The 56,716-nt window shown below is 64.8% G+C and carries 48 protein-coding genes, 1 tRNA gene and 2 pseudogenes (2 of these 51 running past the window's edge); 26 read left to right on the top strand and 25 right to left on the bottom strand.

Annotated elements, in window-relative coordinates; all coding sequences use genetic code 11:
* Positions 1–1,460: the 5' portion of an aldehyde dehydrogenase family protein gene (locus OC450_RS11130; protein WP_211381352.1), read on the bottom strand. The gene continues 37 nt to the left of window position 1, outside the view; only the first 1,460 of its 1,497 coding nucleotides appear in the window; it begins with the start codon at positions 1,458–1,460; its stop codon lies off the left edge, out of view.
* A gap of 183 nt (positions 1,461–1,643) precedes the next feature.
* On the opposite strand from OC450_RS11130, the gene OC450_RS11125 reads away from it, so the two are divergent.
* Complete coding sequence (locus tag OC450_RS11125) at positions 1,644–2,489, top strand: SDR family NAD(P)-dependent oxidoreductase (RefSeq protein WP_211381351.1); 846 nt, start codon at positions 1,644–1,646, stop codon at positions 2,487–2,489.
* 57 nt (positions 2,490–2,546) lie between these two features.
* On the opposite strand, the gene OC450_RS11120 is transcribed toward OC450_RS11125, so the two are convergent.
* The 6 genes from OC450_RS11120 to OC450_RS11095 all read right to left on the bottom strand — a co-directional run bounded on the left by OC450_RS11120 (position 2,547) and on the right by OC450_RS11095 (position 6,720).
* A complete protein-coding gene (locus OC450_RS11120; RefSeq protein WP_211381350.1) occupies positions 2,547–2,753 on the bottom strand; it encodes a hypothetical protein in 207 nt (68 codons plus the stop codon).
* Positions 2,754–2,825: 72 nt separating this feature from the next.
* Positions 2,826–3,239 (bottom strand): Rieske (2Fe-2S) protein, encoded by a 414-nt coding sequence (locus OC450_RS11115; RefSeq protein WP_211381349.1) that lies wholly within the window; start codon positions 3,237–3,239, stop codon positions 2,826–2,828.
* 7 nt (positions 3,240–3,246) lie between these two features.
* Positions 3,247–4,359, bottom strand: a complete 1,113-nt coding sequence (locus OC450_RS11110) for an amidohydrolase family protein (protein ID WP_262047874.1) — start codon at positions 4,357–4,359, stop codon at positions 3,247–3,249.
* Positions 4,360–4,374: 15 nt separating this feature from the next.
* On the bottom strand, positions 4,375–5,436 hold the full coding sequence (locus OC450_RS11105) for an amidohydrolase family protein (protein ID WP_262047873.1): 1,062 nt from the start codon (positions 5,434–5,436) through the stop codon (positions 4,375–4,377).
* A gap of 272 nt (positions 5,437–5,708) precedes the next feature.
* Entirely contained in the window at positions 5,709–5,984 is a 276-nt protein-coding gene (locus OC450_RS11100) for a YiaA/YiaB family inner membrane protein (protein WP_211381346.1), read from the bottom strand.
* Between the two features lie 40 nt (positions 5,985–6,024).
* Positions 6,025–6,720 (bottom strand): PspA/IM30 family protein, encoded by a 696-nt coding sequence (locus tag OC450_RS11095; protein WP_262047872.1) that lies wholly within the window; start codon positions 6,718–6,720, stop codon positions 6,025–6,027.
* Between the two features lie 103 nt (positions 6,721–6,823).
* Here OC450_RS11095 and OC450_RS11090 point away from each other — a divergent pair, with 103 nt between their 5' ends.
* From OC450_RS11090 to OC450_RS11080, 3 genes are all read left to right on the top strand, one after another.
* On the top strand, positions 6,824–7,432 hold the full coding sequence (locus OC450_RS11090; RefSeq protein WP_211381344.1) for a TetR/AcrR family transcriptional regulator: 609 nt from the start codon (positions 6,824–6,826) through the stop codon (positions 7,430–7,432).
* Between the two features lie 104 nt (positions 7,433–7,536).
* Positions 7,537–8,991: a dihydropyrimidinase gene (gene hydA, locus OC450_RS11085; protein ID WP_262047871.1), complete on the top strand. Its 1,455-nt coding sequence runs from the start codon at positions 7,537–7,539 to the stop codon at positions 8,989–8,991.
* Positions 8,992–9,082: 91 nt separating this feature from the next.
* Positions 9,083–10,702 carry an ABC transporter substrate-binding protein gene (locus tag OC450_RS11080; RefSeq protein ID WP_262047870.1) on the top strand — a complete coding sequence of 540 codons (1,620 nt, stop codon included), beginning with the start codon at positions 9,083–9,085 and terminating at the stop codon, positions 10,700–10,702.
* A 210-nt stretch (positions 10,703–10,912) separates the two neighbouring features.
* On the opposite strand, the gene OC450_RS11075 is transcribed toward OC450_RS11080, so the two are convergent.
* Entirely contained in the window at positions 10,913–11,053 is a 141-nt protein-coding gene (locus OC450_RS11075) for a hypothetical protein (RefSeq protein ID WP_018321489.1), read from the bottom strand.
* Between the two features lie 71 nt (positions 11,054–11,124).
* Between OC450_RS11075 and OC450_RS34415 the strand changes: the two are divergent.
* The 5 genes and pseudogenes from OC450_RS34415 to OC450_RS11050 all read left to right on the top strand — a co-directional run bounded on the left by OC450_RS34415 (position 11,125) and on the right by OC450_RS11050 (position 15,904).
* A pseudogene (locus tag OC450_RS34415) lies at positions 11,125–11,699 on the top strand (alpha-ketoglutarate-dependent dioxygenase AlkB).
* A 200-nt stretch (positions 11,700–11,899) separates the two neighbouring features.
* The gene (locus OC450_RS11065; protein WP_262047868.1) at positions 11,900–12,304 is read left to right on the top strand and encodes a DUF3606 domain-containing protein; all 405 of its coding nucleotides are present in this window, start codon (positions 11,900–11,902) and stop codon (positions 12,302–12,304) included.
* 153 nt (positions 12,305–12,457) lie between these two features.
* Positions 12,458–14,080, top strand: coding sequence for a flavin monoamine oxidase family protein (locus OC450_RS11060; RefSeq protein ID WP_211381340.1), 1,623 nt, complete (start codon positions 12,458–12,460; stop codon positions 14,078–14,080).
* Between the two features lie 29 nt (positions 14,081–14,109).
* Positions 14,110–14,625: a hypothetical protein gene (locus OC450_RS11055; protein WP_372703138.1), complete on the top strand. Its 516-nt coding sequence runs from the start codon at positions 14,110–14,112 to the stop codon at positions 14,623–14,625.
* A gap of 271 nt (positions 14,626–14,896) precedes the next feature.
* A complete protein-coding gene (locus OC450_RS11050; protein ID WP_211381339.1) occupies positions 14,897–15,904 on the top strand; it encodes a helix-turn-helix domain-containing protein in 1,008 nt (335 codons plus the stop codon).
* Positions 15,905–15,958: 54 nt separating this feature from the next.
* Here the strand turns inward: OC450_RS11050 and OC450_RS11045 are convergent, their stop codons facing one another.
* A complete protein-coding gene (locus tag OC450_RS11045) occupies positions 15,959–18,109 on the bottom strand; it encodes a methyl-accepting chemotaxis protein (protein ID WP_262047867.1) in 2,151 nt (716 codons plus the stop codon).
* Between the two features lie 69 nt (positions 18,110–18,178).
* Between OC450_RS11045 and OC450_RS11040 the strand changes: the two genes are divergently transcribed.
* The 3 genes from OC450_RS11040 (at position 18,179) to OC450_RS11030 (ending at position 21,426) form a co-directional block, all read left to right on the top strand.
* Positions 18,179–18,481: a hypothetical protein gene (locus OC450_RS11040; protein ID WP_211381337.1), complete on the top strand. Its 303-nt coding sequence runs from the start codon at positions 18,179–18,181 to the stop codon at positions 18,479–18,481.
* A 427-nt stretch (positions 18,482–18,908) separates the two neighbouring features.
* A complete protein-coding gene (locus tag OC450_RS11035; RefSeq protein ID WP_262047866.1) occupies positions 18,909–19,838 on the top strand; it encodes an alpha/beta hydrolase in 930 nt (309 codons plus the stop codon).
* Between the two features lie 364 nt (positions 19,839–20,202).
* Positions 20,203–21,426 (top strand): ABC transporter substrate-binding protein, encoded by a 1,224-nt coding sequence (locus OC450_RS11030; protein ID WP_211381335.1) that lies wholly within the window; start codon positions 20,203–20,205, stop codon positions 21,424–21,426.
* Positions 21,427–21,504: 78 nt separating this feature from the next.
* Here OC450_RS11030 and OC450_RS11025 read toward each other — a convergent pair whose 3' ends face one another.
* Positions 21,505–23,067 (bottom strand): adenylate/guanylate cyclase domain-containing protein, encoded by a 1,563-nt coding sequence (locus OC450_RS11025; protein WP_211381334.1) that lies wholly within the window; start codon positions 23,065–23,067, stop codon positions 21,505–21,507.
* A 192-nt stretch (positions 23,068–23,259) separates the two neighbouring features.
* Here OC450_RS11025 and OC450_RS11020 point away from each other — a divergent pair, with 192 nt between their 5' ends.
* Positions 23,260–24,351, top strand: coding sequence for an enolase C-terminal domain-like protein (locus OC450_RS11020; RefSeq protein WP_211381333.1), 1,092 nt, complete (start codon positions 23,260–23,262; stop codon positions 24,349–24,351).
* A 22-nt stretch (positions 24,352–24,373) separates the two neighbouring features.
* On the opposite strand, the gene OC450_RS11015 is transcribed toward OC450_RS11020, so the two are convergent.
* Together OC450_RS11015 and OC450_RS11010 are read right to left on the bottom strand one after the other, a co-directional pair.
* Entirely contained in the window at positions 24,374–24,619 is a 246-nt protein-coding gene (locus OC450_RS11015; RefSeq protein WP_211382386.1) for a hypothetical protein, read from the bottom strand.
* 11 nt (positions 24,620–24,630) lie between these two features.
* Positions 24,631–24,762, bottom strand: a pseudogene (locus tag OC450_RS11010) (L-2-amino-thiazoline-4-carboxylic acid hydrolase); the annotation flags it as partial.
* 490 nt (positions 24,763–25,252) lie between these two features.
* Between OC450_RS11010 and OC450_RS11005 the strand changes: the two are divergent.
* Positions 25,253–26,551 carry a heme-binding protein gene (locus OC450_RS11005; RefSeq protein WP_262047865.1) on the top strand — a complete coding sequence of 433 codons (1,299 nt, stop codon included), beginning with the start codon at positions 25,253–25,255 and terminating at the stop codon, positions 26,549–26,551.
* Positions 26,552–26,822: 271 nt separating this feature from the next.
* On the opposite strand, the gene OC450_RS11000 is transcribed toward OC450_RS11005, so the two are convergent.
* Both OC450_RS11000 and cpdR read right to left on the bottom strand, forming a co-directional pair.
* Positions 26,823–26,897, bottom strand: a tRNA-Val gene (locus OC450_RS11000).
* Between the two features lie 72 nt (positions 26,898–26,969).
* A complete protein-coding gene (cpdR, locus tag OC450_RS10995) occupies positions 26,970–27,329 on the bottom strand; it encodes a cell cycle two-component system response regulator CpdR (RefSeq protein WP_007597092.1) in 360 nt (119 codons plus the stop codon).
* A 366-nt stretch (positions 27,330–27,695) separates the two neighbouring features.
* Here cpdR and OC450_RS10990 point away from each other — a divergent pair, with 366 nt between their 5' ends.
* The 3 genes from OC450_RS10990 to OC450_RS10980 all read left to right on the top strand — a co-directional run bounded on the left by OC450_RS10990 (position 27,696) and on the right by OC450_RS10980 (position 30,875).
* Positions 27,696–28,586: an N-formylglutamate amidohydrolase gene (locus OC450_RS10990; RefSeq protein WP_262047864.1), complete on the top strand. Its 891-nt coding sequence runs from the start codon at positions 27,696–27,698 to the stop codon at positions 28,584–28,586.
* Between the two features lie 521 nt (positions 28,587–29,107).
* Positions 29,108–29,890, top strand: a complete 783-nt coding sequence (gene hisN / locus OC450_RS10985) for a histidinol-phosphatase (protein ID WP_211381330.1) — start codon at positions 29,108–29,110, stop codon at positions 29,888–29,890.
* A gap of 19 nt (positions 29,891–29,909) precedes the next feature.
* Positions 29,910–30,875: a Bug family tripartite tricarboxylate transporter substrate binding protein gene (locus tag OC450_RS10980; RefSeq protein ID WP_262047863.1), complete on the top strand. Its 966-nt coding sequence runs from the start codon at positions 29,910–29,912 to the stop codon at positions 30,873–30,875.
* Positions 30,876–31,046: 171 nt separating this feature from the next.
* Here the strand turns inward: OC450_RS10980 and OC450_RS10975 are convergent, their stop codons facing one another.
* Positions 31,047–31,937, bottom strand: a complete 891-nt coding sequence (locus OC450_RS10975) for a LysR substrate-binding domain-containing protein (RefSeq protein ID WP_211381328.1) — start codon at positions 31,935–31,937, stop codon at positions 31,047–31,049.
* An 89-nt stretch (positions 31,938–32,026) separates the two neighbouring features.
* Between OC450_RS10975 and OC450_RS10970 the strand changes: the two genes are divergently transcribed.
* Complete coding sequence (locus OC450_RS10970; RefSeq protein ID WP_262047862.1) at positions 32,027–32,779, top strand: sulfite exporter TauE/SafE family protein; 753 nt, start codon at positions 32,027–32,029, stop codon at positions 32,777–32,779.
* Positions 32,780–32,784: 5 nt separating this feature from the next.
* Here OC450_RS10970 and OC450_RS10965 read toward each other — a convergent pair whose 3' ends face one another.
* Complete coding sequence (locus OC450_RS10965; RefSeq protein WP_262047861.1) at positions 32,785–33,417, bottom strand: LysE family translocator; 633 nt, start codon at positions 33,415–33,417, stop codon at positions 32,785–32,787.
* A 237-nt stretch (positions 33,418–33,654) separates the two neighbouring features.
* Between OC450_RS10965 and OC450_RS10960 the strand changes: the two genes are divergently transcribed.
* Together OC450_RS10960 and OC450_RS10955 are read left to right on the top strand one after the other, a co-directional pair.
* Complete coding sequence (locus tag OC450_RS10960; protein WP_211381325.1) at positions 33,655–35,451, top strand: adenylate/guanylate cyclase domain-containing protein; 1,797 nt, start codon at positions 33,655–33,657, stop codon at positions 35,449–35,451.
* Positions 35,452–35,624: 173 nt separating this feature from the next.
* A complete protein-coding gene (locus OC450_RS10955; protein WP_262047860.1) occupies positions 35,625–38,390 on the top strand; it encodes a di-heme-cytochrome C peroxidase in 2,766 nt (921 codons plus the stop codon).
* Between the two features lie 59 nt (positions 38,391–38,449).
* Here the strand turns inward: OC450_RS10955 and OC450_RS10950 are convergent, their stop codons facing one another.
* On the bottom strand, positions 38,450–39,397 hold the full coding sequence (locus OC450_RS10950) for an alpha/beta fold hydrolase (protein ID WP_211381323.1): 948 nt from the start codon (positions 39,395–39,397) through the stop codon (positions 38,450–38,452).
* Positions 39,398–39,618: 221 nt separating this feature from the next.
* Here OC450_RS10950 and OC450_RS10945 point away from each other — a divergent pair, with 221 nt between their 5' ends.
* Positions 39,619–40,089: an Hsp20 family protein gene (locus OC450_RS10945; RefSeq protein WP_211381322.1), complete on the top strand. Its 471-nt coding sequence runs from the start codon at positions 39,619–39,621 to the stop codon at positions 40,087–40,089.
* A gap of 313 nt (positions 40,090–40,402) precedes the next feature.
* Positions 40,403–41,173, top strand: a complete 771-nt coding sequence (locus tag OC450_RS10940; protein ID WP_211381321.1) for an alpha/beta fold hydrolase — start codon at positions 40,403–40,405, stop codon at positions 41,171–41,173.
* A 64-nt stretch (positions 41,174–41,237) separates the two neighbouring features.
* On the opposite strand, the gene OC450_RS10935 is transcribed toward OC450_RS10940, so the two are convergent.
* The gene (locus tag OC450_RS10935; RefSeq protein ID WP_262047859.1) at positions 41,238–42,011 is read right to left on the bottom strand and encodes a hypothetical protein; all 774 of its coding nucleotides are present in this window, start codon (positions 42,009–42,011) and stop codon (positions 41,238–41,240) included.
* A 491-nt stretch (positions 42,012–42,502) separates the two neighbouring features.
* Here OC450_RS10935 and gltB point away from each other — a divergent pair, with 491 nt between their 5' ends.
* Positions 42,503–47,236, top strand: a complete 4,734-nt coding sequence (gene gltB, locus OC450_RS10930; protein ID WP_262047858.1) for a glutamate synthase large subunit — start codon at positions 42,503–42,505, stop codon at positions 47,234–47,236.
* A 141-nt stretch (positions 47,237–47,377) separates the two neighbouring features.
* Entirely contained in the window at positions 47,378–48,829 is a 1,452-nt protein-coding gene (locus tag OC450_RS10925) for a glutamate synthase subunit beta (protein ID WP_262047857.1), read from the top strand.
* 158 nt (positions 48,830–48,987) lie between these two features.
* On the opposite strand, the gene OC450_RS10920 is transcribed toward OC450_RS10925, so the two are convergent.
* The gene (locus tag OC450_RS10920; RefSeq protein ID WP_211381317.1) at positions 48,988–49,254 is read right to left on the bottom strand and encodes a hypothetical protein; all 267 of its coding nucleotides are present in this window, start codon (positions 49,252–49,254) and stop codon (positions 48,988–48,990) included.
* Between the two features lie 12 nt (positions 49,255–49,266).
* Positions 49,267–51,027: an outer membrane beta-barrel protein gene (locus tag OC450_RS10915; RefSeq protein ID WP_211381316.1), complete on the bottom strand. Its 1,761-nt coding sequence runs from the start codon at positions 51,025–51,027 to the stop codon at positions 49,267–49,269.
* A gap of 192 nt (positions 51,028–51,219) precedes the next feature.
* On the opposite strand from OC450_RS10915, the gene OC450_RS10910 reads away from it, so the two are divergent.
* A complete protein-coding gene (locus OC450_RS10910; RefSeq protein ID WP_211381315.1) occupies positions 51,220–52,227 on the top strand; it encodes an SIS domain-containing protein in 1,008 nt (335 codons plus the stop codon).
* A gap of 105 nt (positions 52,228–52,332) precedes the next feature.
* Here OC450_RS10910 and OC450_RS10905 read toward each other — a convergent pair whose 3' ends face one another.
* The gene (locus tag OC450_RS10905; RefSeq protein WP_211381314.1) at positions 52,333–52,884 is read right to left on the bottom strand and encodes a carboxymuconolactone decarboxylase family protein; all 552 of its coding nucleotides are present in this window, start codon (positions 52,882–52,884) and stop codon (positions 52,333–52,335) included.
* A gap of 71 nt (positions 52,885–52,955) precedes the next feature.
* Between OC450_RS10905 and OC450_RS10900 the strand changes: the two genes are divergently transcribed.
* Entirely contained in the window at positions 52,956–53,345 is a 390-nt protein-coding gene (locus OC450_RS10900) for a winged helix-turn-helix transcriptional regulator (RefSeq protein WP_262047856.1), read from the top strand.
* 57 nt (positions 53,346–53,402) lie between these two features.
* Here OC450_RS10900 and OC450_RS10895 read toward each other — a convergent pair whose 3' ends face one another.
* From OC450_RS10895 to hemH, 4 genes are all read right to left on the bottom strand, one after another.
* Entirely contained in the window at positions 53,403–53,846 is a 444-nt protein-coding gene (locus tag OC450_RS10895; RefSeq protein ID WP_256807270.1) for an NfeD family protein, read from the bottom strand.
* A 52-nt stretch (positions 53,847–53,898) separates the two neighbouring features.
* Complete coding sequence (locus OC450_RS10890; protein WP_211381311.1) at positions 53,899–54,903, bottom strand: SPFH domain-containing protein; 1,005 nt, start codon at positions 54,901–54,903, stop codon at positions 53,899–53,901.
* Between the two features lie 244 nt (positions 54,904–55,147).
* Entirely contained in the window at positions 55,148–56,125 is a 978-nt protein-coding gene (locus OC450_RS10885) for an ABC transporter substrate-binding protein (RefSeq protein WP_315986386.1), read from the bottom strand.
* A gap of 10 nt (positions 56,126–56,135) precedes the next feature.
* Positions 56,136–56,716 carry the 3' portion of a ferrochelatase gene (gene hemH / locus OC450_RS10880; RefSeq protein WP_262047854.1) on the bottom strand. Its footprint extends 457 nt past the window's final position, so the window shows 581 of its 1,038 coding nt (coding positions 458–1,038); its start codon lies beyond the right edge, outside the window; its stop codon occupies positions 56,136–56,138.

Here is a 56,716-nt window from a genome sequence, read left to right as displayed (position 1 = left end):
TATTCCTCGACATGCTGCTTGCCGGACTCGCGGCCGTAGCCGCTCATCTTGTAACCACCGAAGGGCACGGCCGGGTCCATCGCCTGGTAGCAATTCACCCACACGGAGCCGGCGCGCAGGCTCTTCGCAACGGCATGCGCCTTGCTGACGTCCCGCGTCCACAGGCCGGAGCCGAGACCGAACGTGGTGTTGTTGGCGCGCTTGACCAGTTCGTCCATGTCCTTGAACGCGATCGCGGAGATCACGGGGCCGAAAATCTCCTCCTGCGCGATGCGCATGTTGTCCTGGACGCCCGCGAACACCGTTGGCGAGACGAAGAAGCCCTTCGACAACGCGCCTTCGGTGACGCGGCCACCGCCGGCCAGCGCCTTGGCGCCTTCCTTCTGTCCGATGTCGAGATAGCTCGTGACGCGCTCGAGCTGCTGCTCGGAGACGAGCGGACCGATCTGGGTGTTGGGATCGAGGCCGTTGCCGACCTGCAGCTTCTTGCCGAACTCGGCGACGCGGCCGACGAATTCATCGTAGATCGCCTGCTCGACGAACAGGCGCGTACCGGCGCTGCAGATCTGACCGGAATTGGCGAACACCGCCATCGCGGCACCCGGCACGGCCGCATCGAGATCGGCATCCGCGAACACGATGTCCGGCGACTTGCCGCCGAGCTCGAGCGAGACGCGCTTGAGATTGCCCGCCGAAGCGCGGATGATCGACTGTCCCGTAACATGCGAGCCGGTAAAGGCGACCTTGTCGACATCGTGATGCGAGGCGAGCGCCGCACCTGCGGTCTCGCCATAGCCCGGCACGACATTGACGACACCGGGCGGGATGCCTGCCTCCATCGCCAGCTCGGCGATGCGCAGTGAAGTCAGCGGCGCTTCCTCGGCGGGCTTGAGCACCACGGTGCAGCCGGTCGCGATTGCCGGGCCGATCTTCCAGATCGTGGCGGTGAGCGGGCCGTTCCAGGGGATGATGGCGCCGACGACGCCGATCGGCTCTTTCAGCGTGTAGGAGAAGATCTCGCCCGGCAGCGAGTTCTCGATCGTCTCGCCATGGATCGCAGTGGTCTGGCCCGCGTAATAGCGCAGCATGCCGACGGCGCGCAGGCGATAAGCGCGGGTGCGGCTGAGCGGCGCGCCCATGTCGAGCGTGTCGAGCTGCGACAATTCGTCGAAATTTTTCTCGACGAGATCGGCGAGTTTCAGGAGCAAGTTCTGCCGCTCGAACGGCTTGACCCTGCTCCAGGGCCCTTCGAAGGCGCGGCGGGCGGCGGCGACCGCACGGTCGATGTCTTCCTTGTCGCCCTCGGCGACGGTTGCGAGCAGTTCACCGGTTGCAGGGTTGTGGGTCTCGAAGCGCTTGCCTGAAGCAGCATCGACCCACTTCCCGTCGATCAGCATCTGCTTGTAGGACCCATTGGCGAACGGATGGCGCGTGATCGGAATCGCCTGCGACACAGCCATGGCTGCACTCCCTGTCAAATGATTGATTGGTTCGATCTGGGCAGGATCGTTGGGTCGAGAGGATACAGCGGTGCCGGATGGGCGTAAAGGCGGCGCGGAACGAAGACCTCCCATGCCGACTTGTGCAGGGTCGAAATGTCGCCATGTTATGGCTCGACCGAGCCGCTCCCCGGAGAAAGATCCATGCCACATTCCGCCATCGTCAAAGACAATGTCGCCGTGATCACCGGCGGCGCATCCGGCATCGGATTCGCCGCTGCCGCGGCTTTCGCGCGCACCGGCCTGAAGGTGTGCATCGCCGATGTGGATCAGGCGCGGATGGCGGAGGCCGCGACAAAACTGTCATCCATCGCGACGGCCACAGATGTGATGACATTCGCCGTCGACGTCGGCAACGCCGAGAGCGTGGCGGAACTTGAACGCGCCGTGCGCGAACGCTTTGGCGGCGCCGACATCCTCATGAACAATGCCGGCATCCAGCCGGGCAGCACGCTGTTCGGCGAGCCCGACAACTGGCAGCGCATCATCGGCGTCAACATGTGGGGGATCATCAACGGCTCACGCATCTTCGCACCCGGCATGATTGCGCGCGGCAAGGCCGGCTTGATCATCAACACCGGCTCGAAGCAGGGCATCACCACGCCGCCCGGCGATCCCGCCTACAATGTCTCCAAGGCCGGCGTGAAGGCGTTCACCGAGGCACTCCAGCACGAGCTGCGCAATACGAAGGATTGCCGCATCACCGCGCATCTGCTGATCCCAGGCTTCGTCTTCACCGGCCTGACCGCGAAGGGCCGGATCGAGAAGCCGGCCGGGGCCTGGACGGCTGAACAGACAGTGAATTTCATGCTGACGCGGCTGGAGGCCGGCGATTTCTACATCCTGTGCCCGGACAATGACGTGCCGCGCGCGCTCGACGAGAAGCGCATGCTGTGGGCCGCAGGTGACATCGTCGAGAACCGCCCGCCGCTGTCGCGCTGGCATCCGAACTATGCGGATGCGTTCGCGGAGTTTGTGAAGGGCGAGTAGGCGCGCACCGTTCGCTCACTCCCTCGCCCCGCTATTATGGGGGAGTGGTCAAGAAGCCTACAGTGTCTCTTGCTGGTGCCCGCAATTCTTGCAGGCGAACTTGGCTCTGGACTGGCCTCTTTCCGCCTGGACCCGGTTCGGCGCGCCGCACTTGCCACAGACGGCCTCGATGCGGGTCGAGCCCTGCTTGACGACGATGGACTTCTTTTCCATCGATTCGCGGATCAGGCGCTCGGCCTCCTCGCGCAGGGATTGTTTCGACAAAGCTCGTCTCCGCCTCTGAAAGCGCGAGAGGCATATCGCACCTGCGCCGAAATCACAATCCGAAACGACCGATCACACCTCGACAATCACGTAGCTGTCCTCGACATGCACGGGGAAGGTCTCGGCGACATACGGGCCCTTCTGCAGCTCCTCGCCGCGTTCCACGGCGACCGGATAGGACCGTATCCTGACGCGCTTCGGATCGAACCAGGACTGGCCGTTGCGCATGTCGAATTCCCAGCCGTGCCAGGGACAGCGCAACATCTCGCCGACGCGCGAGCGCTCATAGACGCCAGGCTCGGGCGAGGTCAGCCGCGCCACGCATGCGGCTTTTTCAAGCGGCGCGCCCTCGTGCGGGCAGCGGTTCAATAGCGCGAAGAACTCGCCGTTGACGTGGAACACGACGATATCGCGGCCGGCGATATCGACGACCTTGTTGCCGCCGGGCGGGATCTCGGTTGTGCGGGCGACGATATGACGGCTCATGCTGATCTCAGAACTTGTAGACCGCGCGGGCGTTCGTGCTGAATATCTTCTTCCGCTCGGCCTCAGACAGCGGCGTCTTGAAGGCGAAGCGCGGATCGTCGAAATCCCAATGCGGATAGTCCGACGAGAACAACAGGCGGTCTACGCCGACCCACTCGATCAGCGAGCGCAGATGCCGCGCCTCGTCCGGCTCGTCGATCGGCTGCGTCGTGAACCAGAAATTCTCGCGCACATATTCCGACGGTTTTCGCTTGAGATGCGGCACCTCGCTGCGGAACCGCTCAAAATGCTGGTCCATGCGCCACACCGCCGACGGGATCCAACCGAAGCCGCCCTCGATGAACACGATCTTCAGCTTTGGAAACCGCTCGGGCACGCCTTCAATGACGAGGCTCGCAAGCTGCGCCGCGATGGTATGCGCGTTGGACTGGTGCTCCTCGACATAATAGGACGGCCAGCCGCCGCCCGTCGGCGCGTGGCCGCCATAGCCGCCGACATGGATGCCGAGCGGCAAGTCGAGCTCCTGCGCGCGCTCGTAGATCGGCCAGTAGCGGCGACGGCCGAGCGGCTCGTTGGCGCGCGGCGAGACGTTGATCTGGATGTATTCGCCGATTTTCGCGCAGCGCTCGATCTCGGCGATGGCGAGATCAACGCCATCCTGTCCGACCAGGATCGAGGCCTTCAGGCGCGGATCGCGATGCGACCAGAATGCAAGCTGCCAGTCGTTGATCGCACGCTGGATCGCCGCGCCGAAGTCAAGGTTCTGCTGCGAGAAGATGAAGAGATCGAGCACCTGCAAGATCCCGAACTCGACGTCGAGCGGATCGAGATGCTGCTTCTGCATGAAGGCGAGATCGGAGCCGGGCGGCCCGCCGGTCGGCGGCCAAGCATCGCGCCGCGCGATCAGCGGCGAGGAGCGCGGATAGGGCGTCGTGAAAAGGTAGGGCGTGCGCAGATGGCTGCCGTATTCCTTCAGATGCTGCTGCCAGCGTTTCGGCAGGAACTCGTTGAGATCGTCGAACGAATGCAAGCTCGGATGCACGTCGCAATCGACGATGCGAAGCCGCGTCGCGGCGGGTTTTTCCTCGTCGAGCAAGGGTCGGTCGATGACGTCACTCATGCGATCCTCCAATGTTCAATTGAGCGACAACCGCGGAAACGTCTCCAGCGGATTGTCGACGCACATCTTGTCGATGATGCTCTTCGGCAGATGCGGCGGGATCGGATCGTTGCCGTCAAACTGCCAGTGCGGATAGTCGGAGGCGAACAGGAACATCTTTTCGGAGCCGATCTGGTCGATGATCTCCTCGACACTTTTCGCGTCCGCCGGCGCATCGAACGGCTGCATGGTAACGCGGAAATTGTCGCGGATGATCGCGGCCGGCTCGCGCTCGACCCACGGCACCTCGACGCGTACGCCGCGCCAGGTCTTGTTGGCGCGCCACATGAAGGCCGGCAGCCAGCTCACGCCCGACTCCATCAGCACGACCTTCAGGTCCGGAAATTTGCCGAACACGCCCTCATAGATCAGGCTCAGGATCTGAGCCTGAAACGCCTGCGCCTCGACGAAGTAGTATTCGTAGCGGTGCGACGGCCAGCCGGCCGAGCTCGGCGCCTGCCGATATTGCGTACCCGCATGGATCGCGAGCGGCAGCCTGTACTTCTCGGCGAGCCGGTAGACCGGCCAGAAGTGGCGCCGTCCCAGCAGCGTCTCGCCCTGCGCCAGCACCAGGATCGACACGAAGCGGTTGTCGCCGGCGCGGCGTTCGATCTCCTCGATCGCCAGATCCGGGTCCTGCATCGGCACCACGATGGAGGCGCGCAGGCGCGGATCGCGCGACAGCCACTCGGCGGCGATCCAGACGTTGATCGCCTTGCAGAAGTCAGCCGCCATGTAGGCATCGAACACCGCCTGTGCGCCATAGAGCACGTTGAGGATCGCGTGGCTGGCACCCAGCTGCTCGAACGCGCCCTTCTGCACCATGGCAAGGTCGGAACCGGGCTTGGCGCCACCGGCCGGCCGCCAGTCGGCGCGGCCCGAAAGCGGCATGCTCGGCGGATAACTCGTGAGATCGAGCCCGTCGATGGCGCGGCTCACCACCTGCTCCTTCCAGTGATCGCTGAGATAGGGAAGCAGTGTCGTACGCGTGCCACCAACCGCCGGGTGGATGTCGCAGTCGATCCGCGTCGCCGTCATGGAGCTTCCTCGCCAAGATCTTGTACGTACGTCTTTTTTGGCGGCGTTCTTTGTGCGCCGCTGGCGCAGAGTGCTCCGGCCGCCGCGGCTGCGCAAGACCGCCCGCCCGTGCGATCCGTCATGGCTCGGTTGCATTTCGCAGGCGCGATATGAAAGCCGCAGAAGTATGTTGCGGCGTTCCACAAATGAGCAGCAGCGGCGGATGAGGTGCACCCGCCGCTTCGCGTCGTGCCTGGCTTCGTTTTCCTACGCGCCCACTCAAGCCGCCTCGTTCAAGCCGCCTTGGAGACTTCCATCAGCAGGCGTTCGGCCTTGGCATCCTCGATGCGGTTCACCAGCCGGCTGCTCTCATGATTGTCGCGGACCGTCTTGGTCAGGGTGATGCAGGTCTGGATCAGCATCACGACGCCCATGGTGAGATAGCCTTTCATCCAGAGATCGATCGGCAGGAAGAAGACGCCGATAGCAACAAGGAAGGCGGAGGCTGCGAAGGACGCATAAGTGAAGGTCACCCAGGCGCTGCTGTGGGGCTGGCCGTTCTGGTTCATGATGGTCTCCTGTTGGTTCGAATGATGATCGGGTTTGAGATCACGCAGTCGGCGTGCGCCTGGATTTCAACCGCGCCAGCACGTCGTCCGCGGTGGTCTTGAGCCGGGGGCCGAAGCCCTGCTCGGCGAGTTTTTCGGCGGTGGCGAGCGGACCGGAGGCCGCATCGAGTTCGACCAGGGCATCGTCGGCGGCCTGGGTTGCCATCTGCCGGTCGCGTAGACGTCTCAAAGTGCTCTCCGCCTCCGGCAGCGTTGATTCGTAAGGACGTGCCGCTTCGATGCCGCTGCGGCGAAGCGAGCGCACCGCTTCCGAGGCGCGGGCGACGCGACGACCGCGGTCGAGCTCGGTGATACGCGCCTGAGCGCTTGCCACATGCCGCTTCAGCCGCGCGATCTCGGTCGCGAACAAGGCACGTGCCGTCATCGCCGCATCGCGGTCGGCCTCCAGGCCCGCGATGGCTTCGGCGGCGTCCTTGGCGAGATCCTCGCGGCCGCCGTCGAGCGCCGCAACTGCGCGGGTCTCGAGATCGGCAATGCGGGCGACGGTCGCCTCGAGCTTGCGGCCTTCCTGCTGGTCTTGCGCGATCGCCAGCGCAAGCGTCCGCTTGCTGCGCTCGACGGCGGCTGCCGCGTCGCGCATCTGCTGGTCGAGGATCAGAAGGGCCGTGCGGTCTTCCAGCTCCTCGCCTGCGGCGGCAACGCTGCCGCGGAAAAGTGTCACTACGGTCTTGAACATCTGCTGCTCCCTGTTATGAGCGTTGCTCACAGTTGATTTGTAGCAGAGAACTTGAACATCGTTCAATAAATATTTGAGCGACGCTCAATTATTTGGCAATGAAATGACTAAGACCCTGGAACGTCGAGAGAAATTGCGCACGGAGCTGATCTTGGCGGCGGAACGAATGATCGCGGTTCGCGGATTGGCAGGCCTGAAAACTCGCGATCTGGCGCGCGAGATCGGCTGCGCCAATGGCGCAGTCTATAATCTGGTCGCCGATGTGGACGAGTTGGTCCTGCGCGTCGGCTCGCGCACGCTACGGCGGCTCGACGAGGCGCTCAGCGCGGCAGTGCGCGCGGGCAATCCATCGCCGCAGGAGACGCTGGTCCGCATCGCGATCGCCTATTGCGATTTCGCCGCCGAAAATCTCCAGCTCTGGCGCGCGTTGTTCGAGCACCGCATGGAGGCCGACAAGGCCGTGCCCGACTGGTCCATCGAGGACCAGATGCAGTTGTTCAGGCACATCTACGTGCCGCTGGCCGCGCTGTTTCCAAAGCGAGGCGCGGAGGAGCTCGGCGTCACCGCGCGCAGTCTGTTCTCGTCCGTGCATGGCATGGTGGCGCTCGGGCTGGAGCAGAAACTGGTGGCAGTTCCATTACCGGCGCTGCGCAAGGAAATCGCCGGCCTGGTGCGTGCGATGATCGACGGGTTGATCGCGCAAGCGGCGTAGAGGCCGAGTGCGAAGCCGCTGGCGACGTGTGACTAAAATTTCGCCTGTCGCATTGCGCTCAGCGCGCCTAGCCTTCGCGAGGTCCCCCTCCTCCGGAGCCTCCCATGTCCCTCCTCATCCGCGGCGGCACCGTCGTCAATCATGATCATTCGCGCCGTGCGGACGTGCTGATCGACGGCGAGACCATCGTCGCGGTCGGGGCATCGGTCGAGACGCCCACCGGTTGCGAGATCCTCGATGCCGGTGGCGCCTACGTCATCCCGGGCGGGATCGATCCGCACACCCATCTCGAAATGCCGTTCATGGGCACCGTGACCGCCGACGATTTCGAATCGGGCACCAAGGCGGCGCTGACCGGCGGCACCACGATGGTGGTGGATTTCTGCCTGCCCGACCCCGGCCAGTCGATGCTCGCAGCCTATCAGGAGTGGCGGCACAAATCGGAGAAGGCAGCCGCCGACTACGGCTTCCACATGGCGGTGACATCGTGGTCGAAGCAGATCCATGACGAGATGGAGACTGTGGTCAAGACCTACGGCATCAACACTTTCAAGCATTTCATGGCCTACAAGGGCGCGCTGATGGTGAACGACGACGAGCTCTACAACTCGTTCGCGCGCTGCGCCCATCTCGGCGCCATGCCGGTGGTGCATGCGGAGAACGGCGACGTCGTCGCCTTGATGCAGGAGGCGTTGATCGCGCGCGGCGTCACCGGCCCCGAGGGACACGCCTATTCGCGGCCGCCGGAGGTCGAGGGCGAAGCCACCAACCGTGCCATCATGATCGCCGACATGACGGGGACGCCGGTCTACATCGTGCACACCAGTTGCCGCGAGGCGCATGAGGCGATCGCCCGCGCACGCGCGGCGGGCAGACGCGTCTATGGCGAGCCGCTGATCCAGCACCTGCTGCTCGATGCGGATGAATACCAGAACAAGGACTGGGATCATTCCGCCCAACGCGTGATGTCGCCGCCGTTCCGCGACAGGTCGCATCAGGACAGCCTGTGGGCCGGCCTGCAAGCCGGCTCGCTCCAGGTGGTCGCAACCGACCACTGCGCCTTCACCACGGAGCAGAAGCGGTTCGGGCGCGACGACTTCAGGAAGATTCCGAACGGCACCGGCGGCCTCGAAGATCGCCTCGCGCTGCTGTGGACGGCGGGCGTCACCACGGGACGGCTGACGAAGGAGGAATTCGTCGCAGTGACGTCGGCGAACATCGCCCGCATCCTCAACATCTATCCGCGCAAGGGCGCGGTCGCCGTGGGCTCCGATGCGGACGTCGTGGTATGGGATCCCAAGGCGAGCAAGACCATCAGCGCGAAGCGGCAGATGAGCCGGATCGATTACAATGTGTTCGAGGGCTTTTCCTGCACCGGCGGACCGGCGGCGACGCTATCGCGCGGCCGCGTCGTCTGGAACGACGGCGATTTGCGCGCCGAGGCCGGCGATGGCCGCTACGTCGAACGCCCCGCCTTCTCGCCCGTGCATGTGGCAAACTCGACCTGGAAGGAGCTGACCGCCCCGCGCGCGGTCGCACGCGGAGCGGTGACGCCGTAAGACGCGATCGACGCGGGATGCGACGCCATGAATCCCGGTTGATGGCACGCGCTTTGCCTCTTTATGTCGCAACTTTCTCCTGGAGGCCGCGATGAGCGCATCATCTTTCGACGTAAACCGCCGCGACGTGCTCGGCGGCCTCGGCATCGCTGGAATGACCGCCGTCGCGCCGCGCTTTGCCTGGGCGCAGGGGCGCGCAGAGACGCTGCTGGTGGTGCAGGAACTGGGGCCGAACTCGCTGGACATGCAGGGGGTCGGCTCCAACCAGACCGTGAACGGCCTGTCCTGGAATTGTTACGATCGCCTGCTGACCTACGCGTCCACGACACTGCCCGATGGGACTGTGTCCTATGACCGCGAGAAGCTGGCGCCCGAACTCGCCGAGAGCTGGGAGGTTGCCGCCGACGGCATGTCCTGCACCTTCCGCTTGCGGAAAGACGCGAAATTCCACGACGGCACGCCTGTTACCGCGAAGGACGTCAAATGGTCGTTCGACCGCGCGGTGAATGTCGGCGGCTTTCCGACCTTTCAGATGTCGGCGGGATCGCTGGAAAAGCCCGAGCAGTTCGTCGTGGTCGACGACCACACGTTCCGCATCGACTACGTCCGCAAGGACAAGATGCTGCTGTTCAACGTCGCAGTGGTCGTGCCCTTCGTCATCAACTCGGAGCTTGCGAAAAAGAACGCGACGCTGGAAGACCCCTGGGCGCTGGCGTGGCTCAGGAACAACGAGGCCGGCGGCGGCGCCTACAGGATCGAAAGCTGGAAGCCGGGCAGCGAGACCGTGCTGGCGCGGTTCGACGACTGGAAGAGCGGACCGCTGCCGAAGCTCCGGCGCGTGATCGCGCGCGACGTCCCCTCCGCCGGCACCCGCCGCGCGATGCTGGAGCGTGGCGATGCGGACATCTCGAGCGGCTTTGCGCCACGCGATTTCGAGCAGATCATCAAGGAAGGCAAGGTCAAGGTCTCGGGCGTGCCGATCCCAAACGCGCTCTGGTACGTTGCGCTGAACACAGCGAAGCCGCCGTTCGACAATGTCAAGCTGCGCCAGGCCATCGCCTGGGCGATGCCGTACGAGCAAATCCAGAGCAGCGCCTTCTTCGGCCGTGCCGTTCCCATGTACGGCGGAGCGGCGGACGTTTCAAAGCCGGTCTGGCCGCAGCCGTTTCCCTACGTCACCGATCTCGACAAGGCCAAGGCGCTGATGAAGGAGGCGGGATTCGAAGCCGGACTGGAGACCACGTTGTCGCTCGACACCGGCACCGCCACGGTCGGCGAGCCGACCGCCATCCTGATCCAGGAGAGCCTGGCCAGGGTCGGCATCAAGGCGGCGATCGAGAAGATTCCCGGCGCGAACTGGCGCACCACGCTGAACAAGAAGGAGCTGCCGCTCGCGCTCAACCGCTTCAGCGGCTGGCTGGACTATCCCAAATATTACTTCTACTGGAATTTCCACGGCAACAATTCGATCTTCAACATCTCCTCGTACCAGAACAAGGAGATGGACGCGCTGATCGACAAGGCGCGGTTCACCACGGACGCAGCCGAGTACGACAAGGCCGTGAAGGATTTCATCACGCTCTGCATGCGCGACGTTCCCGTCGTCCCGCTCAACCAGCCGATCCATGACGTCGCCATGCAGAAGGCGATTAGCGGTTACGAGTTCTGGTTTCACCGCGAGCCGGACTATCGCCAGTTCGCCAAGGGCTAATTTTGGCGGGCAACGCTGACGCTGTGTGAAGCAGATCGCGCCTGCTCGGTCGGAAAGCCTCTTTCCGACCGCCTCGCTCGCGCGCGGCATTGCCAGGACGGCACCGGGATGGGGCTGGCGATCGCGCGCGGTGATGGCGAGCCATGGCGGCTCGATCGGGCTTAAGCCCGCAGACCAGGGCGCGGCCTTCGAGCTGCGGTTTCCCGCAGCCTAGATCGCGAACACCCAAGCCGCGACGATGGTGCCGATGGTGACCAGACCGGCGATGGTCCAGCCGGCGGCATATTCCAGCTCAGGGTGACCGGTCGCCCGCATGATCTCTGCCGGATCGGCGGTATGCTTGTGTGCCATGACAGCCTCGCACGTTACTCCCCGCGTTAATAGATAAGTCGCATCAGCCACCATTAGGTTCCATCACGGAAATGCGAGGAACGACGCAGCTTGGTTTGTTCGCCGATCCGCAAGCCGGCCCTGCGGGGCTTCGCTACGCGGACCAATTCGTCGAGCCCGCCGTCCAGCAGGATCTGATCGGCCGCATCGCAGCATTGCCGCTGCAGCGTTTCCAGTTCGGCGCCTTCGAGGGCAACCGCCGGGTGGAGTCGTTCGGTTATCGCTACGACTATTCGCTGCAGCGGCTGGCCGAGGCCGAGCCGATCCCGGACTGGGTGCTGCCCGTCGCGCGACAGGCCGAGGCATGGGCGGGCCTCGCCGGCGGCAGCGTCCGGTGCTCTGCACCGAATACGACGCCGGCGTCGGCATCGGCTGGCACCGCGACAAGCCGCATTTCGACAAGATCCTCGGCCTGTCGCTCGGCACGTCCTGCAAATTCCGCTTCCGCCGCCGCAGCGGCGACAGATGGGAGCGCCACACACTCGAGGCCCGGCCGCGCTCGCTCTACCTGATTGACGGCGAGGCACGCTCGCAATGGGAGCACAGCATCCCGCCGGTCGAGGCGCGCCGATATTCCATCACGTTCCGGACGTTGAAGCAGGCCTGACAGGCCGGCCTCAACAAAAATCGCGAAAACAACCCCATGCACAGTAGAAAGCCGTTGCCGGCGCGAGGCTGGGTCGCGCCGCGCAACCGTTTGACGCATCGGTGCAAAACGCCCGCTCCGCGCAATCGCACGCAGCTCTCACCTTGCCTTCCGAATCCGATTGCATGCTAGACTGGCTGCATCCACGGCAGGAGGAAAGCATGGCGGACGACAAGGCAAAGCGCGGCGGCGCGGATCGCGCGCTGATTGCGCTCACCGAGAAATACGAAGTCGCCTACTGGTCGAAGAAGTTCAAGGTGACGCCGGCCAAGCTGAAATACGCCGTCAAGAAGGTCGGCCACTCCGCCAAGAAGGTCGAGGCCTACATCAAGCTCCAGAAGCACCGCGCCGCCGACAAGAGCCGGATCGCGCTCAGCGAGGCCTATGAGGTCCGCTACTGGTCGAAGAAATTCAAGATCACGCCCGCGAAGCTGAAGGCCGCCGTCGCCGCGGCCGGCCATTCGTCGAAGAAGGTCGAAGCCTATCTTGCGGCCCAGAAGGCGGCAAAGAAGGCAAAGAAGAAGACGACGGCGAAGAAGGCCGCCACGCGAAAGAAAGCCGCCTGAGGGCGCGGCGCGAACCGCCCTTGCAACGCACACGGCCGAAGGCCGGCCGCTGTGGCGCAGCTCTCGACTCTTCCTGAGATTGCACGTTAATCTTGGTACTATCCGTCCATTTCCGGCGGCATTGCAGCGATTTGTGAACCGGGGAAGCACGCCATGCGTTCGCTGTTTGCGCGGCTGCACCGGCGTTACGGACCCAGGATTTCGGGTGCGGAGCGCCAGCGACGGGTCAGGGACAAGCTCGCCCTTCAACCCACCCGGCCATCGATCCGCTCACCCACCGCGCTCCGCGCGCTGGCGGTGCGACGCCCGAAAGTCGCGATCGTCGGCGGCGGCTTTGCCGGCCTGATGGCGGCGTCCGAACTGGTGGCGCATTGCGACGTGACGCTGTTCGAGGCCCGTGACCGCTTCGGCGGCCGGGTTTTCAGCAAGAAGAAGCCGAGCGGCATCGTCGAGGCCGGCGGGGAGCTGATCGGCTACAATCATCCGCTCTGGCTCGGTCAGGCCAAGCGGTTCGAGCTCGGCCTGTCCGTCATCACCTCGGACACCAGTTTCGACGCGCTCGAGCTCGACATGCCGCTGTTTCTCGATGGCGACAAGCTGTCCGAGGGCCAGATGAAGCGGGTCTATCACGAGATGGACGATGCCTTCGGCAAGCTCAGCCGGTGGGCCGGCAGGATCGATCCCCGCAAGCCCTGGCGCGCCAAGGGCGCAAAGAAGCTCGACGCCAGGACGATCGCGGAGTGGATCGCCAGCCTCGACTGCTCGAAGCTCACCAGGCACGCCATGGAAGAGCAGTTCTCCAACGACGCCGGCCAGCCGACCACCGAGCAGAGCTTTCTCGCCAACCTCGCCGTCATCGCGGGCGGGCGGATGAAGGATCAGATCGACGCCTTCTTCACCCAGACCGAAACGTTGCGTTGCTCGGAAGGTAACCAGGAGCTCGCCATTCGTCTCGCGCGCGACATCCGGGACAAGGGCGCCAGCACCCATTTGTCGACGCCGGTGCGCGCCATCCGTATCGACCGCGAAGGCGTGACCCTGGACCTCGGCACCTCCGGAAACGACGCGCCCCGCACGACCTTCGCCGCCGACTACGCCGTGCTCGCGATACCGCCGAGCCTGTGGCCGGATTCACCCGACGCCAAGATCGCGATCACGCCCCCTTTGCCGCACGACTATTACGTCTCGATGGGGACGGCGGTAAAATATCTCAGTCCGCTCAAGAAGCGGTTCTGGATCGGCGAGGGCCTCGCTCCGACGGCGATCTCGAACCGGTTCGGCGTCACCTGGGAAGGGACGGACAACCAGATCGCCCCGCCGGAGCGTCCGGTCGAGCTCAGCCTGTTTGCCGGCGCCGACGTCGCCAAGGAAGCGCTCAAGCACTACCAGCCCGGCGACCAGACGCGGATCGACGCGTTCTATGCGCGGCAGATCGGCGGCGTCTACAAGGGCTATGTCGAGCATCTGGCCGGCGAGCCCGAGTTCATGGCCTGGCCGCGCGATGAATGGACCGCCGCCGGCTATTCCTGTCCCGCCCCCGGCGAGGTCTGCCGCGCCGGGCCGCTGCTGGCCAGGGGTTTCGAGGACCGCCTGTTCTTTGCCGGCGAGCACACCTGCTTTGCCTATTTCGGCTACATGGAAGGCGCGCTGCAGTCCGGCCAGACGGTCGCCGCAGCCATCATCAAGGCCCTCGACAAGCAGCATGGCGCGCACGGCTCTGCCAGGAGCGGCAGTTCTGTCATAGGATCGCGGTCTCTCGCGGCGTCGAAGCCATGAGAAGCCGCGACGGGAGAGGAGCGACACGAATGACATTCAGGACATGGCCCCGGTCAGGGATCTGGGCCTGCACCGTCTCTGCTCTCGCTTTCGCCGGCGCCTCCGGCATGGCCGGCGCCTCAGGCGCGACGCCCGCAAAGGTCTCGGGCTCGACAGCACTGGCGCTCGCGGCGGTGATCGCGCCGCTGTCGCCGACCCTGTCGGGGTCCGAGAAGAAGGCGATGGCGATGCTGTTCGCCGCAAGCAGCGACATTCCCTACAAGAAGCCGATCGTGGTGACCGCGGACAGAATCGTCTGCCGTACCGGCAATGTCGACATCACCGTGCGAAGCTGCGAGATCACCATCGGCAAGAAGACCAAGACCGTGAACGGCTCCACGGCCAACGAGATCTTCGCCACCGAAGCCTTGGCCGGCATCCCGCCCGACGGTGCGGCGGGATCGAACTTCGAGAGCCTGACGCAGCTGAGCTGCACGATCGACCCCAATGCCATCCGCCGGAAGGACGGCAGCGGGGCTGATTGCACGTTCCAGCCGGGGAATTGAGCGCCGGCGACACCGGAATTGCGCATCGGTCGTATCCTTGCAGACGAGCGCCGACAAAACCGAATGGCGACGAGCGTTGCCCAACCGCTCGCAGCATTTCAAATTCCACCAAGTCGCAGCATGCAGTGCCATTTGCCGGTTTCCGATATGCGGCAAATGCGCGCGTAGCGCCCCACCAAATGGAATTGCCGTCCACGGCTGCTTGCGGGATAGAGCTTCACGGCGCGCGAGCGCGTTATGCAATTCGAGATTGGTGGCGACTTACCGATAGTTGCGTAGATTTGCGGCCGCAGATTCGGATTCTCGTTTACCGGGTGACATCATTTATCTGGATAAGTATGAGGCGGTGCACTCGCACGACAGTGAGCTTGCGCGGGAGCGGCTGTTCAGCGTGTACGGCGCGGACGGCTTCGACAAGGGGCGTGGAAAATTCGGTATCCGGGCGAACTACGCCAAACTGACGGCCGTGGGTCTGGGCTTTTGCTCGTACGATTGTCCCGTCGTGGTGACGTATCCCGAAGCGAACTTCGTGCGGCAATTCTTCTCCATTGAGGGCCGGGCAAGCTTCACCACGTCGGACAGGAGCACCTCGATCGGCGCCTGGACGCCCATCGTCGACGGAAAGTCGCGGCTGCGACTGGAATTCGGCGAGGGCTATCGGCAACTGGTGCTGCGCATCGATACGCTGGCGCTCGAACGCACCATCAAGGCGCTTGCCGGTGACGCAAGTGACAAGCGGCTGGAATTATCCGAATGCGATCCGAACCCGTCCAGCATGTCATTCGTGCGGCGGCAGGTCTTCCATCTCGCAGAGGAGCTGGAGGCGTTTGCCGATCAATATTCCCCTCTTGCCCGGGCCGAGCTGGAGCGCGAGCTGGTCGTCAGGTTTCTCCTGGCCCATGAGCACAACTTCTCGGATCTGCTCAGGCGTGAACCGCGCGGCGCTGGGCGCAACGCGGTCGAGAGGATCGAGGCGTTCATCGAGGCGAACTGGAGCCGGCCGATCGATCTCGAGGAAATCGCAGGCATTGCGAACGTCAGTGTCCGCACCGTTTTTCGCGAGTTCGCCCGCGCCGGCAAAGGCTCGCCCGCGCAGTTCGCGAAGCGGGTTCGGCTACAGCGGGCGGGAGAGTTGCTGCGATCTCCCTCCGACGGCACCACGGTGACCGCCGTCGCATTTCGCTGCGGCTTCCAGAACATCGGACGCTTCGCCGCGGACTATCTTCGGCTCCATGGCGAGCTTCCGTCAGAGACGCTGAAGCGCGCGCAGTCGCGCTAGCGGCCGCGGCGATCGCTCTCGCTGCGGCCGAAGCATGGTCCATCGATGGACCGATCAGGCCGCTCGCACGGTCGTCAGGAACTTGTCCACCTCCGTCTTGAGACGGTTGCTCTCGACGGAGAGCGACTGCGCGGAGGACAGGACCTGCGAGCAGGCCGAGCCCGTTTCCGATGCGCCGCGCTGGACATTGACGATGTTGGAGGAAACGTCCTGGGTGCCCCGCGCGGCTTGCTGGACATTGCGCGAGATCTCCTGGGTGGCGGCCCCCTGCTCTTCGACAGCCGCGGCAACAGCCGTCGATATCTCGGACAAATGTCCGATCGTTCCGCCGATCAGTTCGATCGCGGCAACCGATTCCTGCGTTGCCGTCTGGATGCTGGCGATCTGCTGGCCGATCTCGCCGGTTGCTTTGGCAGTCTGCTCAGCCAGCGCCTTCACCTCGGACGCCACGACAGCGAAGCCACGGCCAGCATCGCCGGCGCGCGCCGCTTCGATCGTTGCGTTCAGCGCAAGGAGGTTGGTCTGCCCCGCGATGTTGCTGATCAGCTCGACGACGTCGCCGATCCTGGCGGCCGCCCGCGACAGCTCGCTGACGCGGGCGTTGGTCTGGCGAGCCTGACTGACCGCCTCGGCCGCCATCCTGGCGGAATCCTGAACCCGCCGGCTGATCTCGGTCACCGACGAGGACATCTCCTCGGTGGCGGAAGCAACGGACTGAACGTTGGTCGACGCTTCCTCCGACGCCGCGGCAACCGTGGTCGAAAGCCGCTGCGTTGATTCCGCGGTATTGGTCAGTGTGCCCGCGGTCGCCTCGAGCTCGGTCGCTGCGGAGGCGACGGTCTCGATGATATTGCCTACGGCGGCTTCGAACTCGCCGGCCAGTCTCTGCATGTCGGCCCGGCGCTGGGCGGCCGTCCGCTTCTCCAGATCTCGTTGCGCCTCTCGGTCGAACCCGAGCTTGGCCTGAAGCGCCTGGAGATTGCGGAGCGCGACTCCTGCCTCATCATCGCGCTCGACGGTGACGCGGCTGTTGAAAACCCCTTGCGCGATCTTCGACATGATCTCGTTCAAATGCGCCAGCGGTCTGGTGATCGCGCGGACAGTCGTCAGGGAGAGCCAGGCCGCGGCGAGCAAGCCAAGGCACAGCGCAGCAATCGCAACCACATTCGCGACAAGGAACGAAGCTTCCGCGGCATCGTATTCGGCCTTCGCCTCCTTGACCTGGATCGCCACCAGCCGATCCATGTCCATCTTTGCGGCGTCGAAGAGTTGCGCTGCCCTGCCAATCATGTGGGCGTTCAGCTCGTCGAATTTGCGATCGGCCAGCATTCCGAGTGCGGGCTTGAGACCCCGCTCGACATACTCAATCCGCTTCGGGGTGAATGAGTCCGCGACCGACTTCTCCTCCGGAGTGAGATACGTCGCCATATAGTCCGACCAGAGCTTGCCGATCCTCTCGACGTTGGCGGCGATGGCGCTTTGAACGTTAGCGCCGTCGTGACCGTTGCGACCCTCGATTGCGGAACGCAACATGACGAGCGAGCTTTCCTTCATGCGATCGTTGATCTCGAAGAGCTGGGCAAGAGGAACCGAGCGATCTTCATAGATCGACTTGGCACGCTGATTGACCTGGCTCATCCCAACGAGACCGACGATGCCGATGATCAGCATGGAGGCCGAAAGAACGCCAACCATCGTGGTGAGCCGGGCCTTGAAGGACCGCGTGAGCGGCGAAAGGACGTCGAGCGGCGAGCGCTTCCGGATCATGCCGGCTTCGATCTTGAAAGCGTTGGCCTTCTTGTCCCGAATCGCGGTGTAGACTCGCTCGGCCTGTTCGCGCTGGTCCGCGGGCAGCCTGGTCCGGATCGACATGTAGCCGACCACGTGACCGCCCTCCCAGATCGGTGTGGCGCTCGCCAGCACCCAATAGAAATCACCGTTCTTGCGGCGGTTCTTGACGGCGCCAGCCCACGCCTTGCCCGCCTTCAAGGTCTCCCAGAGATTGGCGAAGGCCTCCGGCGGCATATCTGGATGCCTGACGATATTATGAGGCTGCCCAGCCAGTTCCTGCTCGGTGAAGCCCGACGCCTCGACGAACTGGTCGTTGAAATAGATGAGCTTGCCCTTGAGATCGGTCTTGGACACGATCAGGGTTTCGTCTGTCAGCGGATATTCGACGCCCGTAACAGGCAAGTTGGTGCGCATGGTTTATTCGCTCTGGCTATTGATCGATGTAAAATGGAGATGCGGCGTCTAGAGCAGCAGGATTTTCTGATGGGCCACGTCCAGGAGACGCTGGGTGAACTCGATCTGGTCTGCAAACTCCTGACGTTGTCTCGGATCGATCATTCGCGTCTCGATCGCGCGTGCATGATGCATTGCCAGTTCGAGCCGTCCGGCCAGGAGAACGAAAGCCTCTCGCGCGCCTGCACGCAGCGCTGCAACCTCGGCGGCCGAACCGGCATCCACGCGCCTCGCTACATCCGGCGCGCCTGCGCGTGGCTTCGAATGAAACTGAATGACATTCGACATGCGGTACTCCCGCCGCGGAAATCCGACCGGCCGGACGACTACTAACTCAGTCGAGTTATCAGGTTATTTGATCGATCCACGACACTCTGTCCGGATTCTGACACGCCCGTTAAGCCGACCATGACGAATTGAGGGTGACGGGGTTGCTTCTCTAAAGCCCGCCTAAGAAGCCTGTCGGAAATTGGCAACGAAATCGAACCCCGAGAGACCTACATGCGAGAACCTGCACGCAAAAACTTGCAGGCCAGAGCTTGCACCATCGAACAACCGCCATCCACCGGAGCGCCGGCATGGGCGGATGGCACGTTCCGGCCGGTCATTGACCGGCTGCGCCGGGGCTTGTGCAAACAGGTTTCGCCAGGCGGCCCACCGGTGCCGTGAAATCGCCTCAAGGCCAACTAACTAATAAGGCGAATTGAAAAGACAGCCCAAATGCGCGAGCCCATATCAGGCACGCAGGGCCGGCACCGACATGAAGACTTATCTCGCATTTTTTCTGATTCTGACCGTCGCGACAGCCTCCGCGCATGGTCCGGTGCCAGGGCGGCTGACGGCGCCGTCCGATCTCGTGCAGGCGGGCCTCACCGACAACGACACGGCCGCCGGCGGCACGGCGCGGCTGTGCGAGCAGGTCGCCTTCTCGCGTGGCCTGCGCTACGGCGAGAGCGAAGCCAATGTGCTCGATGTCGCCACCAGCACGACCAAGGCGGACACGCCGCGGCCAGTGCTGCTGTTCGTGGCCGGCGACACCTTCACCGGCGACCGCGCCGCGCCGGAGCTGTCGCGCCAGATCCAGGACCAGGTGATGTGCTTTGCCGCGCGCAACGACATGATCGGCGTGCGCGTGAACTACCGGCTGGCGCCCTCGGCGACGTGGCCGACGGGAGCGACCGACGTGGCGGCGGCGCTGTCCTGGGTCCACGGCAATATCGACCTGTTCAACGGCGATGCCCGCGAGATCGTCGCGGTCGGCTACGGCGCCGGCGCCTTCCATGTCGCCACCCTGCTCGCCCATCCCGAACTCCAGACCGACCACGCCGACGTCGCCGCCGTGGTGCTGGTGTCCGGCATCTACCGCGCGGGCAAGGACGCGAGCGACAGCGAGAAAGCCTATCTCGGCGGCGACGCCGGCCAGTACAACAGCCGGTCGGTCTTCCCCGGCATCCTCAATGTCGACGTGCCGATCGTGCTGGCCTGGGCCGCGGACGATTCCGCTGGAATCATGGCACAGGGCGAGACCCTGAAGAAGACGCTCTGCGGCGCCGGCCACTGTCCGCGCGCCTCGCTGCTGCGCAGCCGCGACGGCATCGCCGCCGCCTTCGGCCTCGACGGCTCCGGCGACAGCCTCGCCGAGCCGACACTGCTGCTGGTGCATCAGTTGGAGGCACGCGGGCTGCCGTAGCGGGGGCTGTGCGGGCTCCTCACCATGAGGGTCTGATATCTCACCGCAAAACGCGACCTCATCCTGAGGGCCCGCCCGTAGGCGGGCGTCTCGAAGGATGGGCCGCAGGCAAGCTGCCCGCCACGCCTTTCTTCATATGCGATAGCCCTGCGCAAGCGGGGCAGGGTCAGGGAGAGGGGTACCACGCGGCACACTCTCTCGATCGTCCGCGCGTCAGCACGCCTGCCGCTTTTGTCCGGGCTGCCATCCGTCGCATCGAACCGTGCCACGAGGCCACACGATTGACAAACGCTTGACCTAGATCAAGCGGCCTTGGTGCGGATTGAGCCGACCTCGATGAGGGGCCAACGTCAAGGTATCGCGCATGCGCGTCTCCGGCAGGATGCTGTTCGTTTCGATGGTTGCCCTGGCATCGCTCGGGGCGATGTCCCAGGAGCGCGCCGATCAACCTACCGCCGACAAAGAAATCCGTATCGGCAATGTCATGCCGTATTCGGGTCCGCTGTCGGAGTTCGGCGCCATCGGCCAGGCGGAAGCTGCCTATTTCGACATGGTCAACGCGCGCGGCGGCATCAACGGCCGCAAGATCCGCTTCGTCACGCGCGACGACAATTCCGACCCGACGACGGCGCTGGAGCTGACGCGCAACCTGGTCGAGAAGGACGACGTGCATTTGATGTTCGGCTCGTTCGGCACGCCCGGCAATCTCGCCGCGCGCTCGTATCTGAACGAGAGGAAGATTCCGCAGCTTTTCGTCGCCTCCGGCGACGAGGAACTGAGCCAGGCCAAGGCGTTTCCCTGGACCATGGGCTGGCAGCCGTCGTTCCGCTCGGAGGGGCGCATCTACGCCAACTATCTCCAGGCCTATTATCCCGGGAAGAAGATCGTGGTGCTCTGGCAGAACGACCAGTTCGGGCGCATGGTCTACAGGGGCATCCAGGAAGGCCTCGGCGACCTGAACCGTCTCGTCCTCGTCGACATCGCCTTCGACATCGCCGACGAGCATCTCGAAGGGCATATCTCTATCCTCAAGCGCGCCGGCGCCGACGTCTTCGTCTTTCTCGGCGTGCCGTCGACGGCGTCCAAGGTGATCAAGCTGGCGGCGTCACTGAAATGGCGCCCGGTCTTCATCGTCAACGATGCCTCCGCCTCGATCGCCAATGCGATGGCGCCCGCGGGCCTGGAGAATTCCTCCGGCGTGATCTCGGCGGCCTTCCTGAAGGATCCGAGCGATCCCGCCTGGAAAGACGATCCCGCCATGAAGGACTGGTTCGCCTTCATGGACAAGTACCATCATGTCGAGAGCACCAACAACAGCGCTGCGGTCTATGGCTACGCCGCGGCCGAGACGCTGACGCAAGTGCTGAAGCAATGCGGCGATGACCTGTCGCGCGATAACATCATGCGTCAGGCGGCCTCGCTCAGGGACCAGCAGCCCTCGGTTGCGTTGCCCAAAATCAGGATGAACACCTCGCCGAACAACTACCTTCCGATCAGGCAGATGCGGCTCGTCCAGTTCGACGGCAGGTCCTGGCAGCCGTTCGGCGAAGTGATCGAGACCGCCTTCACCGAAGGCGCGGCGCGATGAGTTGATTTGGATAGACTGCTGGGCCACCCCTCTCCCCCGCCCCCCGCAAGGGGCAGGGGAAGGTAAGAAAGAGTGCCCTCATGCCGGCTTGAGCGAGGCCAGCGCGTTCTCCAGCAGCGAGCGCACCCGCGCCGCGTCGCCGGACTTGACCACTGCGGGATCGAGATAGAGCTCCAGCCCCGGCGCACGCTCGGTGATGATGCCGCTGCTCTCCGCGGCCGCGTCGTTCAGCGCGTCGACCGAATAGGGGATGATTTCGCGGCTGATGCCCTTCATCGTGATCGCAGGCAGTGCGTGGGCTCGGACGATGTCGCTGACCAGCGCAAAGGTCTCGTAGCTCAGCACGATGCCGCCGGGCTCGGCGATCGATTGCAGGCGGGCGGCGAGGTTCGCCTCGGCACCGATGATAGTGTAGTCCATGCGGTCGCTGCTGCCGAAATTGCCGACATTGCAATAGCCGGAATTGATGCCGATGCGGGCCTTGAACGGCAGCTCGATGCCGGACGCACGCCATTTCGCGTTGAGTTCGGTGAGGCGATGCTGCATGCGCCAGGCCATCTGCAGGCAGGCCTGCGCGTCGGCACGGTCGCCCCTGGTCTCGGGGTCGCCGAAGAAGATCAGCATGGCATCGCCGATGAACTTGTCGATGGTGCCGCCATATTCGTGGGCGATCGCCGACATCTCGGTGAAATATTCGTTGAGGAGTTGGGTCAGCAATTCGGGCTGGAGCCGCTCCGCGGTCGCGGTGAAGTTCTGGATGTCCGAGAAGAAGATGGTGAGCTTCTTGCGCTCGGTGTGGATGGTGACGTCCTTCTGGCCGCTGAAGATGCTCTTGTAGACCTGCGGCGGAATGTAGCGCGAGATCTTCATCGACAGCGCGGCGAGAAAATCGTTGGCGGATTCGAGCTCCTTGTTCATGCCCTTGATGCGGCTCGCCTGACGGCGCTGGAGCGAGAGGAACGACAGGCCGCTGCCCGCCGCGATCAGGAGATAGGCCAGCAGGAACTTGAACGAGAAGATGTTGGCGGCGATCGGCTGCGCGATGATCACCTCCTGGATGCCCCTGACGTCCCCGACCTTCCAGTCCTTCTTCGGGCTCTCGGGATGGCTGTTGTGGCAGCTGACGCAGGCGGGGCCCATCGTGACGGGCGCGATCAGGCGGACCTTGTCGTTGAAGAGCGAGGTCTCGGTCTCGACGATCTTCTGCTCGGGATCCTTGCGAAGCGCATCGAGCGCGTCCTTCTCGAACTTGTCGAGCTGGTGCGGGGCGCGGTTCTGGAACGGGAAGTCCGAGACGAAGCGGTAGGTGATGTTCTCCTGCTGCGCGCCGATCACCCGGCCAAGCTCGAGCGACAGAGTCGCCGGGATCGGGATCGCGCCGGGGACGGATTCGTAGTTGTGAACCACTTTGGTGGTGCCGTTCGGGTTGGCGAGCACGCGCCCGACGACGTTGGTCGCGTAATAGCTGCGCACGCTCGTGATGACCGAATTCAGGTCGATCGCCTGCCGGCGCAGCGCGGTCTTGCTGAGCTCGGTCAGGTCCAGCCACACCGCCAGCGGCAAAGCGAGCAGGAGGAAGGCGATCACGGCTCCCGTCAGGATACCGCTCTTGCGCTGTTCTTCGGAGATTTCTTGTTTCACGCTGTGGCTCCGTTGTGTGCGATCTTGTCGCAAACCCCGGGATTTGCGGCAAGGCAGGCCGCGGCACAGAGCCAATAATTGCAGGCCGGCGCAACCCCATTTTATGGTGGTCGCCGCAAGCGACTTTTCGTTTCACCACAGATGTTTAAGATCGGCACGAACCTGCATCCACTCCGCCGGGAGATCCTCCAAATGGCCGAGACCATCCGCATCACTCGCTTCCAGGCGCGCCCCGTGATCGTGCCAATGAACCTGCCGCTCAAAACCTCCACCGGCGCGGTGGCCAAGGCGCCGCTGGTGCTGATCGATTGCGAGACCGACCAGGGCGCCGTGGGGCATGCCTATCTGTTCTCGATCACGCCGTCGGCCCTGAAGCCGCTGACCGCCATGGTCACGGAAATGTCGGAGCTGCTTGCAGGCGACGAACTGCTGCCGTTCGAGATCGAGCGCAAGCTGACCCAGCGCTTCACCCTGCTCGGCCTCGCCGGGCTGCAGCGGCTGGCGCAATCCGGCATCGACATGGCGGCGTGGGACGCGCTCGCCCGCGCCCGCGGCCTGCCGCTGGCGCGGCTGCTCGGCGGCGCCCCGAAACCGGTCAGGGCCTATAATTCGAAGGGGCTCGGGATCATGCCGGCGGGCGCCGCGGTGGACGAAGCCCACAAGCTGCTGGCCGAAGGCTTTCAGGCCGCGAAGATCCGCGTCGGCCGGCCTGATGCACGCGAGGATCTCGCCGTGGTGCGCGCGGTGCGCAAAGCCGTCGGCGACCAGGTCACGCTGATGTGCGACTACAACCAGGCGCTGACGGTGACCGAAGCGATCCGCCGCGGCGAGATGCTCGACGACGAGGGCCTGACCTGGATCGAGGAGCCGATCCGCCACGACGACTACGACGGCTGCGCCCGCATTGCGGATGCGCTGCGCACACCGGTCCAGATCGGCGAGAATTTCGACAGCGCGTTTTCAATGCAATCGGCTCTGGCGGCGGAGGCCTGCGACTACGTGATGCCGGACGTTCAGCGCATCGGCGGCGTCACCGGCTGGCTGCGCGCCGCCGCGCTGGCGCACGCCGCCGGCATCGAGATGTCGACGCATCTGTTCTCGGAGGTCAGCGCGCATTTGCTCTGCGTGACGCCGACCGCGCATTGGCTGGAATATGTCGACTGGGCCGACGCGGTGCTTTCGACGCGGCTGACCATCAAGGACGGTTTTGCGCTGCCGAGCGAGGAGCCGGGGAATGGCATTGCGTGGGACGAGGCGGCGGTGAAAAAGTATCTGGTCGGGTAGGTGCGCTGCCTTGCCCGCCGCGCTACCACGCCTCCGCGCCGGGGATCTTCTTGCGCATCGCCATGCGCTGGATCCAGATGCAGCGGCGGACGGATCTGTTGGAGCGGCCGACGGCGGAGATCCCCTCGCCGGCCTGAAGCAGCGGCGCCACGTTTTCGCGCAGCGTGCGGCAGCGCTGGAGCTCGGCCTGCCAGTCGATCATCGCTGCATCCGCGCGTGACGCAATCAGCGCCAGCATCGCCATGGCAAGACAGCTCGCCCGCATCATTCGCATTCCCTTCACCATGATTCACCCGCATCGCGCCGATAGCGGAAATCGCAATGATCGGCACCTTGCATGATGGCCTGCGTCCGCGTGAGCTTGACGTCGGAACCAAACCCCTCCGCGGTCGCGAAATCGGCGGTGCAGATCGCTTGAATCCTTGCTTGCTCGATGACGGAAACGTTCATGGGCGGCCTCGCTTGTTTCGCGTTGCTGCGACTCTTTCGCCCTGTGAAATGGAACACACTTGCGCCCACCTTAAGGTTGTACAAGGGTATGACATATTCAAGGGCGCAAGGCAGACGCGCCATAGTGCATTTTCGATGATCCCATTCTCGAACACGGAGTTGAAGGAGGCAACGCTTCGCTCGATTCCCGGTGCTCGCCTGTTGCTCGACCTCACGCTTGCCAGAACCGCAAGCTGAAAATCACGATCAATTCACGCCGTTACGTTCAGCATATCACCAAGCCCGGCGACGTCAGGCCGCTCGAATCCCACGGATGAACACGCACGCATGAGCGCGCGTGAACGATCCGTGACGCCCTGCCGAACCGGATCGCCTGACGCGAGAGACCAATCTGCCCGGACGGCCGGCCCGGGGCAATGCCGGCATCGACAATGCAGCATGGAGACTGACCATGGACGAACCGAAGCCGCTCACCAGTGCATTCAACAAGACCGCGAACTTCTCCATCCACCAGGTCGACAACGTGTTCAGGGAAGCCGCACACCCCGCCGCGGCGGCTGCCGCACGGGCAGCGCCTCCGCCGATCACGCTGCCGCCCATCCTCGGCCCGCTGTCGGCCTTCACGGGCACGTTCACGGGACAAGGCTTCAACACGATCTTCCGGCCCGACAGCAAGATCACGCCGACGCCGATGCCGGGGCCGATCAACACGACCGACCCGGACGACAACGTGCTGGAGCTGAATCTCACCGACGAGACGATGTCCTTCTCGAACAACCTCGGCTCGATCCCCAATCGCGGCTCGAACCAGCAGGCAGACGCGTTCCTGAACGGCGTGCCGTATCTCCAGACCATCAACGACATCACCACCGGGACGCCCGTCGGCATTCACTTCGAACCCGGCATCTGGCTGGCGATGCCGGCCACCACGCATCCGCAGGAACCCTTCACGGTCGCGCGCATGGCGTCCATTCCGCACGGCACGACCATCGTCGCGCAAGGCACGGCCCTGCCTGCGGTCGCGGGCAAGCCGACCATCGCGGCGATCGACATCACGCCGTTCGTCGGCGGCAATCCCGGCAACAAGATCCCGTTCCAGAACCAGACCGCGACCAACAAGACGACCCGCAGGCTGCCGCAGGATCTGACCGCGCTGATGGCCTCCGGCAAGCTCACCCAGGCCATGATCACCGATCCGAACACGGTGCTGCGCAACCAGATCGCGCATCAGACCATCACCCAGACAATCATCATCGAGACTTCGACCAAGCCCGGCTCGCCGCTGTCCGGCGGACCATTGCCGGCCGTCGCCTCGGCCGGACCTCATCCCACAGCGCCAAGCTTCGCCGGCGGCACCTCGAACATCGCGTTCCTTCAGGGCTTGCCCGTTCCGCCGCCCGGGGGCAACGGCACGAACGCCAACGCTTTCCAGATGGACGCGGTGTTCTGGATCGAGACGGTCATTTACGACATCGACGTGCCGCACCTGCCGCCGGGAACGCCGCCGCTGATCCTGCAACCCCGCCAGAAGAGCAATGTGCCGCTGGTTCCGAGCTTCGTCGCCGCGATTCCGTTCGTACCCAACAAGGGCTTCAAGGGAGGCCACGTCAGGGTGGCGACGACGCAGATCCAGTATTCGCAGAAGGTCATGCTGGATTTCTTCGGCCTGACCTGGCCGCATGTCTCGGTCGCCTCGCTCGTGCCGGCAGCACCAGTGCCGATCCCGGACCATCTGCTGCCGCTGACGTGAGACGGGGACGAAGAATCATCGCAAACAGTCCGCCCGCATCTCGTCGGAAGGTGCGGGCAGCGTGAGCATCTTGCGGAGGAAAATTCGGACCTAACTCCCAGCGCCAAGCGGATACAGGCCCGCCTGCGCCCGTTGGGCTTCTAGCGCGGCATCCTTCTCTCGCTTCGCGAGCGAAGCGCATGGCCTGCCTAGCCGTAGCTCGCGGATACAGGCCCGCCTGCGCCCGTTGGGCTTCGGCGCGGCATCCTTCTCTCGCTTCGCGAGCGAAGGATGGTGGGCACGACAGGGATCGAACCTGTGACCCCTACCATGTCAAGGTAGTGCTCTCCCGCTGAGCTACGTGCCCTAGAGGTCATTTCATCGGTGGGGTCCCTATAACGGCTCAGGGGACCCGGCGCAAGGACGGAACGGGGCCGATTTAGGCCGCCAGCATCTTGTTCACTTCGCTGACCAATTCGCGCAAATGCACGGGCTTGGACAGCACCTTGGCGTTCTTGGGGGCGTCCGAATCCGAGTTCAGGGCGACCGCGGCGAAGCCGGTGATGAACATGATCTTGATGTCGGGATCGAGTTCCGAGGCCCGGCGGGCGAGCTCGATGCCGTCCATCTCCGGCATCACGATGTCGGTCAGCAGCATCTCGAACGGCTCTTCCCGCAGGCGCTGGTAGGCGGCCATGCCGTTGTCGTGGGACGAGACCTGAAAACCGGCGTTTTCCAGCGCCTTGACCAGGAAACGGCGCATGTCGTTGTCGTCTTCGGCGAGCAGGATTTTTGGCATGGCGGAAACGTCGAATCCCCAGAGGATATCAGCAGAGGTCACTAAGCCCGACGGAGGGTAAATTTGGGGTGAAAATCTTTACCCTCGGCCGGCAGCACTGCCGATCCCTTCTGAACCCTAATGCGGCACGAAGCAATCGAGCCGCGCGGGCGCATCCCCGCCTCCCTGCCCGCACGGTTAAGACATGTTCCAGCGCAGATCACATCTTTTCGCTTGGCAGACTGGTTGCGATTCCGGACAATGACGACACATAAGAGCCGCTCGACCGGCCGAATCATTCGATCCGAGCCCATGCCGGATCGTGCGGCGCCGGATCTTGTGGCGTAATGGGACGAAGCCTGAGAATAAGGGACGAAGCCTTAGAAGATGACCCGGTTTGACGGCGAGACGTCGCCAGCCTTCGAGATCGTGGAGCCCGCGCAATGGCGCGCGCCGGTCATCTTCAACTCGCCCCATTCCGGCTCGACCTATCCGGACGAATTCCTCAGCGCCTCCAGGATCGACCTGCCGACGCTGCGGCGGTCCGAAGATTCCTTCATGGACGAGCTGATCGGCCATTTGAGCGAGCGCGGCTTCCCGACCGTGCGGGTCAACTTTCCGCGCTCCTATGTCGACGTCAACCGCGAGCCCTATGAGCTCGATCCGCGCATGTTCACCGGGCGCCTGCCGAGCTTTGCCAATACCCGCTCGATGCGGGTCGCCGGCGGCCTCGGCACCATCCCGCGCGTGGTCGGCGACGGCCAGGAGATCTATCGCGACCGCATCCTGGTCGACGACGCGCTGGCGCGCATCGAGACGCTCTACAAGCCCTATCACCGCGCGCTGCGCCGGCTGATCAACAGGGTGCACCAGATGTTCGGCACCGTGGTGCTGGTCGACTGCCACTCGATGCCCTCGGTCGGCGTCAGCAGGGACGAGCCGCGGCGGCCCGACGTCGTGATCGGCGACCGCTACGGCACGAGCTGCACGCCGCTTCTGTCTGACAGGGTCGAGGAGACCATGACCGGGCTCGGCTATTCGATCGGCCGCAACAAGCCCTACGCCGGCGGCTTCATCACCGAGCATTACGGCAACCCCGCGAGCGGGCTGCACGCCGTGCAGCTCGAGCTCAACCGCGCGATCTACATGGACGAACGGCGGCGGGAGCGCGGTCCGCGCTTTGCGCAAGTCGCAAGCGACTTCGGCGTGCTTGCCGACGTGCTGGCGACCACGATCCCGTTCGGCGATCTCGGCCCGTTCCAGGCCGCGGCGGAATAGGCGGACATTTTTCTTCGGACGATCTGTCGGAAGCGATTGGCGCGAGCACGCTTTCGCTTCGCATCCGAGCGCACGTGAAAACGAAAACACGGGACAAGAAAAAAGGGCCGCTTCTGATGAAGAAGCGGCCCAAGTCTAGGGAGGAAACGCCCAAGGAGGGCAGCGGTAACGCAGAGCGCTACCGCACCGCAACAATATGCGGCCGCGCCGCACAAAGTGCAAGGGCTTTTGAGCCGTTTCCCATGCAAAACGGACATAGCTCAGTTGCTTATAGAGAAACCCAGATTCAGTTTCTTTGATAAGGAAATTCAATGGGTTGATAGTCATTTGCATACGAACAAGGCATACTCGGAACTAAGCATTCAACTCAATGATCGATATTTGGCCAGCATATGGCTCGGAGAAGGCAGGATCTCGGCATCCAAAATACCAGGGTGCAAACCAAGACAGCGCTGCACGCGCGGGGCGAATTGAGCTACGGAGATGAAAACTTCACCCGACTTTCGCTTTGAGGATACGCCGTGACGGTGATCGACTTCTCCGCCTTCATCGGACGGCTCGCCACCGCCTCCGGCGAAACCATCCTGCCGTTCTTCCGCACCTCGCTGTCGATCGACGACAAGAGCAAGACCAAGGATTTCGACCCCGTGACGGAGGCCGACCGCGCCGCGGAGGCGGTGATGCGGCGGCTGATCAAGGCCAGCTTCCCCCAGCACGGCATCGTCGGCGAGGAATTCGGCAACGAGCGCGAGGATGCCGACTATGTCTGGGTGCTCGACCCCATCGACGGCACGAAATCCTTCATCGGCGGGTTTCCGATCTGGGGCACGCTGATCGCGTTGCTGCACAAGGGCACGCCGGTGTTCGGCATGATGCACCAGCCCTTCATCGGCGAACGCTTCTACGGCGACAACGGCTCGGCCAACTACAAAGGCCCCTCCGGCGAGCGCCGGCTCCAGGTCCGCCGCTGCGCATCGCTCAGCGAGGCGACGACCTACACGACCAGCCCGCTGCTGATGAACGAGCGCGACCGCGCCATCTTCGGCCGCATCGAGAAAGGCGCGCGGCTGTCGCGCTATGGCGGCGATTGCTACTCCTACTGCATGCTGGCCGCCGGTCACGTCGATCTCGTTGTCGAGACCGAGCTGAAGCCCTACGACATCGCAGCCCTGATCCCGATCGTGACCGGTGCCGGCGGCGTCGTCACCACCTGGGAAGGCAAGCCGGCCCAGGGCGGCGGCCGCATCATCGCAGCCGGCGACGCCAGGGTTCACGAAGAAGCACTGAAACTGCTCAACGGATAGGCGACAAAGGGAAACCGGTATGAAGAACTGGCGTAAGCTCTTCCTCGCAAGCCTGCTTCTATTTCCCACCCTCGTCTCCGCCCAGAATTTCCCGGCCAAGCCGATCAAGCTGATCGTGCCGTTCCCGGCCGGCGGCCCCAACGACATCATCGCGCGGGTGATCGGCCAGCGCATGTCGGAACTATCAGGACAGCCGGTGCTGATCGACAATCGCGGCGGCCAGGGCGGCGTGCTCGGCACCGATGCGGTCTCGAAAGCCGCGCCCGACGGCTACACCATCGCGATCTCCAGCGCCGGTGCGCTCGCCATCAGCCCGAGCATGGAGAGGGTCGCCTACGACACGCTGAATGACCTCACGCCGGTGACGCTGGTTGCGACCGTGCCGGAAATGCTCGTCGTCGCCACCAACGTGCCCGCGAAAGACATCGGCGAATTGATCGCGCTTGCCAAGGCGCAGCCCGGAAAGCTCAACTTCGCTTCCTCGGGCCCCGGCAGCCTGCCGCATCTGGCCGGTGAATTGTTCAAGCTGACGGCCAAGATCGACATCGTTCACGTGCCCTATCGCGGCGCTGCTCCCGCCGTAAACGATCTGCTGGGACAGCAGGTGCAGATGACGTTCCTCGATCTTCCGGTGCTGCTGCCGCAGATCAAGGCGGGCGCCCTGCGCCCGATCGCGGTCGGCTCTGCCGAGCGCTCGCCGACCGCGCCCGAGGTGCCCACCACCGCGGAAGCGGGCTTTGCGGACCTTCGCATCGAGAACTGGTACGGCATGGTCGCGCCGAAGGGCACGCCGAAGGAGATCGTCACCGCGCTGCATGGCCTGGCGACGAAAGCGATGGCGGATCCGGCGGTAAAGGAAAAGCTCGCCGCGCAAGGCGCGACGCTGGTCGGCGACGAACCGGAGCATTTTCGCAGCTTCATCGCGGACGAGACGAAGAAATGGGCGAAGGTGATCAAGGACGCTGGGGTCGAGACGGCGAAGTAGCTGGTTCTAAACCTCTCCCGCCTGCGGGAGAGGTCGACGCGCTCGGAGAGCGCGGCGGGTGAGGGCTGTCTCCTCTTGGGGAATGTCTCTCGCGGAGGTACCCCCTCCCCAGCCCTCCCCCGCAAGCGAGAGAGGGAGCGGACAGCCCATGTGGAAGGACATCGCGCCCCCTCACACCGCCTCTGCCCGCAAATGCTCCACCAGCATCTTCGCCGGCCGCGGCAGCGCCTTGAAGCTCCGCGCGCAGATCACGAGCCTGCGGTTGGCCCAGCCATCGCGCAGGCGGACCATGGCGAGCGGCATCAGCTTGGCGCAGCGGCGGGCGGCGGCTTCGGGCACCAGGGCTACGCCGACATCGGCAGAGACCAGTTGGCAGATCGCGTCGAAGTCGCGCAGCCGCGCACGGAAATGCGGCCGCATGCCGAGACGGGCGGCATGCTTGGAAATATGCACCTGAAGCGCGGTGGCGCTGGTCAGCCCGACGAACTCGCAGGCGCCGGCCTCCTGGAAATCGATCTGGCGGCGGCCGGCGAACGGACCGCGCCTGGATGTCACCAGCGTCAGGCGATCCTCGCTGAAGACGAAGCGCTCGATATGGTCGGGCAGCGCATGCTCGGCGGCGAAGCCGAGATCGGCCGCGCCCGCGGTAATCGCGGCCGCGATGTCGGTGCTCTCGCGCTCCTCGATGTCGATGGCGACGTCGCGATGCTCGCGCAGGAAGCCGGCCAGCGCTTTCGGCAGGTGCTCCGACAGGCCCGAGGTGTTGGCGAGGAAATGCACGCTGGCGCGTACGCCACTGGAAAATCCGGCGAGATCGCCGCGCATGGCGTCGATCTGGTGGATGACGAGGCGAGCGTGATCGAGCAGGCTCTCGCCGGCCGCAGTCAACTCCACGCCGCGACGCCCGCGCTTGAGCAGCGCAACGCCGAGCGCGTCCTCGAGGCCCTTGATGCGCGCGCTGGCCGAGGCCAGCGCCAGATGCGACCGCTCGGCGCCGCGGGTGATGCTGCGCTGGTCGGCGACCGCGATGAACAGCTGGAGATCGATGAGGTCGAAGCGCATGGCAGGTCTCCTCTGCCTTCGTTCTTGACGAAGGCTCTCTCCGTAACCTCCAGATTGTGCCGGCGCGCGCCTTCGGTCAATGTGCGGACATGATCGACCCGCTTCTCATACTCATCGCCGCCGTCTTCCTGATCGCCGGATTCGTCAAGGGCGTGGTCGGGCTCGGCCTGCCGACGGTGTCCATGGGCCTGCTCGCGGTGAGCATGGCGCCCAGCCGCGCGATTGCCATCGTCATCGTGCCCGCCATCGTCACCAACATCTGGCAGACCTTCGTCGGCCCGTATTTGCGGGACATCCTGAGGCGGCTGTGGCCGCTGATGATCGGGACCGTGGTCGGATGCTGGCTCAATGCCGGCGCGCTGACCGGCCCGCATGCGCGCTACGGCACGATCGTGCTCGGCGCCCTGCTCGTCATCTACGCCGTGATCGGCCTGAACAAATTCCAGTTCCGCGTCGCGCCGCAAAACGAGAAATGGGTCGGCGGCGTGGTCGGTGTGATCACCGGCGTGATCTCGGCCTCGACCGGCGTGCAAGTGATCCCCTCGATGCCGTTCATGCAGGCGATCGGCATGGAGAAGGACGAGCTGGTGCAGGCGCTCGGCGTGTTCTTCACGACGGCGACCCTGGCGCTCGCCTTCAGCCTCACCGCCGGCGGATTGCTGACGCCCGCCAACGCGGTGCCGGGCGCGGTGGGCATGGCCTGCGCCTTTGCCGGCATGTTCATCGGCCAGTCGGTGCGGGCGCGGATGCCGGCGGAAGCGTTTCGCCGCTGGTTCCTGATCGCGATGATTTTGCTGGGCCTCTATCTCGCCGGCAGCGCGCTGGCGAAGGAATTCGCCTGAGAAGGCTACCGCGCCTCCAGCATGGCGACGCGGATGCCGAGATAGACGAAGAGGCCGCCAAGCGCGCGGTTGACCCAGGCGATCGCGCGTTCGGAGCTCCGCAAGCGGTGCGCGGCCTTGGCCGCGAACGCGGCCAGCACCAGGCACCACAGCGTGCCCGTGCAGATGAAGATCAGGCCGAGCGTAAGGAAGGCGAGCGGCTTGTGCGGTGAATCGGCTGCGACGAATTGCGGCAAGAAGGCCAGGAAGAACAGCGCGACCTTGGGATTGAGCGCGTTGGTGAAGACGCCCTGGAGGAAGACCTGCCGCAGTGAGCTCCGCCCGGGCTGCTCGATGGCCGTCGCCAGCGCCGGCCGCGACCACAGCATCTGAAGTCCCGTCACGACGAGATAGGCCGCGCCGGCGAGCTTCAGGATCGAGAACGCGGTCGACGAAGCCATCAGCAGGGCCGAAAGACCGATCGCGGCGCCCGCGACGTGGAAAAAGCAGCCGCAGCTGATGCCGAGTGCAGCGGCGGCGCCGCCTCGCCACCCCATCTGCATGCTGCGGCCGATCACGTAGACCGTATCCGGCCCCGGCGTGATGTTGAGCAGCACGCCCGACAGGACGAAGAGCCAGATTTCGTGAATGCCCAGCATGTACGAGATGCCTCCGCGGCCGAACCGTCGTCCTCGGGGCCGGCTTAATCGGTTCGCCGGCGGCCGTCCACCGCCGGGATTGCGGAGAATTTACCTCGAATTTGCAATGCGGATCATACTTTCTCTCGGGCTCATCTGCTCTATAAAGGCAGGGTGCTTGAAATGCGGGATTCGAGGCGACTGCCACGCCGTGGCCGGTCCCAGGTCCCTTACCAAGTCGCCTTGGAGCCCCGGAAGATGGAAAGACGTCTGGCCGCCATTGTCTGCGCCGATGTCGCCGGCTATTCGCGCATGATGGGCAGCGACGAGGCCGGCACCCATGCCGCCTTCAAGGCCCATCGCAGCGCGATCCACCCCATCATCCTCAATCACGGCGGCCGCGTCGTCAAAAACACCGGCGACGGCTTCCTGCTGGAGTTCCCGAGCATCGTCGGCGCCACCGAGGCGGCGATCGCGATGCAGATGCTGATGGCGGAGCGCAACCACCATCTGCCCAGCGAGCGCGCCATGCAGTTCCGGCTCGGCATCCACATGGGCGACGTCATCGCCGATGAGGACGAGGTGTTCGGTGACGATGTCAACATTGCCGTCCGCCTCGAATCGGTCGCGAGCCCCGGCGGCTTCGCGATTTCGGCCAAGGCCTACGAGGAAGCGAGCAAGCATCTCAACGTGCCGCTGGTCGATGCCGGCAACCACCGCTTCAAGAACATCAGAGATCCGATCGGCGTCTGGACCTGGACGCACGAGGGCGCACCGGCGCTTGCGCCCGAGCTGAAGGAGGCATCCAATCTCGCGCAGCAGTACCGGACCGCGATCGTCGGCGTGCTGCCCTTCGCCAATCTCAGCGACGCCCAGGACGAATATTTCTCCGACGGCCTCACCGAGGATCTGATCCACGCGCTGGCGCTGCAATCCTTCTATCGCGTGCTGAGCCGCAACTCGACCTTCGCCTTCAAAGGCAAGAACACCAGCACCCGGCTGATCGCGCGCGAGATCGACGCCACCTATCTGATCCAGGGGTCAGTGCGGCGCGCCGGAGCAAAAATCCGCGTCACCGCCGAGCTGATCGCGCCGGAGACCGGCGAGCAGCTCTGGACCGGCCGTTACGACCGCGACATCGGCGACTTCTTCGCGATGCAGGACGAGATCACCACCAACCTGTGCGCCGCGATCGCCACCGAGATCGTCCGGGCCGAGGCCTCGGCGCCGGCGCGGCTCTCGACCGACGTCACCGCGTGGGACCGCTTCCTCAAGGGACTGTCGCACTACTATCGGCAGACCAAGGAAGATTTGGCGACCGCCGTCGACCTGTTCCGGGAAGCCATCAGGCTCGATCCAAAGCTGTCGATCGCGCACGCCTATCTCGCCACGATCCAGATCCAGAGCATCCAGTTCGGCTGGGTCAAGGGCACGCGCGAGATGTGGGCCGAGGCGATGAACCTCGCCGAGACCAGCGTCCGGCTCGACCCGCGCTCGTCCTTTGCGTTCTCGATCCTGTCCTGGTCCCACGCGCTGGAAGGGCACTACGAGGCCGCGATGGATGCGGCCAAGCGCGCGGTCGCGCTCAACCCCTACGACAATGGCGCGCGCGGCGTGCTGGGCATCTGCCATTTCGTCATCGGCGAGCACCGCGAGGCGATCGAGCTGTTCTCGATGGCCGCGCAGCGCGACAACAGCGATCCGCGCTACCAATGGGCCGCGCTGAACGCCTTCAGCCACTACCTGCTGGGGCAATACGACGCGACGCTGTCGTGGGCGCGCGAACAGCTCTACGTCAACCCGAACCATTTGCAGGCGCTGGCGATCCGCGCCGCGGCGCTAGCGCAAATGGGGCGGGACAGCGAAGCCTTCGAGGCAACCCGCGTGCTCATGGGCAACTACCCGACCCTGAATGTCGATCGTCACTTGCGCAATTTCCACTGGAAGCGTTCCGAGGACCTTGCCCAGTACCGCGAGGGACTTCTGAAAGCGGGCGTGCCGCTCAGCAAGCTGACCCTGGTCCAGAGCGACCTCAAGCGCGCCGCCGAGTCCTGAGGGCAAGCCGCGGCCAAGCGGCAATTTCCCATCCGGCTTTATTGACACGACAGTGAATTCGGCCACACTTCGCCACACGCGGAAGTAGTATATGTGCTGCCGGTTTGTTAGGACTTTCCGCGCGTGATCGGCGCGTCCGTTTTTGACGATTCGCCGTTTTCAGGATTTGGGCCATGCACGATTCCGCTTCGAAGCCCCCCTTCGACCCCTCGATCCAGGTCTCGCCGAACAATCCCTGTCCATTCCTGCGTGGCCTCGTCGGCGAAGGCTTCGTCGACGGCGGGACTGTCCCGCTCGGCACGTTGGCGCAGACAATCGCGGATGCGAGCGGCGAGACCGGGCCGATGAAGGCATTCGCACGCTTCCAGGTCTACGGCGTGGCGCTCATCGCCAACGGTCTAGGTCACATCCTGAAGAGTCTGTTTTCGGGCGCGCAGCTCGACGCGCTGCGCGGCGGCCCGCTCGACAAACGCGGTGCCGGCTCGCGCATCCTCGGTGTCGACGGCAAGGTCGATGAGGACGAGATCGCGCGGTTTGCAAGCTTCGGCCGGAATTACCCGGATCCGAACGGCGGCGGCTCCGAACTCGGTCTCAACGCATCGGAAATCGCCGTCTTCATGCGCGACAACCTCAAGCGCGCCGGCAGCGCGGTGCGCTGGTACTATCCCCTGCTGATGAAATTCGAATGGCCGATCCTGCTGAAGATCATCGGCAAGGGCGAGGGTGAGGACCGCTATCTCAGCGTCGCCGACGTGCGCACTCTGTTCAACGAACGCAAATTCCCCGGGCGCATCGACCAGCGGCTGCTGTCGCAGCCGGTGCCGTCGGCCTGCCAGCGCACCGTGCGCGGCGCCCTCAAGCTTGCGGCACTGCTGATCGCCATCGGTCTCGTCATCCTGGTTGCGGTCGCCGAATTCCCCAACCAGGTCCGCGCCATGCTGCCGCAGAAGGGCATCCTCGTGAATCTTCTGCCGCCGCCCTTGCCCGCGGTCCCGGAGACGAATGCAGCCTACTGGCTCGAGCAGAACTGGTCGCTGAAGGACCGGCACTGGTTCCATCATGCCAGCCAGGGAACCGCGACCTTCCCGGTGCCCTATGACTGGTTCATGGCACTGGAGCAGCCGCGCCTTCGCCTGTTCTCGCAACCGGGCATGATGAAGGACAGCGCCTATCTGGAGAGCTTCGGCTTCATTCCGAGCCCGCAATCGATCCAGACCGACGCGACAACGCTGCGCCGCTTCGGTTACGCCAATGTCTACGAGACGACGCAGGTGCCGGACTGGTCGACCCGGTGGACGCCTGCGGAGAACGTCGACGGCCTGCCGGTCGGCTTTGCACGGATGACCGGTGTCGTCGATCCTGCGACGGGCCGTCGCGAGCAGGACAAGATCGGGCTGACCTGCGCGGCCTGCCATACCGGCCAGATCCACTACAAGGGCGTGGACGTGCGCTTCGACGGCGGCCCGGCCATGACCGATCTGAAGAAGCTCGAGATCTCGACCGGCCTGTCGATCGCCTACACGCTCTATGTCCCGTTCCGCTTCCAGCGCTTTGCCGATCGCGTGCTCGGCCCCGAAGCCAGCAAGACGGACCGCGACGCACTCAAGCAGAAGCTTGGCGCGATCGGCAGCTTCCTGATCGACTGGGTGAAAACCCAGGAAAAGACGATTGAAGGCAAGAAGACCTGGGACGGCAAGCAGCAGAAGGATACCGAGGAAGGGTTCGGCCGCCTCGATGCCCTCAACCGCATCGGCAACCAGGTGTTCTCGCAGGATCTGGCGCTGAGCGGGATCAAGGGATTCGAGAAGAACCTGCATGCCCAGGACGCACCGGTCAGCTACCCCCCGATCTGGACCGTGCCGTGGTTCAAGTTCGCCCAGTACGACGCCTCGATCGAGCAGCCGCTGATCCGCAATGCCGGCGAAGCCCTCGGCGTCACCGCGCTGCTCAACCTGTCGGACGCCTATCCGGAGGACAGGCTCTGGCGGTCCTCGGTCAACATCAGGACACTCGGCTGGATCGAGGACCTGCTGAGAGGTCCCGATCCGTTCAAGCCGGCCGATCCGTCCACAGGTCCGAAGTTCGGCGGCCTGCTGGCGCCGAAATGGCCGTCGCAGATCCTCGACGACAAATGGAAGCTCGATCAGAAGAAGATCGACAACGGCCGCAAGATCTACGCCGAGATGTGTTCCGGATGCCATCTGCCGGCCGTCGACACCCCGGCTTTCTGGTCCTCCGGACATTGGGAGTCGAACGGCGACGGCAAGGTCCTGAACGCGGTGACGATTCCCCTCGACGAGATCAAGACGGATCCCGAACAGTCGCTCGTGCTCAGCAACAGGATCGTCGATATGCCCGGCTTCCTGAAGGTGAATACGGCCGACCTCAAGACCTGGTGGCAATGCGACATCCCGACGGCGAGTTCGCCGACCGAGATGGTGTATGCGCTCGGTCTCATGACAGTGGTGGACCTCGTTGCCCGCAAGTGGATGGACGACGAGAAGACTCCGGAAGCCGAGCGGGCGAAATTGTGGAATCTCGCGCGCAAGAACTGCCTCAATCCGGCGCCCGGGCCGCGCTATCGCGCCCGGCCGCTGAACGGCGTCTGGGCCACCGCGCCTTATCTGCACAACGGTTCGGTGCCGTCGCTCTACTGGCTGCTGAAGCCTGCAAGCGAGCGCCCGACGAAGTTCTGCATGGGCCACCGCGACTATGATCCCGTGACCGTCGGCTTTGCGGTCACCGCAGGCGAGCAATGCAAGACGGGTGAAACGGAGTTCTCCGCGGGGTCGGAGAAGGATCCGGTCCAGGGCAACAGCGTGCTCGGTCATTCCTTCGAGCGCAAGCCGGGCGAGGACAAACGTCCCGGCGTGATCGGCCGCATGTTCAAGGATGATGCCGAGCGCTACGATCTGATCGAGTATCTGAAGACGCTGTGAGCTGCCGCCACACCTCTCCCCGTCAAAACGGGGCGAGGGAGCTCACCTTCGCCGCCGCCTCACTTGAACAGCGGCGTGCCCGGCACGAAGGCGTCGAAGGCGGCCCAGAATTGCGAGCGGTAGCGATCCTGCTCCTGCAGGATCTCGTGCTTGGCGCCGGCGATCACGAGATGGGAGCCGGCCCGCAAATGATACGCGAACTCCTCGATCGCGGCGGTCGAGACCACGGTGTCGCTGGAGGCCGCCAGCATCAGAATCGGCTGGCGGATCTCCGAGGGGTAGTTCTTGCCCTTGAAGGTGTGCATGGCACGGAAGGCGGTATCGGCCCAGGCGACCGTCGGTGACGCCAGCCCGAGCGTCGGATCCTCCTCCAGGATCGCGGCATTGCGCGCATAGCGCACGGGATCGCTGGTGAGGGGATTGTTGATGAAGGGATCGAGCCCGGTGATGCGGTCGCTGCCGCCGGGGACATAACGGCCGCCCTGCCCCAGCAGGCGCATCGTCTTCAGCAGCGCCCGCGCCGGAAACGACGTGGTGCGGCCGGGCAGGTCGATCATCGGCGCCGACAGCACCATGCGGTCGAACCAGCGCTTGCCGGCATGCGCCACCCGCAGCATCACCGTGCCGCCCATGGAATGGGCGAGCGCGAAGAAGGGCGGCGGACAATCCGGCAGCACCACCTGCTGCACGAAGGTCTCGACGTCGATTTCGAAATCGGCGAAGTCACGCACATAGCCCTTGCGCGGATCGCGCAGGCGGCGCGAGGAGTGGCCCTGCCCGCGCCAGTCGATCATCGCCACCGCAAAGCCGCGGTCGCGCAGATCGCGCACGGTCTCGAAATATTTCTCGATCTGCTCGCTGCGTCCGGTGAAGACACAGACCGTGCCCTTGCGGTTCGCGGGCGGTGCCCAGCGCGCAAAGCGCAGCTCGACGCCATCGGGAGTCTTGATGGTGCCGCTGACGACGTCTTCGGGAACTGGATTGGACGGAATCGAGACCAGCGTCATGATTGGAAGGGCTTGGGCGCCAAGTGCTGCAGATCAAGGGGCGGGAGCGCCGAAAAGGCGCTGCTTGCCGCCCTCTTGAACGCCGTTCCCCTGAACCCATATCACCATGGTGCAGGCCGCTACCAGTGTTTCGGAACCGGAACATCAGGCTGCACACAGACTAAAGCCCGGCCCGATTGGCGGGCGGGTTACTCAACAGTCGCTCAATGGAGGACTTGACCATGCGTACCTACGATCTGACCCCGTTCTATCGTTCCACCGTCGGCTTCGACCGCCTCTTCAACCTGCTCGACCAGGCCGGTTCGGACGGCAGCCCCGGTTATCCCCCCTACAACATCGAGCGCACCGGCGAGAACACCTACCGCATCACCGTTGCGGTCTCGGGCTTCGCCAAGGACGAGCTCTCCCTCGTCGCGAAGGAAAACACGCTGACGATCAAAGGCGAGAAGGTCGCCAACGAGAACAGCAAGGCCGAAGTGCTCTACCGCGGCATCGCCGCGCGTGCCTTCGAACGCGCCTTCCAGCTCGCCGACTTCGTGCAGGTGAAGGACGCCTCGCTCGAGAACGGCCTGCTTCACGTCGACCTCGTTCGCGAGATTCCCGAGGCCAAGAAGCCGCGCCAGATCGCGATCAACGTCGGCGCGCCCAAGGCGCAGGTGATCGAGAACTCGGCCACGCAAGCCGCGGCCTAATTCACGCGCGCCACTTCCGAGTTGCGAAAACGCCCCGGTGCCCCGGGGCGTTTTTTTGTTTGGCTCTGCTCGTCCCGGCGAAGCCAAGAAATCCTGCCGCGAGATCGGTCAATCGTGCGCGGAAGGAATACCGAACGACGGATCTGCCATACCTTCCTAGAGATGATGGTCTTTGCCGTCGCCAGGACGTCACCGATTGCTGAACTGCCGTACTGGACCGTTGTGCCGCATCACAGAGCGGTGAAATGGCGTAACACCAACGCCCGCGCCTCGTCCTTTGGATATCGAACCCAAAACAAGACGGAGAACGATCATGACTTTCTGGCGCAGCTTTTTCGTCGCCGCGAGCCTTTTGGCGGCCCCCCTCAGCCTTGCTCACGCGCAGACCCCGCAGACGGTGAAGGCCAGGAACGTCGTGCTGGTGCACGGCGCCTGGGCCGACGGCTCGAGCTGGTCGGAGGTGATCCCGATCCTCCAGGCCGCAGGCCTGCACGTGACTGCCGTGCAAAATCCGCTGTCGTCGCTGGCGGACTCCGTTGACGCAACCAAGCGCGCGCTCGCCGAGCAGGACGGACCGACCGTGCTGGTCGCGCATTCCTGGGGCGGCACGGTGATCAGCCAGGTCGGCACCGATCCGAAGGTCACCGGCCTCGTTTATGTCGCCGCCCGCGCGCCCGATGCCAACGAGGATTTCGTCGCGTTGTCGAAGCAATTCCCGACCGGCCCGGTGCGCGCCGGCATCGTCGAGCACGACGGCTACACCAAGCTGTCGGAAGACGCCTTCCTGAAATACTTCGCCAATGGCGTGAAGCCGGAGCAGGCCAAGGAGCTCTACGCGGTGCAATGGCCGACGGCCGCCTCGATCTTCGCCGGTCGCACCACCGAGGCTGCATGGCATTCGAAGCCGAGCTGGTACGCGGTGTCGAAGAACGACGACACCATCAATCCCGATTTCGAACGCTTCCTCGCCAAGCGCATGAACGCAACCACGATCGAACTCGATGCCGGCCACCTCTCGCTGGTGTCGCATCCGAAGGAGGTCGCGAATCTGATCCTGGAAGCCGCGGGGTATGGCCGGAGCTGAGACACCGTCGCTGTGTCGCAAAAGCGCCCGAGGCTCTCGGGCGCTTTTTTGTTGCGACCGCGCGCTAATCCAACCCTTGTGCGGCTGGCATCTCCTGCGTCGGCAGGATCGTTGGCGCGGGCTTCGCCTGCCCGACGGTTGGAGCGATGGTTTGCGGCGGGGCCTCGGCCGGCTTGGGCTGCACGGCAGCCGCGGTCTGTTGCGCAGGCTGGGCCTGCACCGTCGCAGGCTCGGCCGGCTTGGCGGCGGCGAGCGGCGCTTCGCCGCGCGGCGGGGCGGCCCTGGGCAGCGGCACGGTGCGGCTGGCAACATGCGGAATCGAGGCCGGCGGGCGCGGCGGGCCGCTGCGGACCATGGTCGGTGGCGGCAGCGCGCTTTGCGGGCGGTAGGGCGCAACCGCGGGCTCATCGTAGCCGGGCGCCATGCCATAGGCGTCCCTGGCCGGCATGAAGCGCAAGATTCTCCCGTCGCGGGCGTCGATGACCAGCCGGCCGTCGTCACCGCGGCGGTCTATCACCGCGATGGTGTAGACGCTGCCGCGCAGGCGCGGGATGCCCAGCGGCGAGAAGCCGTTTTCGCGCAGCACCGCGTAGACCTCCGTCGACGGCAGCAGTACCGGGGCCGGGCCGCGTTCTCCGTAGCCATAGCCGTAGCCGTAACGCGGCGGCGGGGGCGGCGCGGCGTCCGGCGGCCCATAGGGTCCGTCGAAATCCGAGACCGCGATGGCGGCCCCGCTTCCGATACCGTTCGCCGGAACTTGCGCAAGAACTTGCGCCTGAGCCGCGGTCGCAGCCAGCACCAGCGTGGCAGCGGCCACACATCCTGTGAAAAACTTCATGGTCGACACGCTCCTGTCAGGCCCCCGAAGCTCTCGCGCTCTTTCGCTTCTTGCGGCGTGGCGCGCCTTTCGAAGGGCTGATCCGAAGCTTCATTCGGGATTCCGGCGTCGGCAGGGCCGGATCAGGGCGCGTTTGCTTCAAAACCGGGGCCGCGCAACTTTCGGAAAGCGATTGATTGACATATCGGGAATCGGGACTTTCGCGCGCTTGTGTGATAGACAAAAATTTGGCAAGGTGATGGTTAGGACAGGAAGACTGTCTCAATTTTGCTTGCAGTTCCGGCATACGGATTGCAACGAAAGTCGGTGCTTTCGAGCGCCAGGAAGGCAACAGGCAAAGCCGTTCTCGGGGACGAAGAACGCCTTGGCCTGAATTTAAGAAAATGCGGCTCGCAGCGGACGAGCGGTGACCCAGAGGCGGGTGCCGCGGAACGCCCAAGGTGCGCCGAAGATAGCGGTGAGGCAGCTTGCCGCACGGAGAGGACGAGGACATGAACGGGTCGCAATTCGAGCGCGCAAACATCGTGGCAGAAGAGCTGTCGGCGACCGTCGCCTCGAAAACGACCGATCCGATTCAGGAACACAATTCGCGTCCGCCCGCCGTTGGCCTCTACGATCCGAGCCTGGAGAAGGATTCCTGCGGCGTCGGCTTCATCGCCAACATCAAGGGCAAGAAGTCCCACGAGATCGTCGCGGACGCGCTGAGCATCCTCTGCAACCTCGAGCATCGCGGCGCCGTCGGGGCCGATCCGCGCGCCGGTGACGGCGCCGGCATTCTGGTGCAGATCCCGCACGCCTTCTTCAGCCGCAAGGCCGCGGAGCTCGGCTTCGCGCTGCCTCAGCCCGGCGAATACGCCATCGGCGCGCTGTTCATGCCGCGCGACACCGCCTGGCGCAACGTCATCAAGAGCATCATCGCCGACCAGATCAAGGAAGAGGGCCTCACCCTGCTCGGCTGGCGCGACGTGCCGACCGACAATTCCTCGCTCGGCGTCACCGTGAAGCCGACCGAGCCGGCCTGCATGCAGGTGTTCATCGGCCGCAACGGCACCGCCAAGACCGAGGACGATTTCGAGCGCCGGCTCTACATCCTGCGCAAGTCGATCTCGCAGGCGATTTACCAGCGCCGCGACCGCGGGCTTGCGGGCTACTATCCCTGCTCGATGTCCTGCCGCACCGTGATCTACAAGGGCATGTTCCTCGCCGACCAGCTCGGCAAGTACTATCCCGATCTGCACGAAAAGGACTTCGAGAGCGCGCTGGCGCTGGTGCATCAGCGCTTCTCGACCAACACCTTCCCGGCCTGGTCGCTGGCGCATCCCTACCGCATGATCGCGCATAACGGCGAGATCAACACGCTGCGCGGCAACACCAACTGGATGGCGGCGCGCCAGGCCTCTGTGAGCTCCGAGCTCTATGGCAAGGACATCAACCGGCTCTGGCCGATCTCGTATGAAGGCCAGTCGGACACCGCCTGCTTCGACAACGCGCTCGAATTTCTGGTGCAGGGCGGCTACTCGCTGCCGCACGCGGTCATGATGATGATTCCGGAAGCGTGGGCCGGCAATCCGCTGATGGATGAGACCCGCCGCGCCTTCTACGAATATCACGCCGCGCTGATGGAGCCGTGGGACGGCCCCGCCGCGATCGCCTTCACCGACGGCCGCAAGATCGGCGCCACGCTCGACCGCAACGGATTGCGGCCGGCGCGCTATCTCGTCACCAAGGACGACCGCATCGTGATGGCTTCCGAAATGGGCGTGCTGACGATCCCCGAGGACCAGATCATCACCAAGTGGCGCTTGCAGCCCGGCAAGATGCTGCTGGTCGACCTCGAGCAGGGCCGCCTGATCCCCGACGACGAGATCAAGGCCGATCTCGCCAAGAGCCATCCCTACAAGGAATGGCTGGAGCGGACCCAGATCGTGCTGGAAGAGCTGCCGAAGGTTCCGACCACCGGCGTGCGCTCCAACCTGTCGCTGCTCGATCGCCAGCAGGCGTTCGGCTACAGCCAGGAAGACATCACCATCCTGATGACGCCGATGGCGGCCACCGGCGAGGAAGCCGCGGGCTCGATGGGCAACGACACGCCGATCTCGGCTCTGTCGGACAAGGCCAAGCCGCTGTTCACCTACTTCAAGCAGAACTTCGCGCAGGTCACCAATCCGCCGATCGACCCGATCCGCGAAGAGCTGGTGATGAGCCTCGTCTCCATCATCGGACCGCGGCCGAACCTGTTCGACCTGCAGGGCCTTGCCACCACCAAGCGGCTCGAGGCGCGTCAGCCGATCCTGACCGACGCGGATCTCGAAAAGATCCGCTCGATCTCGGAAGTCGCCGAGTCGCACTTCAAGTCGCGCACGCTGGACACCACCTTCCACGCCGGTCTCGGCGCCGCGGGCATGGACCAGGTGCTGGACGAGCTCTGCGCGCGCGCGGAAAGCGCGGTGCGCGAGGGCGTCAACATCATCATCCTGTCCGACCGCATGGTCGGCACCGACCGGGTGCCGATCCCGTCGCTGCTGGCTTGCGCCGCCGTGCATCATCATCTGATCCGCACCGGCCTGCGCACCTCGGTCGGCCTCGTCGTCGAATCCGGCGAGCCGCGCGAAGTGCATCACTTCGCCTGTCTCGCCGGCTACGGCGCGGAAGCGATCAATCCGTATCTGGCGTTCGAGTCCATCATCGCGATGAAGGACCGCCTGCCCGGCTCGCTCGACGACTACGAGATCGTCAAGCGCTACATCAAGTCGATCGGCAAGGGCCTGCTCAAGGTGATGTCCAAGATGGGCATCTCGACCTATCAGTCGTATTGCGGCGCGCAGATCTTCGACGCGGTCGGCCTGAAGGCGGATTTCGTCGGAAAGTTCTTCGCCGGCACGCATACCCGCGTCGAGGGCGTGGGCCTGGCCGAGATCGCGGAAGAAGCGGTGCGCCGCCATGCCGACGCGTTCGGCGAGGCGCTGGTCTACAAGACCTCGCTCGATGTCGGCGGCGAATATGCCTATCGCAGCCGTGGCGAGGATCATGCATGGACCGCCGAGTCGGTCGGGCTGCTGCAGCACGCCGCGCGCGGCAATTCGCTGGAGCGCTACCGCGCCTTCGCCAAGATCCTCAACGAGCAGTCGGAGCGCCTGCTGACGCTGCGCGGCCTGTTCCGGATCAAGAACGCGGACGAAGAGAAGCGCAAGCCGGTGCCGCTCGACCAGGTCGAGCCCGCCAAGGACATCGTCAGGCGTTTCGCCACCGGCGCGATGAGCTTCGGCTCGATCTCGCGCGAGGCGCACACCACGCTCGCGATCGCCATGAACCGGATCGGCGGCAAGTCGAACACCGGCGAAGGCGGCGAGGAAGCCGACCGCTTCAAGCCGCTGCCGAACGGCGACAGCATGCGCTCGGCGATCAAGCAGGTCGCCTCGGGCCGCTTCGGCGTCACCACGGAGTATCTCGTCAACTCCGACATGATGCAGATCAAGATGGCGCAGGGCGCCAAGCCCGGCGAAGGCGGACAGTTGCCCGGCCACAAGGTCGACGCGACCATCGCCAAGGTCCGGCACTCGACGCCGGGCGTCGGCCTGATCTCGCCGCCGCCGCACCACGACATCTACTCGATCGAGGATCTGGCGCAGCTCATCTACGACCTCAAGAACGTCAACCCGGCGGGCGACGTCTCGGTCAAGCTCGTCTCCGAGATCGGCGTCGGCACGGTGGCAGCGGGCGTTGCCAAGGCGCGCGCCGACCATGTCACCATCGCGGGCTTCGAGGGCGGCACCGGCGCTTCGCCGCTGACCTCGATCAAGCACGCCGGCTCCCCCTGGGAGATCGGCCTTGCCGAAACCCACCAGACGCTGGTGCGCGAGCGGCTGCGCAGCCGCATCGTGGTCCAGGTCGACGGCGGCTTCCGCACCGGCCGTGACGTCGTGATCGGGGCACTGCTCGGCGCCGACGAGTTCGGCTTCGCCACCGCGCCGCTGATCGCGGCCGGCTGCATCATGATGCGCAAATGCCATCTCAACACCTGCCCGGTCGGCGTCGCGACGCAGGACCCCGTCCTGCGCAAGCGCTTCACCGGCCAGCCCGAGCACGTGATCAACTACTTCTTCTTCGTCGCCGAGGAAGTCCGCGAGATCATGGCCTCGCTCGGCTTCCGCAGCTTCAACGAGATGATCGGCCAGGTGCAGCTGCTCGACCAGACCAAGCTAGTCGCGCACTGGAAGGCCAAGGGCCTCGACTTCTCGAAGCTGTTCGTCAAGCAGAAGGAAGAGAAGGGCCAGAAGATCTATCACTCCGAGCGCCAGAACCATCATCTGGAGGCGGTGCTCGACCGCACGCTGATCGAGAAGGCGACGCCAGCGCTCGACCGCGGCGCGCCGGTGAAGATCGAGGCCGCGATCAACAGCACCAACCGCTCTGCCGGCGCCATGCTGTCGGGCACGGTCGCCAAGATCTACGGCCATGCCGGCCTGCCGCACGACACCATCCATGTCAGCCTCAAGGGCACGGCGGGTCAGGCGTTCGGCGCGTGGCTGGCGCAAGGCGTCACCTTCGAGCTCGAGGGTGAAGCCAACGACTATGTCGGCAAGGGTCTGTCGGGCGGCAAGATCATCGTCAAGCCGCCTGCCAACAGCAGCATCGTGCCGGAAGAGAGCATCATCGTCGGCAACACCGTGATGTACGGCGCCATTCAAGGCGAGTGCTACTTCCGCGGCGTCGCCGGCGAGCGTTTCGCCGTGCGCAATTCGGGCGCGGTGGCGGTCGTCGAAGGCGCCGGCGACCATTGCTGCGAATACATGACCGGCGGCATCGTGGTCGTGCTCGGCAAGACCGGACGCAACTTCGCGGCGGGCATGTCCGGCGGCATCGCCTATGTGCTTGACGAGACCGGCGGCTTCGACAAGCTCTGCAACATGGCGATGGTCGAGCTCGAGCCGGTGCTGTCGGAAGAGCTGATCAACGCCGGAACCTACCATCACTCCGGTGACCTCGAGGCGCACGGCCGGGTCGACGTGTTCAAGGACCTGCTCGACTCCGACGTCGAGCGGCTGCACGTCCTGATCTCGCGCCACGCCAAGGCGACCGGGTCGAGGCGCGCGGCCGACATCCTTGCCAACTGGAAGGAGTGGCTGCCCAAGTTCCGCAAGGTGATGCCGGTCGAGTACCGGCGCGCGCTGCGCGAAATGGCCGCCAACGCGGACGCCGAGCCGAAAATTGCGATCGGGGCGTAAGGCATCACACTCCGTCATTGCGAGCGTAGCGAAGCAATCCAGACTTTCTCCTCGGATACACTGGATTGCTTCGACGCTTCGCCTCTCGCAATGACGACGAGAAGAAACAGAACGAATTAGCCGGCAGGGACTTCGGGTTTAATGGGCAAGATAACGGGTTTTCTCGAAATCGAACGGCATGACCGCAAGTACACCCCGGTCGCCGAACGTGTGAAGCATTACAACGAGTTCGTCGTTCCCTTGACCGAGAAGGAAACGCGCGACCAGGCTGCGCGCTGCATGAATTGCGGCATTCCCTATTGCCACGGGACCGGCTCGGTCGCGCCCGGCACGCCCGGCTGCCCGGTCAACAACCAGATCCCCGACTTCAACGACCTCGTCTACCAGAACAACTGGGAAGAGGCGTCGCGCAACCTGCACTCGACCAACAATTTCCCGGAGTTCACCGGCCGCATCTGTCCTGCGCCGTGCGAGGCCTCCTGCACGCTCAACATCGACGACAACCCCGTCACCATCAAGACCATCGAATGCGCGATCGTCGACCGCGCCTGGGACAATGGCTGGATCAAGCCCGAAATCGCCTCCGTCAAGACCGGCAAGAAGGTCGCGGTGATCGGCTCCGGTCCGGCCGGCATGGCCTGCGCACAGCAACTCGCGCGCGCCGGGCACGATGTGCATCTGTTCGAGAAGTACGCCAAGGCCGGCGGCCTGCTTCGTTATGGCATTCCCGACTTCAAGATGGAGAAGGGCGTCATCGACCGCCGCGTCAGGCAGATGGAAGGCGAAGGCGTCACCTTCCACTACAACAGCCATGTCGGCGCTGACGGCAATGTCGATCCGCGCGAGATGCTCAACGAGTACGATGCCGTCGCGCTGACCGGCGGCGCCGAAGCCCCGCGCGACCTGCCGATCCCCGGCCGCGAGTTCGCCGGCATCCACTACGCCATGGACTTCCTGCCGCAGCAGAACCGCCGCGTCTCCGAGGAGCCGCTGAACGGGGTCAGCGAGATCCTGGCCGCGGGCAAGCACGTCGTCGTCATCGGCGGCGGCGACACCGGATCCGACTGCATCGGCACCTCGCTGCGCCAGGGCGCGCTCTCGGTCACCCAGCTCGAGATCATGCCGGCCCCGCCCGAGCACGAGAACAAGGGCCTGACCTGGCCGAACTGGCCGCTGAAAATGCGCACGTCGTCGAGCCAGGCCGAAGGCGCGGTCCGCGAATTCGCCGTGCTGACGCAGAAGTTTTCCGGCGAGAACGGCCAGGTCAAGAAGCTGCACTGCGTGCGCGTCGACGACAAGTTCAAGCCGATTGCCGGCACCGAGTTCGATCTCGACGCCGAGCTCGTCCTGCTCGCGATGGGCTTCGTGCACCCCGTGCACGAGGGTCTGCTGAAGCAGCTCGCGGTCGAGCTCGACCCGCGCGGCAACGTCAAGGCCAACACGCTCGACTACCAGACCTCGCGCCCGAACGTGTTCACCGCCGGCGACATGCGCCGTGGGCAATCACTGGTGGTCTGGGCGATCCGCGAGGGCCGGCTGTGCGCACGGTCAATCGATATGTTCCTGATGGGGAAGACGGACCTGCCGCGGTAGCCGCTGGGCTCGCTGCAAGATTTACAAACGGTGTCATCGCCCGCGAAAGCGGGCGATCCAGTATTCCGAAACAATTGTGATCTACTGAGAAGCCGCGGCGTACTGGATGCCCCGCCTTCGCGGGGCATAACAGCGGAGTGAGGGGCAGCGAGCGGACTTCAGTCCAGTACGTGCGGGAAGTGTTGTGCGTCCCACTCGTCGAGCCGGAACAGCACCTTACCGTATGCGAGAAGCTTGTCGGTCGGCCGATAGGGTCGCGTAGAAACTTCAACATCCGATGCGACTTCACTTGGCATCAAGTGAAAATGTTCGTTAGTCGCATTCAGCGCCAGCAGTTCCTTAACGAAGAGGTCGCGGCCTTCGGAATTGAGCCATAGCTCGAATTCTCCAGCCGAGTTGATGTCCAAAGTAATCCGTGGCGCCATACTGCCCACTCCTCAATTCTGCAGCCTCACCCCAACCATCGCCACCGTGCCCTGCGAGCTTGAGCCCGGCTGGTTCGAATCCAGGATGTCGTGGCGCAGCGTGCCCTTGACCCAGATGTTGCGGTTGAGCTTGTAGATCAGATTGCCTTCGAGCGAGTAGGTCTTGTCGTTGCGGTTCTGGCCCTGATAGTCGTAGGTCCCGTAGGTGAACTTGCCGACCGCGGTGAGCCAGCGGCGGAAATCGTGATCGACCTCGGCGGCGTAGGTGTGCACCAGCACGCCGGAGGAGCCGGGGACGGTGGTCTCGGCGATCTGCGTGTCGGTTGAGAATTTCACCGTGGTCAGGCCGCTCGCATTCCAGATCAGCGAGCCCGAGGTCAGGAAGCCCGCGAGCTGGCTGAGGCGCGGGTCGACATAGTTGCGCGCGGAATAGCCGACCGAGACCTCGCCGGTGAGAATGCGCGAGAACTCGAAGGACGAGCCGACCTTGGCGTAGCCGCCGTCTGAATCGCGCAAATAGCCGTTGCGGTCGGCGGCCTGGTCGTGGACGCGGGTGTCGCCCTGGATCTCGACGAACGGCTTCAGGCCCGGCTTGAGATCGTAGGAGAAGCGCCCGACGCCGCCATACTGGTTGAAGTCGCGATCGTCGTTGCTGAAGGTCGAGCCGTCGGTGAGTTTTGAGTTGGTGTAGGCGGTGCGATCCACCGTGGCGCCGGCCGCGACCTGAAAGCGGTTGAAGGTCTGGTCGAAGCCGACGGTGGTGCCATAGCTGGCGTAGATCGGGTACTTCTGCAGGCCGGCCTGCACGTTCGGGCTGCCGGGATTGTCGGTGGCGAGCCGCAGGCGCAGCTGCGAGGTCAGCTTGAGATCGCGGTCGACGTCGAGGCGGCCGTCGACATGGCCGGTGAAATCCGGGCGGTCGATCTCGACCGGCGAGGGCGAGGCGAAGCCGTCAATCGTCGCCGGCATGTTTTGGGTATAGCCCGAGAACGAGCCGCGCAGATCGGCGACCAGCGCGTGGCGCTCCCAGTCGGACGCCACGAGAAGATCGGGTGCGACCACATAGACCGGCGAGCCGATCGGCTTGTTCAGACGCGCGGGATTGGTGTCGTAGCCGGCGGAGAGCTCAAGCCCGCCCTTGATCAGGAAACTGCCGGCATAGTCGCCGACGGCCCCGAACGGATCGTCATCCGCCTTGAGGCGGCGGCGCTGCGGCTGGCCGGGCACGGTGCCCGCCATCGCCGCCGGCACCGGCGCCTTGTTCGCGGACGCGGACGGCGGCGGCGCGATCCTGGGCAGACCGAGGGTGGACACCGGTGGCGTAGCCAGGGGCACCGGCGAGCCGGGACCGGCGGGGCGCTTCGGCTTGGGCTGGCCGGGATAGAGCTTGGGTTGCTGCCGCTTGCGGTTGAGCGAGTCGTAGCCGGAGGCGCTGGCACCATTGGCGGCGGGCAGGCCGTAGGTCGGGACCTGGTTGGTCGGGTTCTGGCCGGGGCGCGAGGTCGCCGGCGCCTGCTGGCGCTTGCGCGGGTCGGCATTGGGGTCGGGCAACGCCGGCAGCGCATCCGACGGCGCCAGCGGAACGCCTGCCGTGCGGCGCGTCGGCAGCGTGTCGGGCGAGGCGAAGCCGCCGCGGTTGGGATTGAACAGGTCCGGGGTGAGGCTCTGGGCCGCCGCGGGCGCACTTCCGAGCGCCGTCAGCACAAGACACGGCAAGGCGGCGCGCAGGAAATGCGCGCGTTTGCTCCGGCTGCTGCCTGGAGACGACCCCACGATGGAAGAACTCCAACGAAATCAAACACTTTCGCGATTGCCCCCGCCGACTGGCGGGAACCATCGTTAATGGAGTTAAAACAATTATGGTTAACGGCCCGTTGAGGGCTCTGGCGCTCTCGTCGCCTCGCAGGCCTCCGCGTGCTAAGCAGGTGCCAACGGGCGAACGCCCCCTCTTCCCTGGACCTGACCATGCCGAGCTCGATACCGCTGATGACCGCATCATCCGGCCCCATCCCCGACAGCGTCGAATCCGCGCTCCGCACCCTTGAGACCGAGAGCGGCGGCATCAACGCGCTCGCCGCCGCGCTGCGCGGCCCGCTGGGCGCGACCTTCGCCAAGGCGGTCGACCTGATTCGCAACGCGAAGGGCCGCGTCATCGTCACCGGTCTCGGCAAGTCGGGCCATATGGGCCGCAAGATCGCGGCGACGCTGGCCTCGACCGGTACGCCCGCCTTCTTCGTGCACACCGCCGAAGCGGCCCATGGCGATCTCGGCATGATCACCGCCGACGACGTCATCATGGCGCTGTCCTGGTCCGGCGAGCAGCCGGAGATGAAGACGCTCGTGAACTATTCCGCGCGGTTCGCGATCCCCATGATCGCGGTGACGTCGAACGCGGCGTCCTCGCTCGGGCAAGCCGCCGACATCGTGATCGAGCTGCCGAAGGCGCGCGAGGCCTGTCCGCACAATCTGGCGCCGACCACCTCGACCTTGATGCAGGCAGCGATCGGCGACGCGATCGCGATCGCGCTGCTCGAAGGGCGCGGTTTCACCGCACTGGAATTCGCGCATTTCCATCCCGGCGGCAAGTTGGGGGCGATGCTGAAATTCGTCCGCGACTACATGCGCACGGGCACGGAAATTCCGGTCAAGCCACTCGGCACCAAGATGTCGGACGCGGTGATGGAGATGTCCGCCAAGGGCCTTGGCTGCGTCTGCATCGTCAACGAGGCGAACGAGGCTGTCGGCATCATCACCGACGGCGATCTGCGCCGCCACATGCGGCCGGACCTGCTGACGGCGTCGGTCGACGACATCATGACCCGGCAGCCGAAGACCGTGCCGCCCTCGATGCTCGCCACCGAAATGATCGAGGTGCTGAACACCCGCAAGATCACGACGCTGGTCGTGACCGAGGCGGACAAGGTGGTCGGCATCGTGCACCTCCACGATCTGCTGCGGGCGGGCGTGGCTTAAGGCGCTCTCTCTCCGCACGTCATTGCGAGCGCAGCGAAGCAATCCAGACTGTCTCCGCGGGGACAGTCTGGATTGCTTCGTCGCAAAGGCTCCTCGCAATGACAGTTACTGCGGAAACCGCGCCGCCTTCTCCTCCAGCGGCAAGCGCAGCCCATTCGCCAGATACGACACCGTGCGGTAGAAGCCGCACAGCAGCATGATCTCCAGGATCTGCGCCTCGTCGTAATGCGCCGACAGCGCGGCGAACTCCCCGTCATCGAACGTCGCGCGGTGGTGCAGCGCGTCCACCGCAGCGATCAGCGCCTGCTCGGCCGGCGACCACCAGGGCGAAGCCGCATCGCCCTGCACGGTGGCGCGGACCTCGTCCTCGGTGAGGCGCGCCGGCCCGGCAAAGATCGCGACATGCACACCCCATTCGTATTCGCATTTGTTCAGCGCGCAGGTGCGGTCGATCACGATCTCGCGCTGGCGCAGGGACAGCGGCCCGGGATCGAGCAGGCCGCCGGCGCGAAACTTGTCCCAGGCGCGGGTATGGCCCGCCAAAACCCGGAACAGCGCCAGCGGCGGCGCCCCGCGCATGATGCGGTCGAACTGCCCCTGGATCTCCGGGGGATAAGGCGGCGCGAGCGGCGTGATGCGCGGCGTCGGAGATGACATGACCGACCTCTTTGCTACAATTACAGTAGCAATACGCTACATTATCTGTAGCAACGTGCAAGAGGGCAGCGATGGCGAAACAGGCCGGCTCGAAACCACGCAGCGTCCGCGGCTCGCGCACCGGGCGGCCGATCATGGCACTGCTCGACCTGCTCGGCCGGCGCTGGGCCTTGCGAATCCTGTGGGAGCTGCGCGACGCCCCCCTCACCTCCCGCGCATTGCGAACGGCCTGCGACGAGGCCTCGCCGACGGTTCTGCAGGCGCGGCTGGACGATTTGCGCGAAGCGGGGTTTGTGGAGCTGGGTGACGGTAGCGGCTATGGGCTGACGGCGATGGGACGGGACTTGTGCGAGACGTTCATGCCGCTGCACCGGTTTGCGGAGCGGTGGAAGGGGCCTTCCCCCTCTCCCCGCTTGCGGGGAGAGGGTCGGGGTGAGGGGGAGCCTCCGCGCAGACGGTGAGAGACGGACTCGCGGAGAGTCCCCCCTCACCCGGAAGCGGGGAGAGGCGAAGAATCCTCACGCCGCCGCGACCGTCAGATTCGCTCCGTCCACCTGCACCACCTTCACCCGCGTGCCCGCCGGCGTATCGGGACCTGCGACGCGCCAGACGGTGTCGCCGATGCGCATGGTGCCGTTGCCGTCGACGATCGGCTTCTCCAGCGTGAACTCGCGGCCCAGCAGCGCATCCGCGCGCTTGTTGAGGAACGGGCTCGTGCTCGCATCCAGCTTCGGCCGGGCGAGGCGGCGCCACACCGGCACGGCCGCGGCGGCGAACACCGCGAACATCACGAGCTGGATCTGCCAGGATATGGCGACAGCGAACGAGATCAGGCCGACCAGCAACGCGGCGAGCCCGAGCCAGAACAGGAACACGCCCGGCGCCAGCACCTCCAGCGCCATCAGGACGAAGCCGAAGATCAGCCAATTCCAGGTGCCGAGCGATACGAACATGTCGGTCATGACACGACCTCTAACCATTTGGCGCGAGCCCTCGGACGGGCATGCGCTGTGACTATCCCTGCCGCGGGGGCACTGCCGGCGGCGTGGGACTCGACTGCGGCACCGAGCCGCCGCGGCGGGCGGCGGCGGCCGCAGACGCCGCGCTCTCGCCGAACGTTGCCTTCGCGATCTCGCCGATGCCGGCGAGCGAGCCCAGCATGCTCATCGCTTCGACCGGAAGCATGATGACCTTCTGGTTCGGCGAATCGGCGAGCTGCCCGAACGCCTTGATGTATTTGTCGGCGATGAAATAGTTCAGCGCTGCGACATCCCCCTTGGAGATCGCTTCGCTGACCATCTGGGTGGCCTTGGCCTCGGCCTCCGCGGAACGTTCGCGGGCCTCGGCGTCGCGGAACGCGGCTTCCTTGCGGCCTTCGGCCTGGAGGATCTGGCCCTGTTTGGCGCCCTCGGCGCGCAGGATCTCCGACTGGCGCTGGCCTTCGGCGGCGAGAATGTCGGCGCGCTTGACGCGCTCGGCTTTCATCTGCCGGCCCATGGCCTCGACGAGGTCGGCGGGCGGCACGATGTCCTTGATCTCGATGCGGTTGACCTTCAGGCCCCAGGGCGAGACCGCGGCATCGACGACGCGCAGCAGGCGCTCGTTGATCTCGTCGCGATGCGACAGCACCTGGTCGAGATCCATCGCGCCCATCACCGAGCGAATGTTCGTCATGGTCAGGACCGTGATGGCCTGGGTCAGGTTGGAGACCTCGTAGCTCGCCTTGGCGGCATCGAACACCTGGAAGAACGCGACGCCGTCCACCGTCACGGTGGCGTTGTCCTTGGTGATCACCTCCTGCTCGGGGATGTCGATCACCTGCTCCATCATGTTGATCTTGCGCCCGACGCGATCGAAATAGGGCACGATCAGATTGAGCCCGGGGCTCAGCGTCTGGGTGTATTTGCCGAACCGCTCGATGGTCCAGTCATAGCCCTGCGGCACCGTCTTCACGCCGGCAACCAGCGTGACGATGACGAGCAAAACCAGGACAATCGCGAAAATGTCGAAACCGCTCATATTTCCTCCAAGGCGGGAAAAGCCCTTCCCCGCGCCGTCAATTGGTCGGGATCACGACCCTCAAAGTTCAGCGATGGGTTCAGCGGTCGCTGCATAATCTCGGCATCGGCGCGATTCTACACAAGACGCAGGGAGAGGGAATGGTCGCGATTATGTATTTGCGAGGCGCCCTTGAAAGCGCGCAGGCGTAGACCTAGCGGCGAACGTTAACGAATTCGGCCATGCCGGCGGTCGTAGCCAAATCCTATTCGATGACGTCGTTCGCGGTTGCGAGCAGGCTTGGCGAAAGCGTGACGCCGATCGCCTTGGCCGTCTTCAGGTTGATCGCGAGCTCGAACTTGATGGGATTCTGGACCGGCAGGTCGGCCGCCTGCGTGCCCTTCAGGATGCGATCGATGTAGGAGGCGGCGCGGCGCAGCTGCTCGGCGCTGTCGGTGCTGTAGGCCATCAGCCCGCCTTCGTCGACGAAGGTACGGCTCCAGAACACCGCGGGCGCGCGCGCTTCACTGATCGCCGCCAGGAGGTGCGCGCGGTTGGCCATGGTGAAGAAGTCCGGCAGCACCAGCAGGCCGCCGTCTTTCCGCAAGGCCAGGGCGGCGATCGAGGCCGCGTCATCGACCGGCGCGGGCTCCACCGTCACGTGGAGCGTCCGCGCCGCGTCCTCGATCGTGCGCAGCATCAGGGGCGCGAACGGCGCGGTGGCGGGATTGTAGACGACGAAGACGCGGGACACTTTCGGCGTGACCTGCGTCAGCATCTCCAGCCATTTGCCGGCCAGCGGGCCGTCGTAATCGGTGAAGCCGGTGACGTTGCCGCCGGGATGGGCGAGATTTTTGACAAACCCCTGGCTGACGGGGTCGGTGACCACGGCGAACACGATCGGGATCGTCGTGGTGCGCTGGCGCAGCTCTTCCACCGAGGGCGTGCCGACCGCGAGCAGGATGTCGGGCTTGAGCGCGACCAGTTCGTCCGCGAGCCGCGCAATGCGCGCGCGGTCGCCGCCGCCGCTGCGCCAATCGATCCCGAGGTTGCCGCGCTCCTTCCAGCCATGGCCGGCGAGCGCTTCGACCAGGACGGCGCTGCGCGTCTGCCCGATCGCATCGTCAGCCGCCGTGACCGAGAGCACGCCGAGCCGGCGCGGCGGATTCGGTTGCTGCGCCAGCGCCGGGGCCGGCAGCATTGCGGTCATCCCAAGAAGCGCCAGGCACTCGCGGCGGTTCATGGGGCACCCATCAGATCCAGCCCTGAAGCTCGCGCAGCACCAGGGTGCGGATCACGTCCATGCCGGGATCGCTGTCGTTGAGGCAGGGAATCGCGGAAAACTCTTCGCCGCCATTGTGCTTGAAGATCTCGGCATTCTCCTGCGCGATCTCCTCCAGCGTCTCCAGGCAATCGGCGGAAAAGCCCGGCGTCACCACCGCGATGCGGCGCACGCCCTCTTTCGCCAGACGCTCCATCGTCTTGTCGGTGTAGGGCTGGAGCCACTCGTCATTGCCGAAGCGAGACTGGAAAGTCAGCAGCAGCTTGGTCTCGTCCATCCCGAGCCGGCGGCGCAACGCCTCTGTCGTGGCGACGCACTGGCCCTGGTACGGATCGCCCTTGTCGACATAGGATTTCGGCATGCCGTGGAAGGAGGCGACAATCAGCTCCGGTGCGAACGGCAGGCTCGCCAGATGCGTCTCGATCGAGACGGCGAGCGCCTCGATATAAGCCGCGTCTTCATAGTAAGGCGGCGTCACCCGCAGCGTCGGCTGGTTGCGCAGGCGTGCGAGCACGCGGAACACCTCGTCGCAGACGGTCGCCGAGGTCGGGG

The sequence above is a fragment of the Bradyrhizobium sp. Bra78 genome, assembly GCF_024519855.1.
GTDB lineage: Bacteria > Pseudomonadota > Alphaproteobacteria > Rhizobiales > Xanthobacteraceae > Bradyrhizobium > Bradyrhizobium japonicum_G.
The sequence above is the reverse complement of the archived record's forward strand: the minus strand, read 5'-3'. Positions and strand labels throughout refer to the sequence as shown.

What these genes read in the sequence shown, in the direction of transcription:
- OC450_RS11125 (WP_211381351.1), top strand. Translation starts at nt 1,644, where the DNA reads ATGCCACATTCCGCCATCGTCAAAGACAATGTCGCCGTGATCACCGGC.
- OC450_RS11115 (WP_211381349.1), bottom strand. Translation starts at nt 3,239, where the DNA reads ATGAGCCGTCATATCGTCGCCCGCACAACCGAGATCCCGCCCGGCGGC.
- OC450_RS11110 (WP_262047874.1), bottom strand. Translation starts at nt 4,359, where the DNA reads ATGAGTGACGTCATCGACCGACCCTTGCTCGACGAGGAAAAACCCGCC.
- OC450_RS11105 (WP_262047873.1), bottom strand. Translation starts at nt 5,436, where the DNA reads ATGACGGCGACGCGGATCGACTGCGACATCCACCCGGCGGTTGGTGGC.
- OC450_RS11100 (WP_211381346.1), bottom strand. Translation starts at nt 5,984, where the DNA reads ATGAACCAGAACGGCCAGCCCCACAGCAGCGCCTGGGTGACCTTCACT.
- OC450_RS11095 (WP_262047872.1), bottom strand. Translation starts at nt 6,720, where the DNA reads ATGTTCAAGACCGTAGTGACACTTTTCCGCGGCAGCGTTGCCGCCGCA.
- OC450_RS11090 (WP_211381344.1), top strand. Translation starts at nt 6,824, where the DNA reads ATGACTAAGACCCTGGAACGTCGAGAGAAATTGCGCACGGAGCTGATC.
- hydA (WP_262047871.1), top strand. Translation starts at nt 7,537, where the DNA reads ATGTCCCTCCTCATCCGCGGCGGCACCGTCGTCAATCATGATCATTCG.
- OC450_RS11080 (WP_262047870.1), top strand. Translation starts at nt 9,083, where the DNA reads ATGAGCGCATCATCTTTCGACGTAAACCGCCGCGACGTGCTCGGCGGC.
- OC450_RS11075 (WP_018321489.1), bottom strand. Translation starts at nt 11,053, where the DNA reads ATGGCACACAAGCATACCGCCGATCCGGCAGAGATCATGCGGGCGACC.
- OC450_RS11065 (WP_262047868.1), top strand. Translation starts at nt 11,900, where the DNA reads ATGGCGGACGACAAGGCAAAGCGCGGCGGCGCGGATCGCGCGCTGATT.
- OC450_RS11060 (WP_211381340.1), top strand. Translation starts at nt 12,458, where the DNA reads ATGCGTTCGCTGTTTGCGCGGCTGCACCGGCGTTACGGACCCAGGATT.
- OC450_RS11055 (WP_372703138.1), top strand. Translation starts at nt 14,110, where the DNA reads ATGACATTCAGGACATGGCCCCGGTCAGGGATCTGGGCCTGCACCGTC.
- OC450_RS11045 (WP_262047867.1), bottom strand. Translation starts at nt 18,109, where the DNA reads ATGCGCACCAACTTGCCTGTTACGGGCGTCGAATATCCGCTGACAGAC.
- OC450_RS11040 (WP_211381337.1), top strand. Translation starts at nt 18,179, where the DNA reads ATGGGCCACGTCCAGGAGACGCTGGGTGAACTCGATCTGGTCTGCAAA.
- OC450_RS11035 (WP_262047866.1), top strand. Translation starts at nt 18,909, where the DNA reads ATGAAGACTTATCTCGCATTTTTTCTGATTCTGACCGTCGCGACAGCC.
- OC450_RS11030 (WP_211381335.1), top strand. Translation starts at nt 20,203, where the DNA reads ATGCGCGTCTCCGGCAGGATGCTGTTCGTTTCGATGGTTGCCCTGGCA.
- OC450_RS11020 (WP_211381333.1), top strand. Translation starts at nt 23,260, where the DNA reads ATGGCCGAGACCATCCGCATCACTCGCTTCCAGGCGCGCCCCGTGATC.
- OC450_RS11015 (WP_211382386.1), bottom strand. Translation starts at nt 24,619, where the DNA reads ATGATGCGGGCGAGCTGTCTTGCCATGGCGATGCTGGCGCTGATTGCG.
- OC450_RS11005 (WP_262047865.1), top strand. Translation starts at nt 25,253, where the DNA reads ATGGACGAACCGAAGCCGCTCACCAGTGCATTCAACAAGACCGCGAAC.
- cpdR (WP_007597092.1), bottom strand. Translation starts at nt 27,329, where the DNA reads ATGCCAAAAATCCTGCTCGCCGAAGACGACAACGACATGCGCCGTTTC.
- OC450_RS10990 (WP_262047864.1), top strand. Translation starts at nt 27,696, where the DNA reads ATGACCCGGTTTGACGGCGAGACGTCGCCAGCCTTCGAGATCGTGGAG.
- OC450_RS10980 (WP_262047863.1), top strand. Translation starts at nt 29,910, where the DNA reads ATGAAGAACTGGCGTAAGCTCTTCCTCGCAAGCCTGCTTCTATTTCCC.
- OC450_RS10975 (WP_211381328.1), bottom strand. Translation starts at nt 31,937, where the DNA reads ATGCGCTTCGACCTCATCGATCTCCAGCTGTTCATCGCGGTCGCCGAC.
- OC450_RS10970 (WP_262047862.1), top strand. Translation starts at nt 32,027, where the DNA reads ATGATCGACCCGCTTCTCATACTCATCGCCGCCGTCTTCCTGATCGCC.
- OC450_RS10965 (WP_262047861.1), bottom strand. Translation starts at nt 33,417, where the DNA reads ATGCTGGGCATTCACGAAATCTGGCTCTTCGTCCTGTCGGGCGTGCTG.
- OC450_RS10960 (WP_211381325.1), top strand. Translation starts at nt 33,655, where the DNA reads ATGGAAAGACGTCTGGCCGCCATTGTCTGCGCCGATGTCGCCGGCTAT.
- OC450_RS10955 (WP_262047860.1), top strand. Translation starts at nt 35,625, where the DNA reads ATGCACGATTCCGCTTCGAAGCCCCCCTTCGACCCCTCGATCCAGGTC.
- OC450_RS10950 (WP_211381323.1), bottom strand. Translation starts at nt 39,397, where the DNA reads ATGACGCTGGTCTCGATTCCGTCCAATCCAGTTCCCGAAGACGTCGTC.
- OC450_RS10945 (WP_211381322.1), top strand. Translation starts at nt 39,619, where the DNA reads ATGCGTACCTACGATCTGACCCCGTTCTATCGTTCCACCGTCGGCTTC.
- OC450_RS10940 (WP_211381321.1), top strand. Translation starts at nt 40,403, where the DNA reads ATGACTTTCTGGCGCAGCTTTTTCGTCGCCGCGAGCCTTTTGGCGGCC.
- OC450_RS10935 (WP_262047859.1), bottom strand. Translation starts at nt 42,011, where the DNA reads ATGAAGTTTTTCACAGGATGTGTGGCCGCTGCCACGCTGGTGCTGGCT.
- gltB (WP_262047858.1), top strand. Translation starts at nt 42,503, where the DNA reads ATGAACGGGTCGCAATTCGAGCGCGCAAACATCGTGGCAGAAGAGCTG.
- OC450_RS10925 (WP_262047857.1), top strand. Translation starts at nt 47,378, where the DNA reads ATGGGCAAGATAACGGGTTTTCTCGAAATCGAACGGCATGACCGCAAG.
- OC450_RS10920 (WP_211381317.1), bottom strand. Translation starts at nt 49,254, where the DNA reads ATGGCGCCACGGATTACTTTGGACATCAACTCGGCTGGAGAATTCGAG.
- OC450_RS10910 (WP_211381315.1), top strand. Translation starts at nt 51,220, where the DNA reads ATGCCGAGCTCGATACCGCTGATGACCGCATCATCCGGCCCCATCCCC.
- OC450_RS10905 (WP_211381314.1), bottom strand. Translation starts at nt 52,884, where the DNA reads ATGTCATCTCCGACGCCGCGCATCACGCCGCTCGCGCCGCCTTATCCC.
- OC450_RS10900 (WP_262047856.1), top strand. Translation starts at nt 52,956, where the DNA reads ATGGCGAAACAGGCCGGCTCGAAACCACGCAGCGTCCGCGGCTCGCGC.
- OC450_RS10895 (WP_256807270.1), bottom strand. Translation starts at nt 53,846, where the DNA reads ATGACCGACATGTTCGTATCGCTCGGCACCTGGAATTGGCTGATCTTC.
- OC450_RS10890 (WP_211381311.1), bottom strand. Translation starts at nt 54,903, where the DNA reads ATGAGCGGTTTCGACATTTTCGCGATTGTCCTGGTTTTGCTCGTCATC.
- OC450_RS10885 (WP_315986386.1), bottom strand. Translation starts at nt 56,125, where the DNA reads ATGAACCGCCGCGAGTGCCTGGCGCTTCTTGGGATGACCGCAATGCTG.